General features: G+C 64.6%; 41 protein-coding genes and 1 tRNA gene (2 of these 42 only partly in view). 29 read left to right on the plus strand and 13 right to left on the minus strand.

Features of this window, described 5'->3' with window-relative positions; translation table 11 throughout:
• From rpoC to PMI04_RS18635, 8 genes are all read left to right on the plus strand, one after another.
• On the plus strand, positions 1–3253 hold the 3' portion of the coding sequence (gene rpoC, locus PMI04_RS18600) for a DNA-directed RNA polymerase subunit beta' (RefSeq protein ID WP_007710703.1). 1004 nt of this gene lie to the left of the window's left edge; only the last 3253 of its 4257 coding nucleotides appear in the window; its start codon lies off the left edge, out of view; its stop codon occupies positions 3251–3253.
• 251 nt (positions 3254–3504) lie between these two features.
• Positions 3505–3578, plus strand: a tRNA-Gln gene (locus PMI04_RS18605).
• Positions 3579–3709: 131 nt separating this feature from the next.
• The gene (locus PMI04_RS18610; protein WP_037486569.1) at positions 3710–5119 is read left to right on the plus strand and encodes an alpha-amylase family glycosyl hydrolase; all 1410 of its coding nucleotides are present in this window, start codon (positions 3710–3712) and stop codon (positions 5117–5119) included.
• Between the two features lie 18 nt (positions 5120–5137).
• On the plus strand, positions 5138–5788 hold the full coding sequence (locus PMI04_RS18615; RefSeq protein ID WP_007710698.1) for a TetR/AcrR family transcriptional regulator: 651 nt from the start codon (positions 5138–5140) through the stop codon (positions 5786–5788).
• 388 nt (positions 5789–6176) lie between these two features.
• Complete coding sequence (locus PMI04_RS18620) at positions 6177–6584, plus strand: hypothetical protein (RefSeq protein WP_007710696.1); 408 nt, start codon at positions 6177–6179, stop codon at positions 6582–6584.
• A 3-nt stretch (positions 6585–6587) separates the two neighbouring features.
• Entirely contained in the window at positions 6588–7850 is a 1263-nt protein-coding gene (locus PMI04_RS18625) for an efflux RND transporter periplasmic adaptor subunit (protein ID WP_007710694.1), read from the plus strand.
• 113 nt (positions 7851–7963) lie between these two features.
• A complete protein-coding gene (locus PMI04_RS18630; RefSeq protein WP_007710692.1) occupies positions 7964–11152 on the plus strand; it encodes a multidrug efflux RND transporter permease subunit in 3189 nt (1062 codons plus the stop codon).
• An 11-nt stretch (positions 11153–11163) separates the two neighbouring features.
• Positions 11164–12570, plus strand: coding sequence for a TolC family protein (locus tag PMI04_RS18635; protein ID WP_007710682.1), 1407 nt, complete (start codon positions 11164–11166; stop codon positions 12568–12570).
• Positions 12571–12611: 41 nt separating this feature from the next.
• Here PMI04_RS18635 and PMI04_RS18640 read toward each other — a convergent pair whose 3' ends face one another.
• Both PMI04_RS18640 and PMI04_RS18645 read right to left on the minus strand, forming a co-directional pair.
• Positions 12612–13205 (minus strand): nitroreductase family protein, encoded by a 594-nt coding sequence (locus tag PMI04_RS18640; protein WP_007710679.1) that lies wholly within the window; start codon positions 13203–13205, stop codon positions 12612–12614.
• Between the two features lie 133 nt (positions 13206–13338).
• On the minus strand, positions 13339–13506 hold the full coding sequence (locus tag PMI04_RS18645) for a hypothetical protein (RefSeq protein ID WP_007710677.1): 168 nt from the start codon (positions 13504–13506) through the stop codon (positions 13339–13341).
• 341 nt (positions 13507–13847) lie between these two features.
• Between PMI04_RS18645 and kdpF the strand changes: the two genes are divergently transcribed.
• From kdpF to PMI04_RS18675, 6 genes are read left to right on the plus strand one after another with little or no spacing between them, the layout of a single operon-like run.
• Positions 13848–13937 carry a K(+)-transporting ATPase subunit F gene (gene kdpF, locus PMI04_RS18650; RefSeq protein WP_007710670.1) on the plus strand — a complete coding sequence of 30 codons (90 nt, stop codon included), beginning with the start codon at positions 13848–13850 and terminating at the stop codon, positions 13935–13937.
• Between the two features lie 12 nt (positions 13938–13949).
• Positions 13950–15653, plus strand: a complete 1704-nt coding sequence (gene kdpA, locus PMI04_RS18655; RefSeq protein ID WP_007710665.1) for a potassium-transporting ATPase subunit KdpA — start codon at positions 13950–13952, stop codon at positions 15651–15653.
• Positions 15654–15665: 12 nt separating this feature from the next.
• Positions 15666–17702, plus strand: a complete 2037-nt coding sequence (gene kdpB, locus PMI04_RS18660; RefSeq protein ID WP_007710663.1) for a potassium-transporting ATPase subunit KdpB — start codon at positions 15666–15668, stop codon at positions 17700–17702.
• Positions 17703–17716: 14 nt separating this feature from the next.
• Positions 17717–18334, plus strand: coding sequence for a potassium-transporting ATPase subunit KdpC (gene kdpC, locus PMI04_RS18665; protein ID WP_007710660.1), 618 nt, complete (start codon positions 17717–17719; stop codon positions 18332–18334).
• Entirely contained in the window at positions 18331–20991 is a 2661-nt protein-coding gene (locus PMI04_RS18670) for a sensor histidine kinase KdpD (protein ID WP_007710655.1), read from the plus strand. The genes kdpC and PMI04_RS18670 overlap by 4 nt, the downstream gene beginning before the upstream one ends.
• Positions 20988–21683 carry a response regulator gene (locus PMI04_RS18675; RefSeq protein ID WP_007710645.1) on the plus strand — a complete coding sequence of 232 codons (696 nt, stop codon included), beginning with the start codon at positions 20988–20990 and terminating at the stop codon, positions 21681–21683. Before PMI04_RS18670 ends, PMI04_RS18675 begins: the two co-directional genes overlap by 4 nt.
• Here PMI04_RS18675 and PMI04_RS18680 read toward each other — a convergent pair.
• Positions 21680–23578 (minus strand): potassium transporter Kup, encoded by a 1899-nt coding sequence (locus PMI04_RS18680; protein ID WP_007710643.1) that lies wholly within the window; start codon positions 23576–23578, stop codon positions 21680–21682. The two genes, PMI04_RS18675 and PMI04_RS18680, sit on opposite strands and share 4 nt — an antisense overlap.
• 227 nt (positions 23579–23805) lie before the next feature.
• Between PMI04_RS18680 and PMI04_RS18685 the strand changes: the two genes are divergently transcribed.
• The 5 genes from PMI04_RS18685 to PMI04_RS18705 all read left to right on the plus strand — a co-directional run bounded on the left by PMI04_RS18685 (position 23806) and on the right by PMI04_RS18705 (position 30030).
• Positions 23806–24066 (plus strand): hypothetical protein, encoded by a 261-nt coding sequence (locus tag PMI04_RS18685; protein WP_007710641.1) that lies wholly within the window; start codon positions 23806–23808, stop codon positions 24064–24066.
• Between the two features lie 95 nt (positions 24067–24161).
• Positions 24162–27476 (plus strand): glycosyltransferase, encoded by a 3315-nt coding sequence (locus PMI04_RS18690; protein WP_007710639.1) that lies wholly within the window; start codon positions 24162–24164, stop codon positions 27474–27476.
• A 12-nt stretch (positions 27477–27488) separates the two neighbouring features.
• Positions 27489–27956 (plus strand): PDZ domain-containing protein, encoded by a 468-nt coding sequence (locus PMI04_RS18695; protein WP_007710636.1) that lies wholly within the window; start codon positions 27489–27491, stop codon positions 27954–27956.
• A 12-nt stretch (positions 27957–27968) separates the two neighbouring features.
• Positions 27969–28655, plus strand: a complete 687-nt coding sequence (locus tag PMI04_RS18700; RefSeq protein ID WP_007710633.1) for a response regulator transcription factor — start codon at positions 27969–27971, stop codon at positions 28653–28655.
• Positions 28648–30030, plus strand: a complete 1383-nt coding sequence (locus PMI04_RS18705) for a HAMP domain-containing sensor histidine kinase (RefSeq protein ID WP_007710630.1) — start codon at positions 28648–28650, stop codon at positions 30028–30030. The genes PMI04_RS18700 and PMI04_RS18705 overlap by 8 nt, the downstream gene beginning before the upstream one ends.
• Before the next feature lie 251 nt (positions 30031–30281).
• Here the strand turns inward: PMI04_RS18705 and PMI04_RS18710 are convergent, their stop codons facing one another.
• A complete protein-coding gene (locus PMI04_RS18710; protein WP_007710629.1) occupies positions 30282–31142 on the minus strand; it encodes an SMP-30/gluconolactonase/LRE family protein in 861 nt (286 codons plus the stop codon).
• A gap of 2 nt (positions 31143–31144) precedes the next feature.
• Entirely contained in the window at positions 31145–32293 is a 1149-nt protein-coding gene (locus tag PMI04_RS18715; protein ID WP_007710627.1) for an aldose epimerase family protein, read from the minus strand.
• A 125-nt stretch (positions 32294–32418) separates the two neighbouring features.
• Between PMI04_RS18715 and PMI04_RS18720 the strand changes: the two genes are divergently transcribed.
• Positions 32419–33723: a sugar MFS transporter gene (locus PMI04_RS18720; protein WP_007710624.1), complete on the plus strand. Its 1305-nt coding sequence runs from the start codon at positions 32419–32421 to the stop codon at positions 33721–33723.
• 100 nt (positions 33724–33823) lie between these two features.
• Here the strand turns inward: PMI04_RS18720 and PMI04_RS18725 are convergent, their stop codons facing one another.
• Positions 33824–34591, minus strand: a complete 768-nt coding sequence (locus PMI04_RS18725; protein ID WP_007710623.1) for a FadR/GntR family transcriptional regulator — start codon at positions 34589–34591, stop codon at positions 33824–33826.
• 230 nt (positions 34592–34821) lie between these two features.
• Between PMI04_RS18725 and araD1 the strand changes: the two genes are divergently transcribed.
• The 8 genes from araD1 (at position 34822) to PMI04_RS18765 (ending at position 48322) form a co-directional block, all read left to right on the plus strand.
• Positions 34822–35814, plus strand: a complete 993-nt coding sequence (gene araD1 / locus PMI04_RS18730) for an AraD1 family protein (protein WP_007710621.1) — start codon at positions 34822–34824, stop codon at positions 35812–35814.
• A gap of 4 nt (positions 35815–35818) precedes the next feature.
• Positions 35819–36745 (plus strand): Gfo/Idh/MocA family oxidoreductase, encoded by a 927-nt coding sequence (locus PMI04_RS18735; RefSeq protein WP_007710619.1) that lies wholly within the window; start codon positions 35819–35821, stop codon positions 36743–36745.
• A 19-nt stretch (positions 36746–36764) separates the two neighbouring features.
• Positions 36765–38330: an alpha-L-arabinofuranosidase C-terminal domain-containing protein gene (locus tag PMI04_RS18740; protein ID WP_007710617.1), complete on the plus strand. Its 1566-nt coding sequence runs from the start codon at positions 36765–36767 to the stop codon at positions 38328–38330.
• A gap of 82 nt (positions 38331–38412) precedes the next feature.
• The gene (locus PMI04_RS18745; RefSeq protein ID WP_007710615.1) at positions 38413–39441 is read left to right on the plus strand and encodes an arabinan endo-1,5-alpha-L-arabinosidase; all 1029 of its coding nucleotides are present in this window, start codon (positions 38413–38415) and stop codon (positions 39439–39441) included.
• 52 nt (positions 39442–39493) lie between these two features.
• Positions 39494–40924, plus strand: a complete 1431-nt coding sequence (locus PMI04_RS18750; protein WP_007710613.1) for a glycoside hydrolase family 43 protein — start codon at positions 39494–39496, stop codon at positions 40922–40924.
• Positions 40925–41182: 258 nt separating this feature from the next.
• Entirely contained in the window at positions 41183–44026 is a 2844-nt protein-coding gene (locus tag PMI04_RS18755) for a TonB-dependent receptor (RefSeq protein ID WP_007710611.1), read from the plus strand.
• A 121-nt stretch (positions 44027–44147) separates the two neighbouring features.
• A complete protein-coding gene (locus PMI04_RS18760; RefSeq protein ID WP_007710609.1) occupies positions 44148–46175 on the plus strand; it encodes a discoidin domain-containing protein in 2028 nt (675 codons plus the stop codon).
• Between the two features lie 131 nt (positions 46176–46306).
• Complete coding sequence (locus PMI04_RS18765) at positions 46307–48322, plus strand: hypothetical protein (protein ID WP_007710606.1); 2016 nt, start codon at positions 46307–46309, stop codon at positions 48320–48322.
• On the opposite strand, the gene PMI04_RS18770 is transcribed toward PMI04_RS18765, so the two are convergent.
• From PMI04_RS18770 to PMI04_RS18800, 7 genes are all read right to left on the minus strand, one after another.
• Positions 48309–49001, minus strand: a complete 693-nt coding sequence (locus PMI04_RS18770) for a TfuA-like protein (RefSeq protein WP_007710603.1) — start codon at positions 48999–49001, stop codon at positions 48309–48311. The two genes, PMI04_RS18765 and PMI04_RS18770, sit on opposite strands and share 14 nt — an antisense overlap.
• Entirely contained in the window at positions 48998–50176 is a 1179-nt protein-coding gene (locus PMI04_RS18775; RefSeq protein ID WP_007710602.1) for a YcaO-like family protein, read from the minus strand. The genes PMI04_RS18770 and PMI04_RS18775 overlap by 4 nt, the downstream gene beginning before the upstream one ends.
• A complete protein-coding gene (locus PMI04_RS18780) occupies positions 50173–50445 on the minus strand; it encodes a hypothetical protein (RefSeq protein WP_007710600.1) in 273 nt (90 codons plus the stop codon). The genes PMI04_RS18775 and PMI04_RS18780 overlap by 4 nt, the downstream gene beginning before the upstream one ends.
• A 100-nt stretch (positions 50446–50545) precedes the next feature.
• A complete protein-coding gene (locus PMI04_RS18785) occupies positions 50546–50860 on the minus strand; it encodes a hypothetical protein (RefSeq protein WP_007710598.1) in 315 nt (104 codons plus the stop codon).
• A gap of 72 nt (positions 50861–50932) precedes the next feature.
• Positions 50933–53164: a hypothetical protein gene (locus PMI04_RS18790; RefSeq protein ID WP_157178125.1), complete on the minus strand. Its 2232-nt coding sequence runs from the start codon at positions 53162–53164 to the stop codon at positions 50933–50935.
• 95 nt (positions 53165–53259) lie between these two features.
• Positions 53260–54582 carry a peptide MFS transporter gene (locus tag PMI04_RS18795; RefSeq protein ID WP_007710594.1) on the minus strand — a complete coding sequence of 441 codons (1323 nt, stop codon included), beginning with the start codon at positions 54580–54582 and terminating at the stop codon, positions 53260–53262.
• Positions 54579–55856 (minus strand): amidohydrolase family protein, encoded by a 1278-nt coding sequence (locus tag PMI04_RS18800; protein ID WP_007710587.1) that lies wholly within the window; start codon positions 55854–55856, stop codon positions 54579–54581. The genes PMI04_RS18795 and PMI04_RS18800 overlap by 4 nt, the downstream gene beginning before the upstream one ends.
• Positions 55857–55920: 64 nt before the next feature.
• On the opposite strand from PMI04_RS18800, the gene PMI04_RS18805 reads away from it, so the two are divergent.
• Positions 55921–57671 carry the 5' portion of a penicillin acylase family protein gene (locus PMI04_RS18805; RefSeq protein WP_037486526.1) on the plus strand. The gene runs 424 nt beyond the window's last position, so only the first 1751 of its 2175 coding nucleotides appear in the window; it begins with the start codon at positions 55921–55923; its stop codon lies off the right edge, out of view.

Below are 57671 nucleotides of genomic sequence, written 5' to 3' on the forward strand. Positions count from 1 at the left end.
GCAGGGCCGCTTCCGTCAGAACCTGCTCGGCAAGCGCGTCGACTATTCGGGTCGTTCGGTCATCGTGACCGGTCCGGAGCTGAAGCTGCACCAGTGCGGCCTGCCCAAGAAGATGGCGCTCGAACTGTTCAAGCCGTTCATCTACGCCCGCCTCGACGCCAAGGGTCTGTCCATGACCCTGAAGCAGGCCAAGAAGTGGGTCGAAAAGGAGCGCAAGGAAGTCTGGGACATCCTGGACGAGGTGATCCGCGAGCATCCGGTGATGCTGAACCGCGCGCCGACGCTGCACCGTTTGGGCATCCAGGCGTTCGAGCCGGTGCTGATCGAAGGCAAGGCCATCCAGCTCCACCCGCTCGTCTGCTCGGCCTTCAATGCCGACTTCGATGGTGATCAGATGGCCGTCCACGTGCCGCTCTCGCTGGAAGCCCAGCTGGAAGCGCGCGTGCTGATGATGTCGACCAACAACATCCTGTCGCCCGCCAACGGCAAGCCGATCATCGTGCCCTCGCAGGACATGGTGCTGGGCATCTATTATCTGTCGATGGAGCGTGAAGGCGAACAGGGCGAAGGCATGTTGCTGGCCGACATGCAGGAGGTCCACCAGGCCCTCTTTGCCAAGGCAGTCACCCTGCACTCGAAGATCATCAGCCGCGTGCCGCAGACCGACGAAAATGGTCAGCAATATATGAAGCGGTTCGAGACCACGCCGGGTCGCATGCTGCTGGGCGAATGCCTGCCCAAGTCGCACAAGGTGCCCTTCGACGTCGTCAACCGCCTTCTCACCAAGAAGGAAATCGGTGACGTGATCGATCAGGTCTATCGTCACACCGGCCAGAAGGACACGGTGCTGTTCGCTGACGCCATCATGTCGCTGGGCTTCCGTCACGCGTTCCAGGCCGGTATCTCGTTCGGCAAGGACGACATGGTGATCCCCGACAGCAAGGTGACGTTCGTTGACGAAACCAAGGCGCTGGTGGCCGACTATGAGCAGCAGTATCAGGACGGTCTGATCACGCAGCAGGAAAAGTACAACAAGGTGATCGACGCCTGGAGCCGTTGCGGCGATCAGGTCGCGAACGCCATGATGGACGAAATCCGTGCCCAGCCCAAGGACCCCAAGACCGGCCGTCTGGCGCCGATCAACTCGATCTACATGATGGCGCATTCCGGTGCGCGTGGTTCGCAGGCGCAGATGAAGCAGCTGGCCGGCATGCGCGGCCTGATGGCCAAGCCGTCGGGCGAGATCATCGAAACGCCGATCATCTCGAACTTCAAGGAAGGTCTGACCGTTCTTGAGTACTTCAACTCGACCCACGGCGCCCGTAAGGGCCTGGCCGACACCGCGCTCAAGACGGCGAACTCGGGTTACCTGACCCGCCGTCTGGTCGACGTGTCGCAGGACTGCACCGTCGTCGAGGAGGATTGCGGTACCGAGAAGGCACTGGAGATGAAGGCCATCGTCCAGGGCGGTTCGACCATCGCATCGCTCGGTGAGCGCATCCTGGGTCGTACCACGGCGCAGGACATCGTCGACAGCAAGGACGGCACGGTCGTCATCCCGATCGGCACTCTGCTGGACGAAGCGATGATCGCGCAGATCGAAGCCATCGGCACCCAGGCGGTCAAGATCCGCAGCCCGCTGATCTGCGAAAGCAAGATGGGCGTGTGCGGCAAGTGCTATGGCCGTGACCTGGCCCGCGGTACGCCGGTGAACATCGGCGAAGCCGTCGGTGTCATCGCGGCCCAGTCGATCGGTGAACCGGGCACGCAGCTGACCATGCGTACCTTCCACATCGGTGGTGCAGCGCAGCTCAACGAAACGTCGAACCTGGAATCGGTGTCCGACGGCACGATCGAACTGCGCGACATGCCGACCATCACCGACAAGAATGGTCGTCGCCTGAGCCTTGCCCGCAACGGCGAGATCGCGATCATCGACAATGAGGGCCGCGAACGCGCGACCCATCGCCTGCCTTATGGCGCGACCATCCTGTTCGCCGACGGCGACAAGGTGGCCCAGGGCGATCGCATTGCCGAATGGGATCCGTTCACCATGCCGGTGATCACGGAAAAGCCGGGTATCGTGAAGTATCAGGACCTGATCGACAGCAAGACGCTGACCGAGCAGACCGACGAAGCGACCGGCATTGCCCAGCGCGTCGTGACCGAACATCGCGGCGCTGCCCGCACCAAGGAGGATCTGCGTCCGCGCCTGACCCTGCTGGACGATGAATCGGGTGAAGCCGCACGCTACATGCTCGCGGTCGGCGCGATGCTGTCGGTCGATGATGGCCAGACGGTGCAGGCTGGTGACGTGCTGGCGCGTGTCAGCCGCGAAGCGGCCAAGACCCGCGACATCACCGGTGGTCTGCCGCGCGTCGCCGAACTGTTTGAAGCCCGTAAGCCCAAGGACAATGCGATCATTGCCAAGGTCTCGGGCCGCGTACAGTTCCTGAAGGATTACAAGGCGAAGCGTAAGATCGCCATCAATCCGGAAGATGGCGGCGAGCCGGTCGAATATCTGATCCCCAAGAGCAAGGTGATCGACGTTCAGGAAGGCGACTTCGTGAAGCGCGGCGACAACCTGATCGGCGGTTCGCCCGATCCGCACGACATTCTGGAAGTGCTCGGCATCGAGCCGCTGGCCGAATATCTGGTCGCCGAAATCCAGGAAGTCTATCGCTTGCAGGGCGTGAAGATCAACGACAAGCACATCGAAACGATCGTTCGTCAGATGCTGCAGAAGGTCGAGATCATCGAATCCGGCGACACCACTCTGTTGGTGGGCGAACAGGTCGATCGCGAGGAAATGGACGAGATCAACAGCAAGCTGGCACCGGGCTTCGCGCCGGCCGCCGGCAAGCCCGTGCTGCTCGGCATCACCAAGGCGTCGCTGCAGACCCGTTCGTTCATCTCGGCGGCGTCGTTCCAGGAGACCACCCGCGTCCTCACCGAGGCAGCGGTCCAGGGCAAGAAGGACACGCTGATCGGCCTCAAGGAAAATGTCATCGTCGGCCGCCTGATCCCGGCGGGTACCGGCGCGGGCATGAACCGTCTGCGCGTCGCAGCCTCCAGCCGCGATGCGGCGATGCGTGCAGCACTGCGCGCGTCGAGCCAGGTCGACCTGATCGCACCGAAGACCGCCGCCCAGGAACATGCCGCCGAACTGGCGCAGGGTCCCGAAGCGGCAATCGGCGACGATCCGCTGGGTGCCGTGCAGGGTGATGATTTCACCACGCAGGACATGGACTGATCTTTGCAATGAAGGGCGCCGCTTCCTACATGGGAAGCGGCTCCCAGCCCGTCGGTTTCGACAGGAACCGATAGATTGCCCGTCGGATCAGCAAGGATCCGGCGGGCTTTTCTTTTTCCGGCAGGATGTGAGGCCGGTCATGGCGGCAATGCGCCCGTCAAAAAGTCTGTCGACAAGTCTCATAAAGCGCTTGACCGACTCGAAAACCCCGCCTATCTGCGGCGTCCCAAGCGCGACGCGCTCAGGATTGATGCCCGATCCTCTAATGGTAAGAGAGCGGACTCTGACTCCGTCAATCAAGGTTCGAATCCTTGTCGGGCATCCAAATTCCCATATATCGGTCGACAAATAGGCCCATTGGGTTGACGATGACGCACGCCATTTCCCCGGCCTGAAACCGTCCCCGCATCCCGCGCGTATCAGGTGGTGAATGATCCCATCAGTGCGAGGCCGGCCTTGAAGCGATATTTCCACGCAGCGTCCATTGCGCTTCTGCTCTTGAGTTCAAGCTCGCAGGCCGTTTCGCAACCCCGGCTCGATCTGACAGAGCATGCCGTCGACCAGCCCCAACCTTACGCCATGGTCCAGCATCCGCGATGGTCTCGCGATGCCGTTTTATATGAAATCAATTTGCGACAATTTACGCACGAAGGCAGCCTTCGTGCTGCGCAGGCCGAATTACCGCGCCTTCAGAAAATGGGCGTGGGCATTATTTGGCTGATGCCAATTCATCCCATCGGCGAGAAGAACAGGCTGGGCGCACTGGGCAGCCCCTATTCGGTTCGAGACTATCTGGCGGTCAATCCGGAATTTGGCTCGCTCGCGGATCTGAAAGCCTTCGTTACGACCGCCCACAGGCTCGGCATGTATGTTATCCTCGACTGGGTGGCCAATCACTCATCCTGGGACAACACGCTAACCCTGACGCACCCCGATTGGTATGAACATGACGAGCAAGGCGAATTTAGGCCGCCTGCCTGGACCAGTTGGACCGATGTCATCGCGTTTGACTATGCCAGACCCGGCCTGCGTCGCTACATGACCGAGGCCCTCAAATATTGGGTGCGAGAAGCCGATGTCGACGGATTTCGGGCCGACTATGCCGGCGGCGTGCCACTGCAATTCTGGGAAAATGCCCGGACAGAACTGGAACAGATCAAACCGGTTTTCATGCTGGCCGAATGGGATTATCCCGAACTGCATCGGCGTGCATTTGATGCCTCTTATGCCTGGAAGCTGGTTCAGGCGATGCGCGATGTCGCTCAGGGCCGCGCCAATACCGCAGCACTGGCCGGCTATTGGAACGTTGAAGCGGATGCGTGGCCGCATGAAGCCTATCGCCTGGCCTATACCAGCAATCATGACAGCAGCGCGTGGGAAGGCTCCGACCGAGACATATATGGCCCGGCACTGACCGCCATGACCGCCCTCACCTTTGCAGCGGACACGATGCCGCTGATCTACAACGGCCAGGAGGCCGAATATCCCAAACGTCTAAACTTCCTCACGCGCGACGCTATCGCCTGGCGCGATGCGCCCGCCGCAAAGCTCTACAGCCGCCTGATTGCCTGGAAGAAAGCAAACCCTGCGACCTTTAATGGTCAATATGGCGGCGCCATGGTCGAGGTTAAAACCAGCGCACCGGGCAAAATCTTCGCATTTGTCCGCCAGCGGGAAAAGAACAAGATTCTCGCCCTGTTCAATTTTACCGCCCAACCACAGCGGGTCACACTCCAAAGCCCCATTGCCCATGGCCGCTATGACAATTTTGACGGCGGGCAACCGATCGAAGTCAATGACGGCACGCAGTTGGAATTTCCGCCCTGGTCTTTCAAGCTGTTCGCGACCGGTACATCGACGCCATAATCCATATGGATCGCGCCTATGGACGTACGGCCATGTCCGCACTATATACCGGTCGGTATGGAAATGACGGCAACACAGAGTGGCAGGGGCCGCCCGCGGGAGTTCGATCCCGAGGAAGCCCTGGCGGCTGCGCTACAGGTCTTCTGGCGGCGCGGCTATGAAGGCGCATCGCTGGCGGAACTGACCGAGGCCATGGGCATCACCAAGCCCAGCCTTTACGCCTGTTTCGGCAACAAGGAGGCGCTGTTCCGCAAGGCGCTCGACCTCTATGAGCGCGACAAGCTCTGCTATGTGAAGGCATCGCTGGAGGAACCCACGGCCAAGGCCGTGGCCGAGCGCATGCTGCGCGGATCGCTGGCGATCCAGACCGGCAACACTGACCCCCAAGGGTGCATGGGCGTCATCAGTTCGGTTGGCGGCACCGCCCATTCCGAATGTATTCGCGACGAGGTCTTGGCCCGTCGTGCCTCGTCCGACCGCGCCCTGCTCGACCGGTTCGAGCGTGCCAAGGCCGAAGGCGACCTGCCCGCAGGGGTCGAGCCGCAGGCGCTCGCCTGTTATCTGTCGACCGTAATCCAGGGCATGGCCGTGCAGGCCGGCGCCGGCGTACCGCGCGACCGGCTGGAGCAGCTTATCGATACCACCCTCACCATGTGGCCGAGTAAATAGCGGAATTTATTTCGCTTTTGCAGCAAGGCGCCCCTTGAAATTGCCGCACTGCAAATAAAATACCTTCCGGTACAAAAAGACGGTTGACGGGACAGTCCCCGTTAATATATACCATGCGGTACACAATGATGCTGGGTGCATAGCCCAGGGAGGTCATCATGCAGCAATTCAATCTTCGGCGCTGTCGACGATAGCGTCACCCAAAGGGGCGGTTTCCCGGTAACGGGTGCCTCCTGTCTCATCATCTTTGCGCCCTCTTCGCGGCGGCTTGTGCCGCTCGCGCCGCAAGGACGCATGCCCGCATCTTCGGGCGATCATATCGGGACGCATGAGGCGTTTTACCGCGCGATGGCGCGTGCCCGATCCAGGTTACAGGAAGGAACAGGCCATGGCTTTCCTCGATTTCGCCCAGGCACTTGCCGGTCCGCAGATGGCGGTCGGCGCCACCCGCCAACCCGCTGTTGCGCCGATCATCGACGCGCCAGCCACCGAATTTTCCGCCCAGGAATGGCAGATCGTCGATTTTGCCCGCACCGACGGCCTGCGCTCGCTGCGCGGCCCCGGCTCCTTTGCTCGTCTACGCAAATGGATCTGGGGCGAGGAACATAGCCCCACCCTCGCCAGCGAACGCCTCGAAGCGCTACGTCGGCTGGCCGTCGAGGCCTGGCACAAGGGCTATGCCGTTTCGCTTTCCGCCCTCGCCGCCTTCCGCGCGGCCGGCTTTTCCACTGCGCAGCTCGAACTGCTGCTCGCCACCATCAGCGCGGGCCGCGCCGCCCGCTCGCTCCGGAGTTAATCCATGAACCAGTTCACCAAGATCACCGCCGACGGGACCGCGTCGGACATTCACGCCTCCCCCGGTGTCCGATGGTCGCGCAAGCATGGCGGTATCGCCGCCGTCGCGCTCATCGCCCTGTTCGGCATCGGCTGGAAGCTGGTCGACCGCCCGTCGGCCCAGGCTGCGGCCGTCCCGCTGGCGGCTGTCGGCGTTTCCGCGCCGCTCGCCCGCAGCGTGACGCAGTGGGATGATTATGTCGGCCGCTTCGCCCCCAGCCAGACGGTCGAGATTCGCCCGCGCGTGTCGGGCGCCGTGACCGCCATCCATTTCCGCGATGGCGACTTCGTGCGCCAGGGGCAATTGCTCTTCACCATCGACCAGCGCCCGTTCCAGGCGGCCCTGGCCGAGGCGCGGGCCAGCGTCGCCTCAGCCCGCAGCGCATTGCTGCTGGCGCAGAATGACTATGGTCGCGTCCAGCGGCTAACCGGCGACGAAGCCGTGTCGGCCAGTGAAGTGGACTCGCTCCGCTCGCGGCTGCAGGCAGCGCAGGCCGCCCTGGCCGGCGCGCAGGCGCGCGAACGCAGCCGGGCGCTGGACGTCGAGTTCACTCAGGTCCGTGCGCCGATTTCCGGCCGCGTGTCGGATCGCCGGGTCGACATCGGCAATCTGGTATCGGGCGGTGAAGGCAGCACAGCCTCGCTGCTGACCACGGTCAACAAGCTCGACCCCATCTACTTCAATTTCGATGCGTCCGAAGCGCTCTACCTCAAGTCGCAGCGCGACAAGGAGAATGGCGGCGCGGTCGAAGTGCGGTTGCAGGATGAGGCGGACTATAACCACAAGGGCCGGCTCGACTTCACCGACAATGGCCTTGATCCCCGGTCGGGCACGATCCGCATCCGCGCCGTGTTCGACAATCCGGGCAATTTCCTGACCCCCGGCCTGTTCGGCAATATGCGCCTGGCCAATGGCGGCAAGGCCAATGCCCTGCTAGTTCCCGACGAGGCGATCCAGTCCGACCAGGCGCGCAAGACCGTGCTGGTGGTCGACAAGGACGACAGTGTCGCGGTGAAGCCGGTCGAGCTTGGCCCGATCGTCGACGGGTTGCGCATCGTCCGCAGCGGGCTCGATCCCAAGGACCGGGTGATCGTCAGCAACCTGCAGGCGGCAATGCCGGGTGCCAAGGTCGCGGTGAAGCCGGCACGCATCACCCCGACCCCCGCGCCGGTCACCCCGGTCGACAGCGCCGCTCCGGTTGCTGCCCAGGCCACCTTCGCCCGGTAAGAACTGACCCCACCCTTCACACGGGTGGGGCCAATCAAACGAAATCCCAAGCCCGTGATCCGGCCCAGCCGGATCGCGCGGTATCCCTTTCGCCTTTCGCAAAGGACGATCCGATGCGTTTCTCCCGTTTCTTCATCGACCGGCCGATCTTCGCCGCCGTCATCGCGGTGGTCATCACCGTGGTCGGTGCGCTTGCCTTCGTCGGCCTGCCGGTGTCCCAATATCCCGACATCGTGCCCCCCACGGTCACGGTTTCCGCCCAATATCCCGGCGCATCCGCCGAAACAGTCGCGTCGACCGTGGCCGCGCCGATCGAACAGGAAATCAACGGCGTCGACGACATGCTCTATCAGAGCAGCCAGTCGACCGGCGACGGCAAGGTCGTCATCACCGTCACCTTCAAGATCGGCACCGACCTGGATGCCGCGCAGGTGCTGGTGCAGAACCGCGTCGCGGTTGCCATCCCCCGCTTGCCCGAGGAAGTGCAGCGCCTAGGCGTCGTCACCCGCAAGACCACGCCCGAATTCCTGATGGTCGTGAACCTGCAATCGCCCGACGGCACCTATGACCGCGACTATATTTCCAACTATGCCCTGACCCAGGTGCGCGACCGGCTGGCCCGGCTCGACGGCGTGGGCGACGTGCAGCTGTTCGGTTCGCGCGACTATGCGATGCGGATCTGGATCGATCCGGATCGTGCCGCCGCGCTGGATCTGACGGCTGGCGAAATCGTCTCCGCCCTGCGCGCGCAGAATGTCCAGGTGTCGGCCGGCTCGATCGGCCAGCCGCCCTATGACCGGGGCGAGGCTTTCCAGCTTGGCGTCGAGATGCAGGGCCGTCTGACGACGCCGGAACAGTTTTCCGACATCGTTATCCGGTCGGACACCGATGGCCGACAGGTGCGCGTGCGCGATGTCGCCCGCGTCGAACTGGGCGCCCAGGATTATGGTACCAACACCTATCTCAGCAACAAGCCGACGGTCGTGATCGCGACGATGCAGCGCCCCGGCTCCAATGCGCTCGACGCGGCGGAGAAGGTCAAGGCGGAGATGGAGCAACTGTCCAAGCGCTTCCCCAAGGGCCTGGAATATAGCATCATCTACAACCCCACCGAATTCATCAGCCAGTCGATCGACGCCGTCTATCACACGCTGTTCGAAGCAGTGATCCTGGTCGTCATCGTCATCCTGATCTTCCTGCAGAACTGGCGCGCGGCGGTCATCCCGATCATCGCGATTCCCGTCTCGCTGATCGGCACGGCAACGATGCTGGCGGCGGTCGGATACTCGCTCAACAACCTGTCGCTCTTCGGCCTGGTGCTAGCGATCGGTATCGTCGTCGACGACGCGATCGTCGTGGTCGAGAATGTCGAACGCAATATCGAAAATGGCATGAGCCCGCTGCAGGCGGCCCGCGTGTCGATGGACGAAGTGTCGACCGCGCTGGTGGCGATCGTGCTGGTGCTGTGCGCCGTGTTTGTGCCGACGCTGTTCATCACCGGCATTTCCGGTGCCTTCTACCAGCAGTTCGCGGTCACCATCTCGACCGCAACGGTAATCTCGCTGATCCTCTCGCTCACCCTGTCGCCGGCTGCAGCCGCCCTGCTGCTGAAGCCCAAGCATGGTGCCCATGACCTCGACAACGCGCCGCGCTGGCGCCAGGTCGCGGCCAAGGCAGCGGATCGCTTCAACCGGGGCTTTGATCGGATGAGCACGGGCTATGCGCGCCTCACCCGCTTCCTCGTCGCGCGGCCCAAGAAGATGCTGCTGACCTATGCCGGCCTGATCGCCGCCACCATCGCCCTGTTCTGGGTGACGCCTGGCGGCTTCATCCCGGCGCAGGACCAGGGCTATTTCCTGGCCGTCGTCCAGCTGCCCTCGGGCGCATCGCTGGAACGCACCGACAAGGTGACGCGCGAGGTCGCGGCGAAGATCCTGCCGATCAAGGGCCTGCGCGGCGCGGTGATGTTCGCCGGCTTCCACGGCCCGTCGCAGACGCAGGCGCCCAACAGCGCGGCGATCTACTTCCCGTTCAAGAGCTTTGCCGAGCGCAAGGCCGAAGGCGCCACCTATGCCGGGATCATGGATCAGGCGAACAAGGCGGTCGCGGGCTATGACAAGGCGCGCATCCTGCTGGTGCCGCCGCCGCTGATCCAGGGCATCGGCTCAGCCGGTGGCTATCGCTTGATGCTGGAGGACCGGGAGGATCGCGGCTATGCGGAACTCAACAAGGTTGCCGGCGAACTGATCGGCAAGGCCAATCAGAGCCCCAGCCTGGCACAGGTCTATACATTGTTCGACGTCGGCACCCCGCGCATCTTCGCGGACGTCGATCGCCGCAAGGCCGACCTGCTGGGCGTACCGCCTGAGCGCGTGTTCGAGGCGATGCAGGTCTATCTCGGCTCCGCCTTCGTCAACGACTTCAACCTGCTGGGTCGCACCTATCGCGTGACCGCCCAGGCCGATGCCGAACATCGCGGCACCGTGGCCGACATCGCCAACTTGAAGACCCGGTCGAACAGCGGCCAGATGGTGCCGATCGGTTCGGTCTCCACCTTCCGCGACAAGACCGGTCCCTATCGCGTGGTTCGCTATAACCTGCTGCCCGCGGTGGAAATCGATGGCGACACGGCACCGGGCTATTCGTCGGGCCAGTCGCTGGCCACGATGGAGAAGCTCGCCGACGCCGCCCCTGCCGGCTATGCCAGCGAATGGACCGGCGTTGCCTATCAGCAGATCAGTGCCGGCAACACCGCAGGCATCGTGTTCGGCATGGCGGTCTTCTTCGTCTTCCTGGTGCTGGCGGCGCAATATGAGAGCCTGACCTTGCCGCTGTCGATCATCCTGATCGTGCCGATGTGCCTGTTCGCGGCCATGCTGGGCGTGAACCTGCGGGGGATGGACAATAATATCCTCACGCAAATCGGTCTGGTCGTCCTGATCGCGCTCGCGGCGAAGAACGCCATTCTGGTGGTCGAATTCGCCAAGCAGGCGGAAGAGGAACAGGGGCTTAGCCCGGTCGAAGCCGCCGTTCAGGCTGCCCAGACCCGTCTGCGCCCGATCCTGATGACCAGCTTCGCCTTCATCCTGGGGGCGGTGCCGCTGGTGATCGCCAGCGGGGCCGGTGCGGAACTGCGCCAGGCGCTGGGCACGGCGGTCTTCTTCGGCATGACCGGCGTGACGGCCTTCGGCCTGCTCTTCACCCCCACCTTCTATGTCGTGTGCCGCGCGCTGGGCGATCGCTTCGCCCGTCGCCGGCGCCCGGAGGCTGACGATGCTGCCGCATTGCAGCCGGCCGAATGAGGACAAAAGCCATGACAAGGAACCTGATTGCCCTGTTGCTCGGCGCCAGTGCGCTGACCGCCTGCGCCGCCGGGCCGGACTACAAGGCCCCCGCCACCCCGACCACGGCCGCCGCCCCCTTTATCGGGGCGGCGAACCCCGCGGTCGCCCAGCGCGCCACCGACGATCATTGGTGGCGGCTCTATAATGACCCGCTGCTCGACGGCTTGGTCGGCGATGCGCTGAAGGCCAATACCGACATCCGCGTCGCCGTCGCCCGGCTGGAACGCGCCCGCGCCCAGTTGCGCGGTGCCCGGTCCGACCGGCTGCCCAGCACCAACATCAGCGGCTCCCCGACCTATGGCCGGGTGTCGCAGGCCCAGACCCTGCCGGGCATGGACCGGGAAAACTGGACCGTCGATATGGGGCTGGACGTCGCCTATGAGGTCGACCTGTTCGGCCGGGTGAAGCGCAGCATAGAGGCAGCGCGCGGCGATGTCGGCGCGGCCCAGGCCGATGCCGATGCAGTCCGCGTCGCGGTGGTTGCCGATACGGTACGCGCCTATGTCGACGCAACCGCCTCGGCCCAGCGCCTTGCGGTCGCAAAGGAAACGGTCGACCTGCTCGACAAGTCGATCCGCATCACCAGCGCCCGCTTCGACGCCGGCCGCTCCGACCGGCTGGACGTAATCCGCGTGACCACACTGCGCGAACAGCAGCAGGCGCTGATTCCCAATTTGGTCGCGGATCGCAATGCCGCCCTGTTCCGGCTGGCGACGCTGACCGGGCGCACGCCGCAGGAGCTGCCCGCGTCCGTCCAGAACGCGACCGTGACACCGAATGTGACACAGCCGATCCCGGTCGGCGACGGCCAGGCGCTGCTGGCGCGGCGGCCGGACGTGCGCGCGGCCGAACGGCGGCTGGCGGCCGACACGGCGCGGGTCGGTGTCGCGACGGCCGATCTCTATCCGCGCATCACGCTGGGCGGATCGATCGGCACGACGGCGGTCGGCGGCGGCAACCTGTTCGGTGCCGGGCCGCTCAACTTCCTGCTCGGGCCGCTGATCAGCTGGGCCTTCCCCAATCAGGAAGCCAATCGGGCGAAGATCGCGGCGGCCAAGGCGGATGGCGACGCATCGCTCGCCGCCTTTGACGGCACGGTGCTGCAGGCGCTGGAGGAGACCGAGACGGCGCTGTCCACTTACGCCAATGCGCTGGAGCGGCGAGCGACGCTGCAATCGGCACGGGACGAGGCGGCTCGGGCTGCGCGGATCAGCCTGGCGCGCCAGCGCGAGGGGCAGATCGACTTCCTGACCGTGCTGGACGCGTTGCGCACCCAGGCATCGGCCGACGCGGACCTGGCAACCGCCAATCGCGCCGTTGCCTTTGCCCAAGTGGACCTGTTCCGCGCTTTGGGCGGCGGCTGGACCACGACCTGATGCAAAAAAGGGCGGCGTTTTCCCAAACGCCGCCCTTTCTGTCAGACGATGAAATTGCCCTGATGGGCGAAACTCTCGATCTCATGCCGGCCGCTCGGCGCCTCGCGTGCCTGCAGCGCTTCGGGCAGGCTGGCCTTGTCGCCCTGCCGCCCGATCGCGATCGCCGCCTCGATCCGGAAACGCTCCGGCACGGCCAGTTCGGCGCGGGCCTTGTCGAAATCGACGCCGGTCATCGCATGGGTATGATAGCCCAGCCGCGTCGCCTGAAGCGCCAACGTCGCCCAGGCAGCGCCCGCATCGAAGCTGTGACTGTGCGAGGGCTTATAGTCTTCCGATCCCGGCGCCGCCATCAGCGTGTCGGACAGGACGAAAGCGAGCACGCCGGCATGCTGCACCCAGCCCTGGTTGAACGGGAAGAGCAAATCGAGAAAGCGCGCCCAGTCGGCACTGTCACGATGGGCATAGAGGAAGCGCCAGGGCTGGTAGTTGAAGGCCGAAGGTGCCCAGCGGGCGGCATCGAACAGCGTGTCGATATCGGCCTGCGGAATGGCCGAGCCATCGAAGGCACGGGGCGACCAGCGCTCCAGGATCAGCGGATCGACGGGACGGGTAACTTCGCGCGGGCTGGTGGCCATCTGGATCTCCTTCAAGGCAGGGACGCGAGCGGCGCGCCATGCTGTTGGAAATCTATCTAGCGGATGTTCCGCCGCTGCGAAGAGGCGTTGGACTTTCGCCCTGGAAACACAGGGTTTCTCCTGAGATCACCGGTCAGGCGCAGGCATCCTGCGGCTGGCGTTCGCGATCGGCACGCGACACCGGTGCATTACGGTCATCGGCATCGCGCTCGAACAGCACCACGGCAGGCTCCTTGAAAAGGGCCTGCGCCAGCCGATCGCGCAGGCGCGTCAACGGTCCGTCCTGATCCTGATAGGCCATATATGCGTCCTCTCTGCCGACTCGGGCGGCTTATCTACCGATGGTATAGAGAATCGTCCCCCAAGCAATGCTGGCCGTCGCGGTAGAAAAGCTATCCGTCTTGGGCCTGCCGAAAAATCATACGCAAATACTATGCGCCCTGCCCAACCCGCGTCTCGCATTCAAACGGAAGAAGGGCCTAATCGGGCGCTCGCTAACGACCCTGTCCGCCTCCCGCGGCGGGCGTGATGCGGGAGTTACCCCCAATGCAGGATCTCTTGTGGATCGGCATCATCCTGGCGCTCACCGCGGCTAGCCTTGGCTATGTCCGGCTGTGCGGCGACGCCTGAAGGAGGGATGCCATGACCATCGACCTCTGGCTCGCGGCGATCACCGCCGCCGGGCTTCTCATCTATCTCGTCGCCGTGCTCGCACGGCCCGAACGCTTTTAAGGGGGGCCGCCCATGACCTTCCAGGGATGGCTGCTGATCGCAGCCTTTGTCGGCATCTTGCTGGCGCTGACCAAGCCGATGGGGCTGTGGCTGTTCGCTCTTTATGAGGGCCGCCGCACCCCGCTCCATGCCGTGATCGGTCCGATCGAACGCGGCTTCTACAAATTGTCGGGGATCGATCCCGACGCCGAACAGAGCTGGCGCCGCTATGCGGTCCATATGCTGATCTTCAACGTCGCACTGCTGCTCTTCACCTATGCGGTGCTGCGCCTGCAGGGGCTGCTGCCGCTCAATCCGCAGGGCTTTGCCGGCACCAGCAGCGACCTCGCCTTCAATACGGCGATCAGCTTCACCACCAACACCAACTGGCAAAGCTATTCGGGCGAGTCGACCCTGTCGAACCTCAGCCAGATGCTGGGCCTCACCATCCACAATTTCCTGTCGGCCGCCACCGGCATTGCGCTCGCCTTCGCCCTGTTCCGCGGCTTTGCCCGGCGCAGCGCGGCGACGATCGGCAATTTCTGGGCCGACGTCACCCGCGTGACCCTCTATCTGCTGCTGCCGATCTGCATCGTCTATGCCCTGTTCCTGATCGCGAGCGGCGTGCCGCAGACGCTGGCCGGCTCGGTCGACGTGACCACGCTGGAAGGCGTGAAGCAGACCCTGGCGCTTGGCCCCGTCGCCAGCCAGGAAGCGATCAAGATGCTGGGCACCAATGGTGGCGGCTTCTTCAACGCCAACAGCGCCCATCCCTTCGAGAACCCGACCGCGCTCACCAACCTGGTGCAGATGCTGTCGATCTTCATGATCGGCTTCGGCCTCACCTGGACCTTCGGCAAGGCGGTCGGCAACCCGCGCCAGGGCTGGGCCATCCTCGCCGCCATGCTGCTGATCTTCCTCGCCGGTGTCACCGTCACCTATTGGCAGGAAGCGGCCGGCAACCCGATACTCCACAATCTGGGCATCGCCGGTGGCAATATGGAGGGCAAGGAAGTCCGCTTCGGCATCGCGGCCTCCGCCCTGTTCTCGGTCGTCACCACGGCGGCAAGCTGCGGCGCGGTCAACGCCATGCATGACAGTTTCACCGCACTGGGCGGCATGATCCCGCTGTTCAACATCCAGCTGGGCGAAGTCGTGGTCGGCGGCGTCGGTGCGGGCATCTATGGCTTCCTGCTGTTCGCCATCCTGGCCGTGTTCGTCGCGGGCCTGATGGTCGGTCGCACACCGGAATATGTCGGCAAGAAGATCGAGAGCCGCGAAGTGAAACTGGCCGTGCTCGCCATTGCCGTGCTGCCTTTGATCATTCTGGGCTTCACCGCCATCGCCAGCGTCACCGACGCGGGCCTGGCCGGTCCGCTCAACAAGGGACCGCATGGCTTCAGCGAGATCCTCTACGCCTTCACCAGCGCCGTCGGCAACAATGGCTCGGCCTTTGCCGGCCTGACCGCCAACACCCCTTTCTATAACGGGATGCTGGGTGTCGCGATGTGGATCGGCCGCTTCTTCATCATCATTCCCATGCTGGCCATCGCGGGCAGCCTGGCCGCGAAGAAATATACGCCCGAAACCGCCGGCAGCTTCCCCACCACCGGGGCACTGTGGACCGGTCTGCTGGTCGGCATCGTGGCTGTAGTGGGCGGCCTGACCTTCCTGCCCAGCCTCGCCCTTGGCCCCATCGCCGATCATCTCGCGATGATCCGTGGCCAGCTTTTCTAAGGATCCATCCACATGGCCCGATCCGAACAAAAATCGCTCTTCACCGCGGACCTGATCGTTCCAGCGATCGGCGACGCCTTCCGCAAACTCAATCCCAAGGAACTGATCCGCAACCCGGTGATGTTCACCACCGCGATCGTCGCGGTCCTGCTGACCGTCCTGCTCCTTGTCGGGCAGGACAGCCTGGCCGTCGGCTTCAAGCTACAGCTGGTGATCTGGCTCTGGCTCACGGTCCTCTTCGGCACCTTTGCCGAGGCCTTGGCCGAAGGGCGCGGCAAGGCGCAGGCCGCCTCACTGCGCGCGACCAAGGCGGACCTCACCGCCAAGCGGCTGAAGGGCCATGGCGAAAGCTATGAGACCGTCGCCGCCAGCGCGCTGAAGCTGGGGGACGTGGTGCTGGTCCAGACCGGCGACCTGATCCCGTCCGATGGCGAGGTCGTGTCCGGCGTCGCCTCCGTCAACGAAGCGGCCATCACCGGCGAATCCGCGCCGGTGATCCGCGAGGCGGGCGGCGACCGGTCGGCCGTGACGGCGGGCACCCGCGTCATTTCCGACGAGATCCGCGTCCGCGTCACCGTCAATCCCGGCCAGGGTTTCCTCGATCGCATGATCGCGCTGGTCGAGGGTGCCGAGCGGCAGAAGACGCCGAACGAGATCGCCCTCACCCTGTTGCTGGTGGGTCTGACCATCATCTTCCTGATCGCGGTCGGCACCATCCCCAGCTTCGCCAGCTATGCCGGCGGCGCCATTCCCGTGGCGATCCTGGCGGCGCTGCTGATCACCCTGATCCCGACCACCATCGCTGCCCTGCTGTCGGCGATCGGCATTGCCGGCATGGACCGGCTGGTGCGCTTCAACGTGCTCGCCAAGTCGGGCCGCGCGGTGGAGGCGGCGGGCGACGTCGACGTGCTGCTGCTGGACAAGACCGGCACCATCACCGTGGGGGATCGTCAGGCGACCGAATTCCGTCCCGTGGGTGGCACCACACCCACCCAACTCGCCGAAGCCGCCCTGCTCGCCAGCCTGGCGGACGAGACGCCCGAGGGTCGCTCGATCGTGCTGCTGGCTCGCGAAGGCTTCAACCAGTCGGTAGAAGCCCTCCCCGCCAATGCGGAGGTCATTCCCTTCACCGCACAAACCCGGATTTCCGGCGTCACCATCGATGGATCGACGATCCAGAAGGGGGCGGTGGATTCGGTGCTGAAGGCCAATCCGGGCCTGGGCTCCACCCCGGTCGCGGGCGAACTGCGCCGCATCACCGACGAGATCGCCCGTGCGGGCGGCACCCCGCTGGCGGTGGCCAAGGACGGCAAGCTGCTGGGCGCGATCTTCCTAAAGGACATCGTCAAGGCGGGCATTCGGGAACGGTTCGGCGAACTGCGCCAGATGGGTATCCGCACGGTGATGATCACCGGCGACAACCCGCTGACCGCCGCCAGCATCGCGGCCGAGGCCGGGGTCGACGACTTCCTGGCGCAGGCGACGCCGGAGGACAAGCTGGCCCTGATCCGCAAGGAACAGCAGGGCGGCCGCCTGGTCGCGATGTGCGGCGACGGCACCAACGACGCCCCTGCCCTGGCGCAGGCCGATGTCGGCGTCGCCATGAACACCGGTACCCAGGCTGCCCGCGACGCCGGCAACATGGTCGACCTGGACAGCGATCCGACCAAGCTGATCGAGGTGGTGGGTCTGGGCAAGCAGTTGCTGATGACGCGCGGCGCGCTCACGACCTTCTCGGTCGCCAATGACGTGGCCAAATATTTCGCGATCATCCCCGCCATGTTCGTCGCGCTCTATCCGGGCCTGGGCATCCTCAACGTCATGGGGCTGGCCACGCCCGAAAGCGCGATCCTGTCGGCGATCATCTTCAACGCGCTGATCATTCCCTGTCTGGTGCCGCTGGCGCTCAAGGGCGTGACCTATCGCCCGATCGGCGCCGGTCCACTGCTGGCCCGCAACCTCGCCATCTATGGCCTGGGTGGCCTGATCGCGCCGTTCGTGGGCATCAAGCTGATCGACCTTGCCGTCAACGGCCTTGGCCTCGCCTGAGGAAGGACAAATCCATGTTTACCGATTTCAAATCCGCTTTGCGTCCGGCCCTGACCATGATGCTGCTTTTCGCCCTGCTGCTCGGGCTTGCCTATCCGCTGGCGCTGACCGGCATCGGCCAGGCGCTGTTCCCGTCCCAGGCCAATGGCAGCCTGGTCGAGGATCAGGGCAAGGTCGTCGGCTCGACCATCATCGGCCAGGCCTTCACCTCGGACATCTATTTCCACAGCCGTCCGTCGGCGGCGGGCAAGGGCTATGACGGCCTTGCCTCCTCCGGCTCCAATCTTGGTCCGACCAGCCAGGCGCTGGCCGACCGCGTCAGGACCGACGTCGAGACCCTTCAAGCTGCTACACCTGGTCGTTTTGTTCCGTCCGATCTGGTGACCGCCTCTGCCTCGGGGCTCGACCCCCATATCAGCCCCGAGGCAGCTTTTTATCAGGTCGATCGCGTCGCCGCTGCGCACGGGATCGATGCGGCGCGCGTCCGCAGCCTGGTGGAAAAGAGCGTCGAGCAGCCGCTGCTGGGTTTCATCGGCGAACCCCGCGTCAATCTGTTCGAGTTGAACCGTCAGCTCGATCACGAAGTGATCAATCGACGGCTGGATGCGATTGGCGCTAAACGAACCCAGTGAACGAACCGCATCGCCCTGATCCCGAAGCCTTCCTGCGCGCCGCCGCGCAGGAAGGCCGTGGCCGCCTGAAGGTCTTTCTCGGCGCTGCGCCGGGGGTCGGCAAGACCTGGGAGATGCTGACCGAAGGACGACAGCGACGCGAGGCCGGCGTCGATGTCGTCGTCGGTGTGGTGGAAACCCATGGCCGGCGCGAGACCGAGGCGCTGGTCCATGGCCATGAGATCATCCCCCGCCGCACCGTCGACCATCAGGGTCACAGCCTGGGCGAGATGGATATCGACGCGATCCTGGCGCGCCACCCCCAGCTCGTGCTGGTCGACGAACTGGCGCACAGCAATGCGCCGGGCAGCCGCCATCCCAAGCGCTATCAGGATGTCGAGGAATTGCTGGCCACCGGCATCGACGTCTATTCGACGATCAACATCCAGCATGTCGAAAGCCTCAACGACGTCGTCGCCTCCTTCACCCACGTCCGCGTGCGGGAAACGGTGCCCGATTCGATCCTAGAGCATGCCGAGATCGAAGTGGTGGACATCCCGCCCGACGAGCTGATCGAGCGGCTGAAGGACGGCAAGGTCTATATCCCGCAGGAAGCCAGCCGCGCCCTCAACCATTTCTTTTCCAAGTCGAATCTGACCGCGCTGCGCGAACTGGCGCTGCGCCGCGCCGCCCAGGCGGTCGATGCGCAGATGCTCGACTATGTCCGCGCCCATGCGCTGGCGGGCAGCTTCGCGGCGGGTGAACGGGTGATCGTGGCGGTGAGCGAGCAGCCGAGCGCCACCGGCCTGGTCCGTTCCGCTAAGCGGCTTGCCGATGCGCTGCGCGCGCCCTGGACCGCCGTGCATATCGAAACCCCGCGCGGGCCGCAGCTGTCGGACGAGGACCGGCAGCGTCTGGCCGATACGCTCGCCCTCGCCTCACGCCTCGGCGCCGAAACCGCCTCCATCCCCGCCCCCAGCGTCGCCGACGGGCTGTGCAGTTTCGCTGCCGACGCTCGCGCCACCCAGATCGTGATCGGCAAGTCGGCGCGCAGCTGGTGGTTCGAACTGCGCCATGGGTCGGTGGTCGACCGGCTGGTGCGCGACATCGGCCCGGTCGCCGTCCATGTCATGCCCGGCGAGGAAAGCGTGCCGCGCCCGCGCGCCGCCAACAGCGGTCATTGGGGCGACCCGATCGGCTATGTCTGGTCGATGCTGGCCGTGATCGGCATGACCGTGCTCGGCCGGCTGATGCTGGAGGTGATCGACCTTGGCAATATCGCCCTTCTCTATCTGGTGCCGGTGATGTTCGCGGCGGCCAGTCATGGCCTGCGCACCGGCCTCGCCACCGGCCTTGCCTCCAGCCTCGCCTATAATTTCTTCTTCCTGCCACCGACGGGCACGCTGACCGTCAGCAATCCGGAAAATGTCATCTCCATCCTCGTCTTCCTGGGCGTGGCGGTGGTCACCAGCCAGTTTGCCGCGCGGATGCACGCCCAGTCGGTGCTGGCGCAATCGAGCGCGCGGCAGAATGCCACGCTGGCCGGCTTCTCGCGCCAGCTCACCGCCTCCCCCAGCCTGGAGGAAATCCGCCACGCCATCTGTGCCGAGATCGCCAGGCTGTTCGACGTGCGCACCGTGCTGATGACCCCGTCCGATGAAGGGCCGCAATTGCGCGCCGCCTATCCGCCCGAGGACCGGCTGGACGAGATTGAGCGCGCCGCCGCCCGCTGGGCGATGGAGCATGGCGAGCCGGCCGGGCGCGGCTCCTCCACCCTGACCGCGTCGGACTGGCTGTTCCTGCCGGTGCCGACCAAGGACGCGGTGCTGGCGGTGATCGGCCTCGCCCGCGAGGATGCCGGCGAGCCGGTCCGCTCCGACCAGATGCCGCTGCTCCGCAGCCTGATCGACCAGGCCGCGATCGCGCTCGACCGTATGGCGCTGGAGGAGGCGATGCTCGAAGCCGGCCAGATTCGCGAGCGCGACCGGCTGCGCTCCGCCCTGCTCTCCTCGGTCAGCCATGACCTGCGCACGCCGCTCACCACCATCATCTCGGCCACGCGCGAGATGCGCACCCACCCCTCGCCGGAACTGATCGATACGCTGGATGGCGAGGCCCAGCGCCTGTCCCGCTTCGTCGCCAATCTGCTCGACATGGCGCGGGTGGAGGCCGGCGCATTGCCGATGCGGGCGGAGGCAACCGACCTATTCGATGCGGTCGCCAGCGCCGCCCATGACAGCCGTAGCGCTCTCATGGAGCGGCCGCTCGACGTGCAGATTCCGCCGGACATCCCACTGGTCCGGGTCGATCCCGTGTTGTTGCACCACATCCTCATCAACCTGCTGGACAATGCCGGCCGCTATGGCGATCCCGGCACGCCGGTGACGGTTCGGGGCCTGCGCGAGCCGGACGCCATCACCTTATCGGTGATCGACCAGGGGCCGGGCATCCCGGCCGGCATGGAAGCGCGGGTGTTCGACACCTTCACCCGGCTGGAAGGCTCCGACCGGTCAAAGACCGGCACCGGCCTTGGCCTGGCCATCGTCAAAGCCTTTGCCGAAGCAATGGGGCTTACCGTATCGGCCAGAACGGTATCGGAACCCGCGGGCGCCTGTTTCACCCTGCACATTCCCCAATCCCTCATCCTCACCGACATCATGGAAAAGGACATCGCATGAAGCCGCGCCACAGCCTGCTGATCGTCGACGACGAACCGCAGATCCGCCGGCTGATCCAGGCCGCCCTCGCCCGCGCCGACTATGCCACGATCGAAGCGCAGACCGCGCGCGAGGCACTGGACAAGCTGCGCAGCGAACGGCCCGACATCACCCTGCTGGACCTGGGCCTGCCCGATCGCGACGGGCTGGAACTGGTGCCGATCATCAAGAAGGAAAGCGACACGACGCTGATCATCGTGTCGGCGCGCGACGCCACCGATGAGAAGGTCGCCGCGCTGGACCTGGGCGCCGACGATTATCTGACCAAGCCGTTCGATACCGACGAACTGCTCGCCCGAGTCCGCGTGGCGCTGCGCAACCGGATGACACGCGACGGCGGCGCGATGAAGGTGACGGCCGGCGATCTGACGATCGATCTGGTCGCCCATATCGTCACGAAGGGCGGGGTCGAGGTACATCTGACGCCCAAGGAATATGGCGTGCTGGAGCAGCTGGCGCGCTTCCCCGGCCGGGTCATCACCCACAAGCAGATCATGGACCATGTCTGGCCCAACGAACATGCCCATCATGTCGAATATCTGCGCGTGCTGGTGCGCGGCCTGCGCCAGAAGCTGGAGGCCGACCCACAGCGCCCCCAGATTATCAGCAACGAACTGGGGATCGGCTATCGCCTGAAACAGTCCGCAGATTAAATCTCGATCTGCGACCCCAGCTCGACCACGCGGTTGGTCGGCAGGTTGAAGAAGGCCATCGGGCTTTCCGCGTTGCGGATCATCCAGGCGAACAGCTTTTCGCGCCACATCGCCATGCCGGGCCGCTCCGACGGGATCAGCGTCTGGCGGCTGAGGAAATAGCTGGTGTCCTTCACCCCGATCGGCCCGCCACAGTCATGGACTGATTTCATCGCGGCCGGAATATCCACCTCTTCCATGAAGCCATGGCGCAGGATCAGCCGATAGAAGCCCGATCCATGATCCTCCACCGTCGTGCGTCCCTGCAACGGCAGATGCGGCACGCCCTGCGTGCGCACGGTCAGGATGATGACCCGTTCATGCAGCACCTTGTTATGCTTCACATTGTGCAGCAGTGCCGGCGGTACGCCGTCGGTGGTGGAGGAGAGGAAGATCGCCGTCCCCGGCACGCGCTTGAGCGAGCTCAGCGTCGATCGCACGAACAGGTCCAGCTCCATCGCCCCTTCACGCAGATAATGGCGCATGATCCGGCGCCCGGTCGCCCAGGTGGTGAGGACCGTGAAGACCACCGCCGCGACCAGCAGCGGGAACCAGCCGCCATCGGGGATCTTGGTCACGTTCGACGCGAAATAGGCGCCGTCGATGATCAGGAACAGGCCGGTGACTCCAGCGGCGACCGGGAGCGGCCAGCGCCACACGCTGAAGGTCAGCACGCCCAGCATGCAGGCGGTGATGACCATCGTGCCGGTTACCGCGATGCCATAAGCGGCGGCGAGACTGCTGCTATTGCCGAAGCCCAGCACCAGCAGGATGACGAAGATCAGCAGCAGCCAGTTGATCAGCGGCACATAGATTTGCCCTGCCGCCGAGGCACTGGTGTGCAGGATGCGCAGGCGCGGCAGGAAACCCAGTTGCACCGCCTGCTGCGTGACCGAGAAGGCGCCGGAGATCACCGCCTGGCTGGCGATGATCGTCGCCATGGTCGCCAGAATGACCAGTGGCAGCCGCGCCCAGTCCGGCGCCATCAGGAAGAAGGGATTTTGTGCCGCCGCCGGATGGTCGAGCAGCAGCGCACCCTGGCCCAGATAGTTGAGCATCAGGCAGGGGAAGGCGGCATAGAGCCAGGCGATGCTGATCGCCTTGCGCCCGAAATGCCCCATGTCTGCATAGAGCGCCTCAGCCCCCGTCACCGCCAGCACGACCGAGCCGAGCGCCAGGAAGGCGAGCTTGGGATCGATCGCGAAGAAGCGGATGGCCCAGAGCGGATTGACGATGCCGATGATTTCGGGGTGCTGGACGATATTGGCGATGCCGAGCGCTGCAAGGGTGACGAAATAGATCGCCATGATCGGGCCGAAGGCCATGCCGACCATCGCCGTGCCGAAGCGCTGGATCAGGAACAGGCCGATCAGGATGACGATCGCGATCGGCAGCACCAGATGCGCCAGGCTCGCTTCCACGATGGTCAAGCCCTCGACCGCCGACAACACTGAAATGGCAGGCGTGATGATCGCGTCGCCATAGAAGAGCGCAGTCGCAAGCACCCCCAGCATCGCGATCGCCGGGGTCCAGCGCGTCTCGCCCAGCCGCCTGCCGATCAACGCCAGCAACGCCATGCTGCCACCTTCGCCGTCATTGTCGGCACGCATGACGATGAACACATATTTGGCGGTAACGATCAGCGTCATCGTCCAGAAGATCAGCGACAGCACGCCATAGATATGCAGCGGATCGACCGCCAGCGGATGATGGCCGACGAAGCTTTCCTTGAGCGCATAGAGCGGCGAGGTGCCGATGTCGCCGAACACCACGCCCAATGCACCAAGTGCAAGCGTGGCCGGTCGGCCATGCGGCGTGCGATCCTGGCCCGCGGCCGGATCCCCCTGTTCAGTCATCTACGCGTGCCCTTCGTCTTTCTATCGGGCCGCCATGCCATGAAAGGCCATTTGAAAACCATAGGGGTCTGCCCTCCCCGGCATAGGTTTCGCATATGATTCTGGCATGACCGGGGTTCATCGGCCGCAAATCCTATGAAATCCCAATGCAATCGACCGGTTCCCTGTCTCGCATCCCTATGCCGCTCCGCTTAAATGCGATGCCGCCGCAACGGAGGCGGCACCCGATGAACGACTGGCATCCTGGATGGACCACACAGATCGGCCTGCGCCTGCTCGGCCTGGCCCTGATCGCCATGCTCTGGCCCGAAGGCCGGGCGCTCACCACACTGGTCCATATCCATCCTTCGGTCACTGGCGGCCAGTTGCTGCTCGCCGCCCTCGCCTTTCTCTGCGCCAGCGGCGGGACGGCATTGCTGCTGATGGGGCCGGACCTGTGGAAGCCTGTGCGCCTGTCCGCACGCTGGACCGCGCAGGACCGATCATGACCAAGATTTCATGATCGGATCATCCGGCGGGAAGCCGGAAGCGCCTATTGGCGTCGCATCGTCGCGGAGGAGTAGCGACGCGCGGACCACAGGCCATGACCAGACCCATTTTCTTCGATCCCACCGGCCGGCGCGGCATCTGGGCGCGGCGCGCCCTCGCCGCCCTGCTGTGCGCCATCATTGCCGCCACCATCGCCTTTGCGACGACGCTGATCGCCGTCCCGTCGGAAGGCGACCTGGCATTGCCCCTGCCCCAGCCACGCGCCGCGCATCTGACCGGCATGTCGCGGCTGCGCCATGACCTGTCCAAATGGCTGCCCCATTGGCCCGACCACAAGCCGCAGGCGCGCCCGCTCAATGTCGGCTTCTATGTTCCCGATGACGAGACCAGCATCGCCTCGCTGCGGCGCCATGTCGGCCAGCTCGACTGGGTCGTGCCCGCATTGGTGACGGTGCCGGGCCGCGATCCCCATCCGCACTTCCTGGACGATCCGCGCCTGGATCAGATGATCGCCAGCATGGGCCGCCCGCCCAAGCTGATGCCGATGGTCCAGAATATCGGCAAGCAGGGCTGGAACGGCATCGATGCCGCCCGCCTGCTGGGCAATCCGGTCGCCAGCCGCCAGCTCGCCCAGCAGCTCGCCGCTTCGGTCGCGGCCCATCATGATGCCGGGCTGGTGATGGACTTTGAATCCCTGCCCAGTGGCGCATTGCCGGCCTATCTCCATTTCCTGCGCCAGCTGCGCACCGACCTGCCCGCCCGCGCAAAGCTGGCGGTGACGGCTCCAGCCGGCGAGGACTGGCCGCTTGCGCGCCTCAGCCAGATCGCCGACCATGTCATCTTCATGGCCTATGACCAGCATTGGCAAGGCGGCACGCCCGGCCCGATCGCCGCGCAGGACTGGTTTGCCCGCTCGGTCGAGGATGCCAGCCGCCGCATCGGCCGCGACCGCATCATCGTCGCGCTCGGCAGCTATGGCTATGACTGGCACGATGGCGGCGCCGACGCCCTGTCCCTCGACGAAGCCTGGCTCGCCGCACATGACAGCGATGCGCCAGTGACATTCGACCCCGCCAGCGGCAATGCCGGTTTCGCCTATGACGAGGACGGCCATCGCCATCAGGTCTGGATGCTGGATGCCGCCGCCACCTGGAATGAGCTGCAGGCGCTCCGCCGCCTCGGCATTCAGGGTGTGGCGCTGTGGCGGCTTGGCAGCGAAGACCCGGGCGTCTGGCCCGGCCTCACCGCCTTCCGCAACGGCGGCCGGCCGGACCTGCGTCAGGTCGCGAGCAGGCTGAATACCGATGTCGAGGGTTCGGGCGAGATATTGCGCATCACCGCGACGCCCACCGATGGCAGCCGCTCGATCGCCTTCGGGCCGCAGGGCACGATCCTGCGCGAGACCTATCATGTCCTGCCCACCCCCTATCAGGTACAGCGGACCGGCGGCGCCCAACCCAAAATGCTGGCGTTGACGTTCGATGATGGCCCGGACGCGACCTGGACACCGAAGATCCTGGCCGTGCTGGAACATTTCCATGTCCCCGGCACCTTCTTCGTCATCGGCGAAAATGCGCTGGAACATCCCGGCCTGCTGCAGCGGATCGTCGCCGACGGCGACGAGATCGGCAACCACAGCTACAGCCATCCCAACCTCGCCACCTGGTCGGACGAGAGCACGCGCCTCGAACTCAACGCCACCCAACGGCTGGTCCAGGCCTATACCGGCCGCAGCATGAGGCTGTTCCGCGCGCCCTATTTCGGGGACGCCGAACCGACCACGGCAGACGAGCTTGGGCCGGCACTGGCGGCGCAGAAGGCGGGCTATACCGTCGTCGGCCTGCACGTCGATCCCAATGACTGGCAACGGCCGGGCACCGACGCGATCGTCCGCCAGGTGATCGATCAGGTTCATGCTGCCGATGCCGACCGGTCGGGCAACATCATCCTGCTGCACGACGGCGGTGGCGAACGGTCGCAGACGGTCGCCGCCCTGCCGCAGATCATCACGACCCTGCAAAAGGAAGGCTATCGCTTCGTGCCGGTGTCGCAGCTAGCCGGCCTGTCGCCGCGGGCCGCAATGCCGCCGGTGCGCGCTGGCGACCTGACCGCCGTACGGGTCGACGTCGCCATGTTCATCACCCTGGCGGCAATCTCCGCCCTGCTCGGCTGGATCTTCTATGTCGCCATCTCGCTCGGCATTGCCCGCGCACTGCTGATGACCTTCCTCGCCTGGTTCCAGACCCGGCGCGACCGTCCGGCGCCGCCCGTCTATCAGCCGACCGTCTCGGTCATCATCCCCGCCTATAATGAGGCGCGGGTGATCGAGGCATCGGTGCGCCGCGTGCTGGCCAGCGACTATCCCGCATTGCAGCTGATCGTCGCCGACGACGGGTCGAAGGACGAGACCAGCGCGATCGTCGCCCGCGCCTTTGCCGACGATCCGCGCGTCACCCTGCTCACGCTACAGAATGGCGGCAAGGCGGCAGCGCTCAACCGCGCGCTCAAGGATGCCACTGGCGAGATATTGATCGCGCTCGATGCCGACACCCAGTTCGAGCCGCTGACGATCGCCCGGCTGGCACGCTGGTTCGCCGATCCCGCCATCGGCGCGGTGGCCGGTGACGCCCGCGTCGGCAACCGGGTCAATCTGGTCACCCGCTGGCAGGCGCTGGAATATATCACCGCGCAGAATCTGGAACGGCGCGCGCTGGCCGGTTTCGATGCCATGACGGTCGTGCCCGGCGCGGTCGGCGCCTGGCGCCGGGCCGCGCTCGACGCGGTCGGTGGCTATCCCGAAGACACGCTGGCCGAGGATCAGGATCTGACCATCGCGATCCAGCGCGCCGGCTGGCGCGTCACCTTCGATCCCGAAGCGGTTGCCTGGACCGAGGCGCCCGAAAGCTTTAAGGCGCTGTCGAAGCAGCGCTATCGCTGGGCCTTCGGCACGCTGCAATGTCTGTGGAAGCACGCCGCCATCCTGCGCAGCCGCAAGCCGACCGGCCTGGCGCTGGTAGGCATGCCACAGGCCTGGCTGTTCCAGATCGTCTTCGCCGCCATCTCGCCGTTGATCGACCTGGCCCTGATCCTGTCGATCGCCGGCACGATCCTGCGCGTGCAGCAGCATGGCTGGGCACAGACCAATGGCGACGTCGCGACCATGGCGCTCTACTGGCTGGTCTTTACCGGCATCGACATCGCCTGTGGCTGGATGGCCTACCGGCTGGACGGCAACAAGGCCCGCTACCCCGCGCATCTGCTGGTCGGCCAGCGCTTCGTCTACCGCCAGATCATGTATTGGGTGGTGGTGCGCGCGATCGCCTCGGCCATTGGCGGCTGGGTCGTGGGCTGGGGCAAGCTGGAACGATCGGGCCGCGTCTCGGTCGCCCCCCGCACCCATCAGGCATGAACAAAGTGTAACATGACTCGCGACCCCGCCTCGATCATTCTGCCCGCAACGAAAGCCGAGGATATGGCCAGGCACATGGAGGCCCCGCGCATAGACAAGACCGCAACCAGCCGCCTGCTGATCGGCCTGGCGCTGTGCGCAGCGCTGATGAGCGGGGCCTTCTTCCTGCATGTCCGCCGCGATGCGGAGGATCATGGCAGCGTGTCCGGCGCCAGCGCGCAGCTGTTGCCCGGCCTGACGTTGGAAAATGCCGAGCCGGCGGGCTCCGGCCTGATTGTCACCAGCATGGAATCCAGCGGCCCGGCCGCGCGCGCGGGCATTGCCGTGGGGGACGATCTGGTGAAGATCGATGGCACGCCGATCGCCTCGCTGGACCAGGCCAGCGCTTTCCTGACCGATCATCGCAGCGCGCGCATCACATTGGACTTGCGGCGCCGGGATGCCATCCGCATGGTAACGCTCGATCGTTCGCAGGATTAGGGGGCCGGGCGCATGAGCCACAAGATATTGGTGGTGGAGGATGACGCCGCCACTGCCGCCTATATTGCCAAGGGCATGACCGAAGCGGGCTTTACCGTCGACCTCGCCGACAATGGCCGGGATGGCCTGTTCCTCGCCAGCGACGGCAGCTATGGCGCGATCATTCTCGACCGCATGATGCCCGCGATGGACGGCATGGCCGTACTGAAGGCGTTGCGCGCGGCCAGCATAGAAACGCCGGTCATCTTTCTTTCGGCACTCGGCACGTCGGAAGACCGGGTCGAGGGACTGACCAGCGGATCGGATGATTATCTGACCAAGCCCTTCGCCTTCGCCGAACTGCTCGCCCGGGTCCAGCTGCTGCTGCGCAAGGCGGGCGGCAACGCGGCTATCGTCACCAGCCTGCGCTATGACGATCTGGACATGGACCTGCTCGCCCGCCGGGTGAAGCGCGCCGGCAAGGCGATTGACCTGCAACCGCGCGAGTTCCGCCTGCTCGAATTTTTCCTGCGCCATCCCGATCAGGTCGTTACCCGCACCATGTTGCTGGAAGGCGTGTGGGATTATCATTTCGATCCCGGCACCAATGTGATCGACGTCCATATCAGCCGCCTGCGCCGCAAGCTGGACGATGGTTCCGATCGCCCGCTCCTCCATACCGTGCGCGGCATGGGCTATCGCCTGGGCATCGATGGCTAGCACGGCTGGCGGCTGGCGCGGCTTTGCCCGGTCGACCATCGGCCGCTTCGTCGGCCTCGCCTTTCTCTGCCAGTTCCTGGTGACCGGCGGCGTGCTGCTGTTCGTGCAACAGGCGAGCCAGCGCACGATCGTAGCCGCCGATCGAGATTCCGTTACCGATCTGCGTGACGAATTGCTGGCCATATTGCGGGATCGTGGTGCTGCGGCACTCAGGCAGGATATCGAGCGACGCCTGCCGACGGTACGCAGCGAACGGATCGTGCTGCTACTGACCGACGCGCAAGGCCATATCGTCGCCGGCAATCTGGGCGCCTGGCCTGCCACCATACCGGACAACACCTCCTGGCGCATGATCGAACTCTATCGCATCGGCGGCGAGCAACCCGAACCGATCGGTGTCACGACCACCCGTCTGACCGGTGGCGGACGCCTGCTGACCGGCATCGTCACGTCGCACAGCCTGCAACTGACCCGCATCTATGAAGAGGCGCTGACCATTGCCTTCCTGATGAGCCTGCTGCTGACGCTGATCATCGCGATTCTCCTCGGTCGGGTCCTGACGCGACAGATTTCCGCCATTGCCGACACGGCGAATGCGGTGGCGATCGGCGCCTTCCATCGCCGGGTTGCCACCGACGGCAGCGGCGATGCCTTCGATCGGCTGGGCCATTCGATCAACGCCATGCTGGAACGGATCGATGCACTGGTCAGCCAGTTGCGGATGATGACGGACGGCCTGGCCCATGACCTCAAATCCCCGGTCACCCGCCTCCTTTCGGTGGTCGAGCAGGCCAGCACCCAGACGCGCGACGACCAGGCGCTCGACGCGCTGGAAAAGGTGCATCGCGAAGCGCAAACCCTGCAAGCAATGCTGTCCACGGCGCTGCTCATCAGCCGCACCGAGGCGGGCTTCGGCGGCGACCGGATGCGCGACACGGTGATCGCCGAGCTGCTGGAGGATCTGGCCGAGGTTTATGGCCCGCTGATCGAGGATAGCGGCTTCACCCTCCATGTCTCGGCACCGCCCGGGCTGGCCTTCCCGCTGCACCGCGAACTGGTGAGCCAGGCGATCGCAAACCTGATCGAAAATGCGCTGAAATATGCCGAAGGCGGCGACCGCATTGCACTGGACGCGGCGATGGATGGCGACGCGCTGACCATCGGCGTCCGCGACAATGGTCCGGGCATTGCCGCCGACCAGCACGAAGCGGCGATGAAGCGGTTCGGCCGGCTCGACCCGTCACGCAGCAAGCCCGGATCGGGCCTGGGCCTGTCGCTGGTCGAAGCGGTGGCGCGGCTGCACCATGGCGCGCTGCTACTGGGTGATGCCGCGCCTGGCCTTAGCGCCACGCTGCGCCTGCGCCGCACCGCCTGAACGGGGCCATCTTTCTCATGATGTCTGGAAAAGGCACATCCCGGCCGACGGCATAGCGCGTGCAGTCGCCGGCCATCGACCGGGATGAAGCATTGCCACCCTTTTTGGAGAGGGGGATGACAACGTTGTCCCGCCCATTAGCGTGAAGCTTCGGGGCTTGCAACAGCAATTTGGAACGGCACAGCGCAGGACATGAAAAAAGCCGCCGGCCCAACGGGGCCAGCGGCTTTTCTAATCGGGCCGGGGTCGAATTAACCGGCGTAGAGATTGGTCGGCAGGCCCTTCACGCCGCATTCCACCTCGAAAACCGCACCGTCATAGTCGGATTCGGGTAGGCCAATCGCAGCCGAGCTGACGAACATGCGGTCGAGGTCGGGACCGGCGAAGGTGATGTTGGTCACCTGCTTGGCGGGCAGTTCGATCGCACGGTCCAGCGTGCCTTCGGGCGAGAAGCGGCTGATCCGCGAACCGCCCCAATGGGCCACCCACAAATAACCTTCGACGTCCACCGTCATGCCATCGGGATGGCCGTCCGCCTCGGTGAAGGTGATGAAGGGCTGGCGATCGTGAATCGCACCGTCCGCGCCGCGGCGGAAGCGATACATGATCCGGCGGCCGGTATCGCTGTGATAGAGATAGTCGCCACAGGCCGAGAAGGCCGGGCCGTTGGGCACGCGATAGCCATCGTCCATCACCGTGACGCTGCCATCGGGATCGAGGCGATAGAGCGCGCCGACATCCTGCTCCTCGGCCATATCCATCGTGCCGCACCAGATGCGCCCGTCCTTGTCCGCCTTGCCGTCATTCATGCGATTGCCAGGCAGATGCAGTTCGGGATCATGGATCGGGGTGATCGCCAGCGGGTCCAGCGTGAAGCTGGCAAAGCCGCTCTGGAAACCGCCGATGAAGCCGCCCTGCGCCCGCTCGGCCACCCAGCCAAGCGGTTCAGGCATGGCCCAGCGCGAAACCTGGCCGTCGTCCAGCGACAGCCGGTTGAGCGCAGGCGCCAGGATATCGACCCAATAGACCGCATTGTCGCGGGCGGACCAGAGCGTCCCTTCCCCCAGCGTGTCGCGGATGTCGCCGCGCTCGATCTTGCGCCAGGCGGTCATGCTCAGCGCTTGACCGACAGGCGGTAGATCATCTGGTGATGATAGGGCTTGCCCGGATCGACGCGGGCCGAAACGAAGCTCGGCTGGTTGGGCGAGTCGGGGAATTTCTGTGGCTCCAGCGCGATGCCGTCGCCCATGCGATACACATGCTGATTCTTGCCGATGAAGGTGCCGTCCAGGAAATTGCCGGTATAGAATTGCACGCCCGGCTCCGTGGTCAGCACTTCGAGCACACGGCCCGAGGCCGGATCTTCCAGACGTGCGGCCAGGCCCGGCTCCTTGGTCAGTCCCTTGTCGAGCGCGAAATTATGGTCGTAGCCGCGGCCCGCGATGATCTGCGGATCATGGCCGTCGCGAATGCCGTCGGCGACGCGGCGGCCATTGCGGAAGTCGAACACACTGCCTTCGACCGGCTGCAGCTTGCCAGTCGGGATCAGGTTGGCATCGACCGGGGTATAGGCCTTGGCCGGGATCGTCAGCACATGGCCGAGCGCACCGTCGGCCGAACCTTCGCCGCCCAGGTCGAAGATCGCATGGTTGGTCATGTTGACGATGGTCGGCTTGTCGGTCTTCGCGTCGAACGCGATGCCGAGGTTGCCGCTTTCGTCCAGCGTATAGGTGACGGTGACATCCAGCTTGCCGGGGTAGCCCGAATCGCCATCGGGGCTGACCAGCGCCAGCACCAGCGTCGCGACCGGGCCGCTCTTGACCGACACGACCTTCCAGGGCTGCTTGTCGAAGCCCTTGCCGCCGCCATGCAGCGAATTGACCTTGTCGTTGAGCGGCAGCTGATAGGATTTGCCGTCGAGGCTGAACTTGCCGCCGGCGATACGGTTGGCATAGCGGCCCACGGTCACGCCGAAGAAGTTGGGATGGTCGACATAGCCGGCCAGATCGTCATAGCCCAGCATCACGTCGGCTTGCCTGCCGTCCTTGTCCGGGCCGGACAGCGACTGGAGCGTCGCGCCATAGCTCAGGATCCTGGCCGACACGCCATGGCTGTTGCTCAGCGTGATCGTCTCGATCGCGGTGCTGTCGGCCAGCTTGCCGGCCGGCGCGCGGCTGGCATCGGCCGCCATCGCCGTGCCGCTTGCGAGCGAGACAGCCAGTGCGTATGACAGCGCTGTTTTCAAATCGACGACCTTTCGCATGGACTTCCTCTCGTGAAACGCACGCCCATTGACGGGCGGTTACGGGGGATATACTCCGACAAAATAAGCGGGCGCAACCCTAGATCGGTCTCGTCAGCTCGTGGAACTGCACTGGAGAAGGATGAATGGCAGGACCGATTTCCTCAGGCGCTGCGCCGGTCGCAACGCATAACCCCGGCACGCGTTATGGCCCTGCGCTCGCGCTGTTGGCCAGCCTCTTCTTCATGTGGGGCTTCATCACCGTCATCAACAATACGCTGCTGCCGCATCTGCGCAGCGTGTTCGACCTCAGCTACACCCAGACGACCCTGATCGAATCGGTCTGGTTCATCGCCTATTTCGTCGCCTCGATTCCCTCGGCCAAGCTGATCGAACGGGTCGGCTACCAGAAGTCACTGGTGATCGGCCTGCTGATCATGGCCGCGGGTGCGCTGGGCATGACGGTCGCCGCCTCCATCCCCTCCTATGGCGTGACCCTGGTCATGCTGTTCGTGATCGCCAGCGGCATCACCCTGCTGCAGGTCGCTGCCAACCCCTATGTCGCGGTCGTCGGCAAGCCGGAAACCGCCTCGTCGCGCCTCAACCTGGTGCAGGCGATGAACTCGGCCGGCACGATGCTGGCCCCAATGTTCGGCGCCTATCTGATCCTGGGCCGATCCAAGGGCGGCACGGCGCAGGGCGATGTCGTCCTGACCCAGGCCGAACGCCTGGCCGACGCTCAGTCGGTGGTACTGCCCTATGTGCTGGTGACCATCGTGCTGGTGGTGCTGGCGATCGTCATTGCCCGCTTCCCCCTGCCCGCCATGGGCGGCGCCACCTCGCGCCTGGCCAAGGAAGAACGCAAGAAACATTCGCTGTGGAAGCATCGCAACCTGGTATTCGGCATCCCCGCGATCTTCATCTATCTGATCGCGGAAATCGGCGTCGCCAATCTGTTCGTCAATTTCGTCAGCCAGCCCACCATCGCCAACCTGACCCATGAACAGGCCGGCAATTATCTGTCGCTGCTGTGGGGCGGCATGATGGTCGGCCGCTTCGCCGGCTCGGCGATCATGCAGAAGTTCGACGCGGGCCATGTCCTCGCCGCCTTCTCGATCGGCGCGTTCATTGTGATGATGGTCACCGTCTTCACCACCGGCCCGGTCGCCATGTGGTCGCTGATCCTGGTCGGCCTGTTCCACTCGATCATGTTCCCGACCATCTTCACCCTGGGCATCAAGGGCCTTGGCCCGCTGACCGAGGAAGGTTCAGGCCTGCTGGTGATGGCGATCGCCGGTGGCGCACTGGTGATCGTGCAGGGCTGGCTGGCCGACAATTACGGCCTGCAGACCAGCTTCCTGCTGACTGCCGCCTGCGAACTCTATGTCCTCTTCTATGCCCTCTGGGGATCGAAGACGACGCAGGCGCTGCCGGATCCGGAACTGCACTAAGCATTCGGGGCATCCGCCCAACAGAAAAGGCCGGGGTGGCGATCCACCCCGGCCTTTTTCTTTGGGTTGTTTTGTTAGGCCGCCTACGGAGCCCCCCCCCTCAGCGCCCCATCGTGCTCGCCGTGTCCTCCAGCGCGAGGTCGACGAGCACACCCATCGCCTCGGCCGCCGCGACCGGATCGCCCGCCGCGATCGCATCATAGACACGGACATGGTCGGGGATCGGATTGCGCGGCAGCGCGCGGGCGCGCTGCTTGAATTGGGTGGTCCAGTTGACCGCCGCGCCGATGCTGGCGGTCAGCGTCAGCAAGGCATCATTGCGCGTGGCGTTCAGGATCGCATTGTGGAAATCGCGGTCGGCCGCACGGCCCGCCTCGGTCGCCAGCGTATGGCGGCGCATCGCGGCAAGTGCTTCCTTCATGATGCGCAGATCCTCCTTGTCGCGCCGCGTCGCCGCCAGTCGAGCCGCCGCCGGCTCGACGATGGCACGCAGTTCGAACAGGTCGCGCACGAACTGGATGTCGGGTTCGCCGGCAAAGGCCCAGGCGAGCACTTCGGGGTCCAGCAGGTTCCAGCGATTGCGCGGCAGCACGCGGGTGCCTGCCTTGGGCCGGCTTTCGACCAGCCCCTTGGCAGTCAGCACCTGGATCGCCTCACGATAGGCGCTGCGCGATACCTCCAGTTCCTCGGCAAAGGCGACCTCGCCCGACAGCGTGTCGCCGGGCTGATATTGGCCGGACAAGATCGCCATGCCCAGCTTGTGCGCGATCGCGCCGTGCAACCGGCGGCCGGGGCCGCGCGTCGCCTTGACGCCAGCACCTCCATTGTCCGCCCCTGCCCCATTTTCAGGCGGCTTGCCCTGTCCCATTCATGCTCCTCTCGGCCCGCCCCTTGCCAGGCATGGCTCTTCTTAAAAGACAATCATTGCCATTACCATCTTCCTGTAATATGTCGGAGTAATTAAGGGATGGAAAGGGAATAAGGCGGCCCGGCACAGCCGACCGCTCGCCCTTCCAGGCAGCGCGCCGCCATGGCGCAAAGCGGGATTGTCTAGCCAATACCAGCGCCGCGGATCGGCGCGCGGGAGGAGAGTTTTTCATGACATTGCGTCTGTTGCAGCACCGCGCCGAAAACGGCGTCCGGTCCGTGATCGCGGCCGAAGGTGACACCGCCCATTTCGTCCCCGGCTTCGACAGCATCCGCGCGCTCGCGCTGCATGCCATCGACCGCAAGATCAGCCTGGCCGAAGCGGTCGCCGCCGCGGGCAAGGGTGATGCTGTCAACATCGCTGTCGCTTTCGAGGCTGGTGAACTGCTCGCCCCGATCGACCATGAGGATGGCGCCCATGTCCAGCTGACCGGCACCGGCCTCACCCATCTCGGCTCGGCCGAGGGTCGCGACAAGATGCACCGCGAGGCGGCCGCTGCCGAAAAGCAGACCGATTCGATGCGCATGTTCCTGGAAGGGCTGGAAGGCGGCAAGCCTGCCGCCGGCCAGGCCGGTCAGCAGCCCGAATGGTTCTACAAGGGCGACGGCTCGCAGCTGGTCGGGCCGACCGATCCGCTGACCATGCCCGCCTTTGCCAAGGATGGCGGCGAGGAACCGGAAATCGCCGGCATCTACATCATCGGTCCCGACGGCATGCCCTATCGCCTCGGCCTCGCGCTCGCCAACGAGTTCAGCGACCATGTGACCGAGCGGCACAATTATCTGTGGCTCGCCCACTCCAAGTTGCGCCAGGCCTCGCTTGGCCCGGAACTGCTGGTCGGCACGCCGCCTGAACATATCGAAGGCACCAGCCGCATCCTGCGCGACGGCCAGACCATCTGGGAAAAGCCGTTCCTGTCGGGCGAAGGCAATATGTCGCACAGCTTCGCCAATCTGGAACATCATCATTTCAAATATGACCTGTTCCGCCGCCCCGGCGACGTCCATGTCCATTTCTTCGGCACCGCCACCCTGTCCTTCAGCGACGGCGTGCAGACGCAGGAAGGCGATGTGTTTGAAATCATCGCCGCGCCCTTCACCCTGCCGGTGCGCAATGCGCTGCAGCGCGCCGAACCTGTCGAAGTGACCGTGCAGGCGCTCTGAAGCGATGGACCCGATCCGCATCGCGATCATCGGCATCGGCAAGATTGCCCGCGACCAGCATGTCCCCGCCATAAACGGGAACAGCGCGTTCAGTCTTGCCGCGACGGTCAGCCCGCATGACGCCGGGCTGGACGGCGTGCCGCACCATAGCAGCCTGGACGATCTGTTGGAGCAGGGGCCGGCGGTCGATGCGGTCGCGCTCTGCACCCCGCCCCAGGTCCGTTATGATCTGGCGGCACAGGCTTTGGCCAAGGGCGTCCATGTCTTCCTGGAAAAGCCGCCCGGCGCGACCCTGGCTGAAGTGGCCGCGCTCAGCGCCCGTGCCGACAAGGTCGGGGCCAGCCTGTTCGCGGCCTGGCATTCGCGCTTTGCCGCCGGCGTCGCGCCGGCCCGCGCCTGGCTGGCCGAACGGCGGATCGACAAGGTATCGATCATCTGGCGCGAGGATGTGCGCGTCTGGCATCCCGGCCAGGCCTGGATCTGGCAGCCCGGCGGCCTGGGCGTATTCGACCCCGGCATCAACGCCCTGTCGATCGCGACCCATATCCTGCCCCGCCCCTTCTTCCTGAAGGACGCGACCCTGGTGCTGCCGGAAAACCGCGCGGCACCGATCGCCGCCGATATCCTGTTCCGCGACACCGCCGGCGCTGAAATCCACATGGATCTCGACTGGCGCCAGACCGGCCCGCAAAGCTGGGACATCATCGTCGAGACCGACGCCGGCCCATTGAAGCTCAGCCATGGCGGCGCCGTGCTGTCGCTGCCCAGCGGCACCGAACATGGCGAGGATATCGAATATGCCGGCCTCTACAGCCGCTTTGCCACGCTGATCCGCGGCGGCCGCAGCGATGTCGACACCGATCCGCTGCGCCTGGTCGCCGACGCCTTCCTGCGCGGCAAGCGCGAGACCACCGACGCATTTCACGACTGAGTTTCGAGAGGAGAGAGGAATGTTGAAAGCCCTGCGCCGTACCACGGCTGCGCTGCTGCTGTGCGCTACCGCGCTCGCCCCAGCCGCGCACGCCCAGACCGGCGGCAAGCCGACCACGGCGACGATCCACGCCGACCAGCCCGGCGCCGTCTATGACAAGCGCGTCTTCACCCAGTTTGCCGAGCATCTGGGCAATGGCATCTATGGCGGCCTGTGGGTCGGCAACGACAAGTCCATTCCCAACACCAACGGCTTCCGCAACGACGTCGTCGCCGCGCTGCGCAACCTCTCTGTGCCGGTCATCCGTTGGCCCGGCGGCTGTTTCGCCGACGAATATCATTGGCGTGAAGGCATCGGTCCGAAGAAGGATCGCCCGGTCAAGATCAACACCCATTGGGGTGGCGTGACCGAACCCAACACCGTCGGTACCCACGAATTTTTCGAGCTGCTGCGTCAGGTCGGCGCCGAAGCCTATATCGCCGGCAATGTCGGCAATGGCACGCCGCAGGAAATGGCCGAGTGGGTCGAATATATGACATCGCCCGCCGGCACCCTGGCCGATCTGCGTGCCAAGAACGGCCATAAGGAACCCTGGGCCGTTCCCTATTTCGGCATCGGTAACGAGCTGTGGGGCTGCGGCGGCAATATGCGTCCCGAATTCGCTGCTGACGAGACCCGTCGCTATGCCACCTTCGTCAAGGCGCCTGCCGGCACCAAGATCATGAAGGTCGCCGCCGGCGCCAATGTCGACGACTATAACTGGACCGAAACCATGATGCGGGTCGCGGGCGACAAGCTCGATGGCGTCTCGCTCCATTATTATGTCCACCCCGCCGGCGGCTGGCCGCCGCGCGCACCCGCCGTCGACTTCGACGAAAATGGCTGGGCCGACGCGCTTAACGGCGCGATGCACATGGACGAGTTGATCACCAAGCACAGCGCGATCATGGACAAATATGATCCCAAGAAGCGCGTCTTCCTGGCGGTCGACGAATGGGGCGCCTGGTATGCCCAGGATCCGGGCACGCATCCCGGCTTCCTGCGCCAGCAGAACACGCTGCGCGACGCGCTGATCGCCTCGATCCATCTCGACATCTTCGCCAAGCATGCCGACCGCGTCCGCATGACTGCGATCGCGCAGATGGTGAACGTGCTGCAGGCGATGATCCTGACCGACGGCAAGAAGATGGTGCTGACGCCCACCTATCATGTCTTCGAGATGTACAAGCCCTGGCAGGACGCCACCGTGTTGCCGATCGACATCCAGACGCCCTGGTATGCGAAGGATCAGTACACGATGCCGGCGGTCAGCGGCTCGGCGGTCAAGGGCAAGGACGGCAAGGTCCATGTCGGCCTGTCGAACCTCGATCCGAACCAGACCAACACCGTCACCGTGAAGCTGGATGGCCTGAGCGCCAGCGGCGTCACCGGCCGCATCCTGACGGCGTCGGCGATCAATGCGCATAATACGTTCGACGCGCCCGAAACCGTCAAGCCCGTCGCCTTCACCGGCGCACAGGTCAGCGGCGGCACGCTGACCGTCGCGCTGCCGCCCAAGTCGGTGGTCGTGCTCGAACTGCAATAAGGCTTTTCGCCAACTGGGTGGGCGGCTCCTCGGGGCTGCCCACCCATTTTTCGTTTTCGATAATTTGGGGAGAGGCCGGCAGATGCGGCAGACCATCATCACCTTGGCAAGCCTTGCCCTGCTGGCCGGCAGCGCAATCGCGCAGGCACCCACCGAGCCGCCCGCGACCACGCTCAACGATCGCCTGACCGGCGACCTCGTCCCCACCCATGATCCGGTCATCATCCGCGAGGGCGGCACCTATCATGTCTTCAGCACCGGCCATGGCGACCGTCTGATCGAGACGCGGACCTCGCCCGACCTCATCCACTGGACCGCCGGCAAGCCGGTCTTCACCGCCCTGCCCGACTGGGCCAAGCAGGCGATACCCGGCAGCAACGGCATGTGGGCGCCCGACATTTCCTATGTGAACGGCCGTTACCGCCTCTATTATTCGGTCTCGACCTTCGGATCGAACCGCTCGGCGATCGGCCTCGCCACCAGCCCGACACTCGACCCCAAGGCGAAAAATTTCGGCTGGCGCGACGAGGGGCTGGTCGTCATGTCGACCAAGGAAGATGATTATAACGCGATCGATCCCAATTTCATCATCGACCGCGACGGCCGCCACTGGCTGAGCCTCGGCAGCTTCTGGACCGGGATCAAGCTGTTCGAGCTGGACCCGAAAACCGGCAAGCCCCGGGGCGCCAATGCCAAGCCCTATTCGATCGCCCGCCGTCCGGCCCCGACCGGTGGCCCGGCCCCGGTCGAGGCCCCCTTCATCGTCGATCATGGCGGCTATTATTGGCTGATGGTCAGCTATGACTATTGCTGCAAGGGCGTGAACAGCACCTATTACACCGTGATGGGCCGCTCCAAGGCCATCACCGGCCCCTATCTGGGCAAGGATGGCAGCCCGCTGATGGAAGGGGGCGGCACCATCTTCCTGCGCGCCGACCTGCAGGAACAGCAGCGCTTCCGTGGCCCCGGCCATGCCGGCTGGCTGCACGATCGCGATGGCAAGGACTATGTCGTCTACCATGCCTATGACAAACAGGCGAACGGCGCCCCCACCCTGCGTATCGCGCCGGTGCGCTGGGGGGCTGACGGCTGGCCCGTTGCCGATTATTGATCCAATTGTCCGACTATCGCCGCGTCCCGCCGCGGCTTCAGGAGAGAAAAGCATGAATTTCGCCCTGTCCCGCCGTGGCTTCATCGCCAGCACCGCCATCCTGTCGGCCGCGCCGATCGCCGCGCGCGCCGGTGCCGCCACGCCGACCGCCGCCGCAGTACCGGTCAATCCGCTGGTCAAGCAGCGCGCCGACGCGCAGGTCTTCCTGCACGACGACGGCTATTATTACATGACCGGATCGGTGCCCGAATATGACCGTCTGGTGCTGCGCCGGTCCAAGACGCTGGCCGGCCTTGCAACCGCGCAGGAAGCGGTGCTGTGGCGCCATGAGGCAAGCGGCCCGCGCTCCGGCTTCATCTGGGCGCCCGAACTCCACCAGATCGACGGCACATGGTATATGTATTTCGCCGCCGGCCCGAGCGGCGGTGGCGACGACGTCTTCCGCATCCGCACCTATGCCGTGGTGTGCGACGGCGCCGATCCGATGACCGGCAAGTGGCGCGTGCTGGGCGAGTTCCAGGCACCCTGGGACAGCTTCAACCTCGATTCGACCAGCTTCGTCCATAAGGGCGTGCGCTATTTCGCCTGGGCACAGAAGGAACCGGGCATCGAAACCAATTCCAACCTCTATATCGCGAAACTGGAATCGCCGCTGAAGCTGGCGAGCAAGGCGACCCGCCTGACCGTGCCGACGCTCGACTGGGAAGTGCGCGGCTACAAGGTGGCCGAAGCCCCCGCCGTCCTGCATCGCAACGGCCGCCTGTTCTTGACCTATTCGGCCAGCGCCACCGACGCGCGCTATTGCCTGGGCATGTTGACCGCAGACGAGAATGCCGACCTGCTCGACGCCAAGAGCTGGACCAAGTCGCCCCAGCCGGTGTTCAAGACCTGCACCGAAACCAGCGTCTATGGCCCCGGCCACAACAGCTTCACCGTGGACGAGAAGGGCCGCGACATCCTGGTCTATCATGGCCGCGACTATGCGGCGATCCAGGGCGACCCGCTGTTCAACCCGGACCGTCACACCCGCGTCCAGCGCCTCTATTTCCAGGCTGACGGCACCCCGGACTTCGGCGTGCCCGTGGGCAATGGCGCCATGCCGGAACGGTTCGTCTCAGCCGCTGATCCCAAGACGCTGCTGGCGCATCAGGGCAGTGACCTGATCGCGGGCAACCCCGCACTCGCCCAGACCCAGTTCCGCCAGTCGCCCGGCCGCGCCGGGGCCAAGAGCGTCATGCTCTCGCCGATCCTGCTGCCCGACCATTATCTGATCGCGGCCAAGGACGGCACGGTCAGCCTGATGAAGGACGATCGCAGCGCCGATTTCGCGCTGCGCAGCCAGTTCGTCCGGTTCGAGGATGCAGCCCAGGGCACGGTGCGCTTCGCCACCATCGCGGCCGCCGGCAAGCATCTCGCTGCGATCGACGGCCGCATCGGCCTTGCGCGTGCCAAGGATCCGCGCGCGCAGTGGTACGCCGACTGATTGCGACTCACCGAGTCTGACAAATAGGGCCATGGGCCTGTGCCGTGAAATTCGGTGCAAGCCCATGGCCTTTCGGCTTTTTATGGCCCGAAACCCGCAGAAAACCGGGCCTGTCACGATGCGGCAAAATTGCCACAGATGCGCCATGTAGCGCAGTTCCGACCCAATATTTCACTTGCGCTTCTCAGCATGTGGAAATAATTAGTCCGAGTAATTCGTGGGTATGGCAATGGGCCAGCCCTTTGGGGAGGACTTGAAATGGCTATTAGGCCGATCGCACTCTGTTCCGCTTCCATCGTCGCCCTGACGCTGTCGAGCGCCGCCTTCGCACAGGCCGACGCCGCGCCGCAGTCGGTCGCACAGGACGCCCCTGCCGATGATAATGCCGACATTGTCGTTACCGGCGTGCGCGCCTCGATCGTCGGCGCGCTCAACGTCCGCAAGCAGTCGACCCAGATCGTTGATTCGATCGTGGCCGAGGATGTCGGCAAATTGCCCGACAATAACGTCATCGAAGCGCTGCAGCGCGTGACCGGCGTGCAGGTGACCAACCGTACCGGCGGCGAAGCATCAGGCATCTCGATCCGTGGCCTGCCCGACGCGCTGACCACCCTCAACGGCCGCAACATCTTCACCGCCGCCGGCCAGTCCTTCGCACTGCAGGATATTTCGGCGAACCTGGTCAAGCAGGTCGACGTCTACAAGACCCGGTCGTCCGACCAGATCGAAACCGGCCTGGCCGGCCAGGTCGACGTCCAGACCCGGCGTCCGTTCGATTTCGACGGCTTCGCCATTTCGGGCCTGGCCCGTGGCATCTACAATGAACAGGCCGACACCTATAACCCCAACGTCGCGCTGCTGGTCAGCGACCGCTGGGAAACCGGCATCGGCGACATCGGCATCCTGGTGAACGGCAGCTACAGCCGCACCAAGTTCCGCGACCAGACCGTCACCGCCGGCGCCTTCGTGCCGTTCGCGGACATGAATCCGGCAGATGGCACTGGCCTGACGCCCTTCCAGCGCATCTTCCCCGCCGCACGCGACAATGACGGCAATTTCATCGTCGCGCCGACGCTGGGCGAATGGACCCCCGGCCTGGATTACGGTCTGCCCACCGCCGCCGGTTCGACCATGAAGGTCAACGGCGTCGACACCCCTTATTATCTGTCGCGCGACGCCGCCTTCAGCTCCGACCTCTATGGCAAGCGCGAGCGTCCGTCCTTCAACGTCGCCCTGCAGTGGGCGCCCAACAGCAGTTCGGTCTACACCGCCGAAGTCTTCTATTCGGGCTATCGCGGCAACACCTTCAACAGCCTGCAGTTCAGCTTCGTCGACTATTGGGCCAATCCGCAGGCGCCGACCCTGTATGACGGCACCAACATCGTGAAGTCGCGCGTCGCCAACGACGTCTATGGCTTCAACAGCGGCGACTATAACCAGAGCAAGACCGACAGCTTCGTCTATGCCTTGAACGGCAAGTGGGATCTGGGCGATCGCGGCAAGATCATCGGCGACATCGCCTACCAGACCAGCAAGGTCAAATCCTCGTTCATCGCCATGCGGACCGATCGCGTCGCGGATTCGATCAATGTCGACTTCAACGCCGGCGGCGGCATCCCCTCCTATCATTTCAGCGATGATTCGCTGTTGACCGATCCCAGCGTCTGGAACGTCGCCCAGCTCTATGACAATGCCAATCGCGATGAAGGCAGCGCCATCACCGGCACGCTCGATGGCTATTACACCTGGGACGAAGGCTTCCTGCGCCGCGTCAAGGCGGGCCTGCGCATCGATCAGCGCAAGGCATCCAACTATGTCCGCACGCAGGATCGGGGCGCTCCGCTGGTCGGCACCAATCTGGCCGGCCTGGGCGAAGACGCACAGTTCACCAACAGCGACTTCTATCAGGGGCGCGCCGATGTGCCGTCGAGCTGGACGCTGGCCAATGGCTATTGGCTGCACGACAATGCCGATCTGGTCCGTGGCCTCTATGGCCTGACGACGTCAGATCAGCTGTCGCTCGAAAAGACCTTCAACATCGATGAAAGCACCATCGCCTTCTATGTTCAGGCCGATGGCGAAGTGTCGATCTTCGGTCGTCCGCTGAAGGTTGAAGCGGGCGTGCGCTATGTCACCGTCGATACCGACTATGACTTCTTCGACCGTTACAATAATGGCGCCCACACCGGCGTGTCCTCCTATTCGGACAAGTGGCTACCCAGCTTCACTGCCAGCTACGAAATGACTGACAAGCTGCGCCTGCGCTTCAACTATGGCGAAACTCTGCGTCGCCCTGATTTCGGTTCGATCAACCCCAACTACAGCCTGACGGGCGATCTTACCAATGTCGGCTATGGCAGTGGCAGCGCGGGCACGGCGAACCTCAAGCCGACCCAGTCGAAGAATTACGACCTGGCGCTGGAATGGTATTTCGACCGCAACAGCGCGATCACCCTCACCGGCTTCCGCCGTGAGATCAAGGGTCTGGTCGTGCCGTTGACGGTGATGGAATATATCCCGAACAACGGCATCGAAGCCGGCGCGACGGACTATTTCGCGATCACCCGTCCGGTCAACGCATCGAACGGCGTGCTCAAGGGCGCGGAACTGGGCATCACCTACTTCCCCAACTATCTGCCCAGCTTCCTCAACGGCCTGGGCTTCGTGGGCAGCGTGACCTGGCTCGACTCCAAGCAGAATATCCCGACGGCAGACGATGCCGGCAACATCACCGGCCAGGCAACGTCGTCCTTCTTCGGCGTGTCGGACTGGTCGTACAACGCGACGCTCGCTTATGATAATGGCCCGATCGGTGCGCGCCTGTCCTATATCTGGCGCAAGGAGTTCCTGGCGAACAACGAAGCTCGTCTGTTCGCCAACCCGATCGGCGTGTGGCGCAATCCGGAAAAGAGCCTGGATCTCCAGCTCACCTGGAACGTCAACGATCGCCTTGGCCTGACCTTCGACGCGGTAAACCTCACCAAGTCGAAGCAGCAGACCTATTACAAGTTCGACGATGTCGGCGGTCCGGACGAGTTCAACCTCGGCACCACCCTGATTGCGCGCACCTTTGCGCTGGGCGCCCGCTACACGTTCAAATAAGTGCCCGATGGGGCGCGGCGTCTCCTCGCCGTGCCCCATTTTCATGGCGGCCGTCCCGGGAACCTCTCCAATATCCCGGGACGGCCGCCATATTTGTTTCAAAGATACAGGGAGACGGACGATGCGCGTGACGAGGATGCTTCTGCTGGCAGGGGCTGCCATGATCGGCGTCGGTGCTGCCTCTCCGCCGCCCTCGGCTTCGCTCGATACCCGCGCGATCGCGCTGCAGCGTTTCGGCAATGACGCCCCCTGGTATCAGGATCGCATCCCCTTCTTCGAATCCGCTGACCCGCAGATCGACGCCGTCTATTATTATCGCTGGTCGCTCTATCGCGCGCATCAGCGCGACCTGGGCGAAGAAGGCTATATCTCGACCGAATTTCTCGACGATGTCGACTGGCAGCGCCATCCCTATGCCAGCCTCAACGATGCGACCGGATTTCACCTGGCCGAAGGGCGCTGGCTGAACGACCGGCGCTTTGCCGACGACTATATCCGCTTCATGTATCGCGGCGGCAATGACCGCCACTTCACCGACTATATGGCGGACTCGGTCTGGGGCCGTTACCTCGTCGATGGCGACAAGGCGGGCGTGCTCGAACATCTGCCGGTGATGCGTCACATCTACCGCCTGTGGGACGAGAAGCTCGACTTCGACAAGGGGCTCTATTTCGTCGAGCCACTGCTCGACGCGACCGAATATACCGTCTCCTCGATCGACGCATCGGGCGGCAAGGACGGCTTCCGCGGCGGCGACGCCTTCCGCCCCTCGGTCAACAGCTATATGTATGCCAATGCCCGCGCGCTGGCGAAGATGGCGACCATGGCCGGCGACACCGCCATGGCGCAGGAATATGAGGCCCGCGCGCTGGCGCTGAAGGACCATGTCCTCGCCGACTTGTGGAGCGAGACGCTCGGCCACTTCATCGACCGGCATCAAAGCCGCAAGAACCCGCACGTCAACTATTGGGATCCGATCCGCAATCGCGAACTGGTGGGCTATCTCCCCTGGATGTTCGACCTGGTCCCGGACGAGGCGAAATATGCGGGCGCCTGGGCACATCTGCTCGACCCCGCCTCGCTCGCCGGCAAGGCGGGCATGCGCACGGTCGAGGCCAATTACGAATATTATATGCGGCAATATCGCTATCTGGGCGATGCGCGCGAATGCCAGTGGAACGGCCCGATCTGGCCCTATCAGACGACCCAGGTGCTGATCGCCATGGCCAACCTGCTCGACCATCACCGCGAGCAGGGGCCGGTCAGCCGCAGCGATTATATGCGCCTGCTGCGCCAATATACCGCGCTCCATTATCAGGGGAACCGGCTGGACCTGGAGGAGGATTATGATCCCGAGACCGGCAAGCCGATCGTCGGTCTGGACCGCAGCCATCATTATTTCCATTCGGGCTATAATGACCTGATCCTGGGCGGGCTGGTCGGCATCCGCCCGCGCGCCGACGATATGCTGGAGGTGAACCCGCTGCTCCCCGATGCTGGCGATCCGCAGGCGCTGGCCTGGTTCCGGGCGCAGGACGTGCCCTATCATGGCCATCGCATCGCCGTGACCTGGGACGCCGACGGCAGCCATTATGGCCGGGGCAAGGGGCTGTCGGTCGAGGTCGACGGCAAGGAAGTCGCCCGGCGCGAGACGCTAGGCCGGATCGAGCTGCCGATAGCGCGCGTCGCCAATGCGCCCGTGGCCCGGCCGATCAACCGTGCGGTGCAACTGGTACGCAGCCAGTTCCCAATGGGCAGCGCATCGAGCAACAGCGACCCCGAAAATGTCCATGACGCGATCGACGGGCGCACCTGGTTCTTCCCCGAACTGCCCAATGGCTGGTCCTCGGCGCCGGGCAAGGCGGAACAATGGTACGCCATCGACCTGGGCAGGCCCACCGCCCTGTCCCGCACTGAACTGGCCTTCTTCGCCGACGGCCGGCAATTCGCGACGCCTGCCAGCTATCGCCTGCAGGCGATGGTCGATGGCCGCTGGCAGGACATCGCCACGCCAAAGGGCGCGCCGCTTGCCAACGGCATCAGCACCTTGCGCTTCCCCATGCTGCAGGTCAGCAAGGTGCGAGTCCTGATGCGCCCCTCCGGCGCCCGGGCCGTGCGGCTGGTGGAGTTCAAGCTCTTCGAGACCTGAGCACTGCTCTCCTCCAGGCATATCGTAACGCCTCCCAAACGGATCGTCGCGCCTGCGACAAAGCTGTGTTAGGGCTCGCCGGCGAGGCGGGCCTGCATGGGCCGTCAAATTAGAACAAAGGGCGTGCTTTTGTGACGGCTGGCGAGCCTCCGTTCCGGTTCCGATTACTCGGCGATTTTCGGCTGATCGACGATATGGACGGCATCGACTGTACGCCGCGAAGCCGCAAAAGCTGTGCAATACTGGCATATCTCGCCCTGGAACCCGACCGCCGTGCCAGCCGCGAGCGACTGGTCGGCCTGCTCTGGAGCGATCGCGGCGAGGAACAGGCGCGGGCGAGCCTACGCCAGGCCCTGACCGAATTGCGCAACCATCCCAGCGCGCCGGCGATCCGGATCGAGCGACGTGATCTCCATTTGATCGAAGAGCGCTTTTCCAGCGACATCGGCCGGTTGTTGCACTGCGCCGCTGCGTCAGACCTCACCGCCCTTGCCCAGGCGCTTGATGGCGCAGGCGGCCCGATCCTCGATGGTCTGGAAGGACTGGATCGCAGCTTTGACGACTGGTTGTTCGTCGAACGGCAGCGGTGGCGCGAACGGATCGTCCAGGATGTATTGAATGCGGTCGAATATGCCGGCAAACCCGCCGATCTCGATGTATGCCGCAACATATTGACCGCATTGCAACGACTGGACACAGGCGATGAACGGATCGCCCGGCTGGGTATGGCGCTGGACCAGCGCGCGGGCGACCATGCCGCGCTTCACCGCCGCTATCGCCAGTTGGAGGCCGGACTGCGGCGCGATCTGGACGCCCCGATTTCGTCCGACACGGAAAGGCTGTTCCGCGAGCTGACGACCGTCGGACCAGTCGCCGTCCGCACGGCAAACACACCCGCACAGCCCAGCAGCGCTCCGTTCACAAGACCAGGCGTCGAACCACCTATCCTTGTCATTTCCCCCTTCACCCTGATCGGGGATGGCGGTGCGGACGGCGCACTGCTGACCGGTATCTGCCATGACGATCTGCAGACCGCATTGGGCTGCATGCGCGACCTGCGTGTCCTGTCGGTCGAGGCGCCGTCCGCCGAACGGATGAAGGCCGCCACCTCCGCATCAATCGCCAGCTATGCGCTGGACGGGTCGGTGCGCGCCGACGGCGATGGCTGGCGTATCAATCTGCGCATGACGCGCATCGACAGCGGCTTCCTGGTCTGGACGCGCCAGTTGACCGTGCGTCAGGCCGAACTGATGCCCGCCATCGACGATCTGGTCGCGCGCATTGCCGGTGCCATTCTGCCAGTGGTGGAACGCGACGTTGGCCGATTGATGGAAGGCAGCACGCCCTGCGAATCATCCGCCTATCCGCTTTATTTCGCGGCCCGCACGACATTATTAGGCGCGACGAGCCTGGCCGACGTCCGCGCCGGGGCCGACCTGCTGGAACGCGCCATCGTACAGGATTCGCGGCTCATCAACGCCTATCTGCAGCTGGCCCGTCTCTACAATACCGACTTCATGCAGCTGATGGCCGGGCATGATCCGGCGCCGCTGCGTGCCCGCGCCTTCGACCTGTGCACGCATGCGGTGGCGCTTGAACCGACCCATGGCGGGGTCCAGTCACGGCTCGCCTGGTGCTATCTGCGGCGGGGCGATGTGCGCCAGGCCATGCAGGGCTTCATGGCCGCACTGGACATGACGCCATTCCATGCCGACGGCCTTAACGAAATAGGCTTCGGCCTTATCCATCTGGGCGCGATGGATGATGCGCACCGGCTGATCGCGCGCGCCTTTGAACTCAATCCCTTTCCGTCCGACGAATATTTTTCCGACCTCGCCGTCTTCTTTGCTCTGGCAGGTGATCATGATGCGGCAGAAGGACAGTTCGAGATCGGTCGAAACCCCTCCATCCATTATCTGGCGGTGCGTGCCGCCAATCTGGCCATGCTGGGCCGCAAGGCCGAGGCGCAGGCCCTGGTCGAGCAATTGCGCACCCGCTTCCACGCTATCTGGCAAGGAACACAGCCGCCGCGCGACGGCGATCTGGTTACGACCATCCTGCAGTTCCTGCCACTGCAGGGCGCACGGGAACGAAGCCTGCTTCTCGATGGCCTCGAACGGGCCGGGCTGCATGTTAGTCCGGATTAACCTCCGCCCGCAGGCTGCGCAGAAAGAAAGTCTGCGGCGGCGGCGCCACCTGCGGTGGTGTGACCGGACGGGCGATCGCGTCCACCAATGCCTCGGCATCGTCGCGCTTGAGGCTCAACCTCTGGTCGATCATGGCCGGCACCCGTCCCGTCTCCTGCCTGAAGGCATTGAACAATGTCGCCCAGGTCCGATCGCGAAAATTGGCCCGCCGCGCCAACCGTAACAGCAGCACTCGGTCCGCATCGGCGACCGACGCCTGCCCGATCGCATGTTCGGCATCGACCAAAGCCAAAGTCAGGGCGCGATGGCCCAGCGCCGCGGGCGCGTGGCTCACCATCACGGCATCGTCCCGCTCGATCCGCCCGGCCAGATACTCCTGCGCGATCTTCCCGATTGGAATCATGCCCAGCGGCGCCAGTTCGGCGGCACGCAAGGCACCCAGGCTGGCTGCGCCAAAGACCGCCACACCCAATGCCATCGCCTGGATAATTTCCTTGTGCCAAACGGAAGGCGCTGTTTCAAACAGCCCGTCAATCAGGCCGATCACGACATAGCCGTCATGCGCGGCGCGCAGGATATCCCCCCGCCGCGCCGGTCCGCGCACGACCACATGCTCAGGCACCGGTCGGACAGAGCCGGCCAGGCTGGGTCCGGCAAAGACGATCGTCCGAACATTCATGCCGCGCCCCCCGGTTGCGCCCCGGCCCCCGCTGATGTGGGACGGTCATGATCGCCAAAACCGGGCACCAGCAGCTTGACCACGTCGATGCCGATGTCCGCACGGGTCAGATCGACGCAAGCCACCGCCGGCAGGCTCTGTTCCGCGCACCGCTCCAGCATCCAGGCCAGATCCGCCTCGCTATCCCGGTGGCTGTGGGACGGCACGCTCGACCAGGGGCGCCGGGCCGGGGCGAAGTCCAGCATCGACAGCATGAAGCCCGTCCGCTGTTCCCCTGCCTCGATATAGCGGGTCGGATCAATATCGTCGCGCGCGCCGGCAATCAGCGCCGCACGGGTCTGGGCCGCCTCGCAAATCGCGCGGGCCAGGGCGACGCCCGCATCGGGATGGCAGCCCGCGCCCATCGCCGGCGGCAGCACAACCGTCCGGGCGGCGCCCAGTTCGATGATCGAACAGCCGATCACCGCAACGCCGGTGGGGCCGGTCATATCCCATAGCGAAAGCGAAAATCCCGCCCGTCGCACGCGCGCGATCAGCCATCGCCCCAATCGATCCGTGATGCTATCCACATCCAGCGCACTCGCACGCCGGGCGCGTGGCCCCCGTTCCAGCCAACGCGCATGGCCATCGCGCTCGATCGCCTCGCACAGGGCGGATACGCGGGCCTCGGCAAGGCTATTGCCCGATGCCAGGCCATTGCTGTTGGGCCAAAGGTCGGACTCCGGCACGATCGTGAAATCCATCGATACCAGCCCGTGCGGAACACGCAGCGGCCGGCCCGACAACAGGTCTACCCCGTCTACCCAGCCACGCGCGCGCGCCGGATCGAAGCGCGATGCCTGTTGGTCGGCTTGCGTCATGCCCGACCAAAGTCGGGCTTCGCCATCGTTGGGAACCGCATGGCTCGTCGGCCGACAGGTTTCGGCATGATGGAGTTCGATCGCCTCCATCAACGCCGAGACGCGCGCAGCGTCTGGCGTGGCCCCCTTTCCCTGCGAAACGGACAGCGAAAGTGACAGAGGGCGCACCGCCTGGAAAACCGGAATGCCGATCCGGTCGAGGCCCGTAATGTCCGCAAGCCGGGTTACACCTAACGCGCGGGCCACAGGAGCGACCCGCGCGAGGGTATCTGCCGGTCGGCGCGAGCGATGCGCGCCGCGCCGAAACGGCTTCATGCGAAATCGGGGCGGCCGGATCCGATATCAGCGAAATAGGCGCGGGTCGCACGCTGCTGATCCGGCATGGCAACCGCTTCGAGCTTGGGCTGCCCCTCAGCAAATAACGGTTCAATACCGGCGAGCGCGGCCTGCGCTTCAGCACTATCGTCCGTGGCATCCAGATAATGGATCTGATCGACGAAGGCATAGCCGATCAGCTTGGTCGGATCAGCCGGGTCCGTCAGCTTGATGACATAATTGGCTTCGGATTCGTAGGATTCAGCCATAAAATACCCCCTATGGTCAGCATGGAACAATCAATTACGGGATCGAAATAACCGAGTTTGCAAGGACCATAAAGAAAGGCCCGTGCCAACGGTCAAATATTCACGCATAGCCAAAAGGTTCGGCCGATCGCTTCACATACATCGCCTTGCCGTTCGGGCTGACCGATACACCCCAATATAGTGCATCCGTTCGGCCCGGATCGATCGAAATGCGTACATCCTTTCCGGGCAGTTCGACCTGCACCGGATCATTTCCTGCAGGCAGGTTGAGTTCCAGCGTGTGGGCGAGGCCAAGCTGCGTGCGGGTCTTCACATGATCCAGCCAGTGAACCAGACGATCGCCCACGGAAATGCGGACGCTATCGTCCTTGAATCCTTCCTGCAGGGCCAGCATGATCTTGCGGTCGTCGGACATTGCGTAATCCTTCTGCTTGAATTGGAATCTCCCACCCAGCAGCGCTCAGGCCGCATGGGCGTCGCTGGCTATTCAGATGCTCATGCCATTGGCCTTGTCGGCCAGGATGCGCCTCATATCCTGGCTAAGCGCGAACCCTCTCAGCGCCTCGGTCGATCGGCTCGTGTCCAATGCCAGCGCACCGTCCTGCACGGCAGGCACAGGCCCGCCGTCGGTCGCCCGGGCGAGCTTGGGCGCCTCGCGCAGGAAGCGCGTATGGCCGACCGCGTTGACGAGTGCATCGGCACCGCCCTCCGTCGCGATCGCCAGCAAGTGGCGCGCTTCCTTGAGATCGGCCTGATATACATCGACCCTGCGCGCCCCGGCCGCAGGCGTTTGCCCAGGCTTGGCCGCGTCATCGACCTGCAACAGCTTATATTCGTCAGCCAGTGGTCCCGCGAGCGCCATGGCGGCCTGCCGGGCTGCGGGATGATGACGCATGCGGGCCGCCGCCTGCAGCACATCCACCACGGCCCCAACGCCGCGTGTCCCGCTGACGGCCAATACCTGGCCGACCTGGGCGGTGAACATATCCTGGGCCAGCTTCTCCTCGTCCCGATGGAGAGGCGGCTCGACCTTGATCTCCAGAGCATTGGACAAGACCGACCGGCCGTCGATCACGAGCATGGCCTGCACCAGGTAACGCCCAGGCTCGGCCATGTCCCATCCGTTGCGGCCGGCGCCGATCAACAGGCTATCATACAGCGCTTCACCTGGACCCAGGATGATTTCAAGGCTTTCCCCGCAATGGCGGGAATAAGGCGACCACTGACGGGCCGGCCGGCCATCCTTTTTGATGATGAGGGTCAGCCCATCCCGTTCAGACAGGCGTGCCGCCGACGCCAGCCTGGGCCGGCCGGCGCGATTGACGAGCGCCATCTCCACGACGGGCGGCAGAAGGAAGGGCAGTCGATTGTCCCGGAAATTGGTCGAGAGAGTCAGCGCAAATTCTTCATTCCGATCCATCTCGATCCGTTCAAATCCGTGACCATCGAACCAGTCGGCATTCCCCATCTGCACGAACCGATCCGGCGCGTGCCGCATGAACAGCAATTCCGGATCGGAAAAGCGGAACGCGAAATCCGCGAAAAATGCCGCCTGGCCGCCCGCGACCGCATAGGGATAGTTCATGAAGCTGCGCGCTTCAGGATCGTTGGGGAGCGGAATCCAGGGGGTGCCCAGCGCCGCCTGCCAGCCATGGGCCAGACTGAAAGCGTGTCCCACCTCATGCGCGGCGGTCCAGAACCGCATACGCTCGATCCAAGCGGCCGCGCCGGGATCTCCCGCCGGTGGGTTCGCAATGAAAGCATCGGTAAAGATCGCCGTGCCCCGCCGATGATCCGCCCCGATATCATCGAACATGATACCGCCAAGGCTATCGCCCTGAACATGGAGCGAGGCGAACAGCACCCACAGCGACCATTGCGGCTTGTCGGCGAAGCGCGACCAATAGATTTGCATCGCATCATGCAATTCCTGATCGGTCCAGCGCTGATCGGCTCCGCCCGCCCCCAGCGGGATCGTCCCGCCCTGGGGCGATGCACTGATATTGAAGCCGGCACGCCGATAGACGGTCTCCAGACTCAGCGTCTCCTGCTCCAATGTCGCGGGACGATTGGGATGCCCATGCGTGTCGATTTCCGTCACCCTGGTCGCCCCGGCCACGGTGTCATATTCAAATTCACCAGGGTGAAAATAGCTGGATGCAAAGTCATAGTGGCGCATGAAGCTGGCGGCACCACCGCCCGAAAAGATCGCTTCGACCTTGCGCTGGACGCTCAGGAGGCTCTTCGTCACCTTGATCGTGACATGCGTGTGCGGAATGGCATTGCTGTTGCCAGCCTTGAACCAGATTGGCCCGGCATAGCTGTCAGGCCCTGTTTTAGTCAGCGTGGCTACCCAGTTTGCGACAGGGCCAAACGCCCCGGCACGCGCGCCACTGACGGCCATTTGCGGATAGCGGCCATCAACATCCAGCCGTAACTCCTCACGCGTGTATAACGTCAACGCATTGATATCGTCATCGAAGATGTCGTCGAGCGGCCAGCGCTGGTCGGCCTCTGCCCAAGGCCTGGAAAGCGGCTGCGGGATCGGACGCATCGGCGCCCGCATCGACCGGGAGAAGCTGTACAGGCCGCTGGCATGCACCAAAAGCGGAGGAAGGGATGCCGTCTGCAATGACAGGCCGAGCTCAAAGGGGACGAAATCTGCGGCAGGCAAATCGTCACCGTCAAGATCGGCGGAATCGAAATCGGCTGTCATCATTCCCTCCTTACGGCGTGCGCCGCACTCGCAGGACGGGAATGGCATGGTCAGTGTGAGGACAACCGCGAACGCAGCGTGAAAAAAACGTCAATCCGTCAGGTCGGGCTGTCCCGGAATATGGAGCGGCACAGAAAGATCGCCCCGGTCCCGGCCGCCATCGCCGCATGGAGCAGCCAGAATTGCGGTCCCGTCAGTACGGCATAGAAGCCCCCTACCCATCCCGCGATGATATTGCCGAAGAAGAAAATCAGATAATATAGGCCCATGCCCCGCCCAGCGAGCGACGCCGGCGCAAGCCGCGTGAACATGGCCAGGCTGACCGGCAGGATGTGAGCGAAGCCGATGCCGTTGAGCAAATGGAAGGATAGCGCCCACAACAGCGAAACCCGTCCATCTGGTCCGGCCAGCGACGCCGCCAATGCCAGACAGAGCATCCCACCGGTGGAGAAAATCGATCCAATCGCAATCTTGGCCACCTCATCAGGTTCATGGCGGTAACGGCCGTACCAACGATAGAAAAAAGGCAAACCAGCGAGAAGTGCGAGCCCCAGCCCCGCATCCAGCGCGACCAGCCAACTGGTCGGCATGCGCATGCCGGCAATGCCGAAGGCGAAATGCTGATCGCCCCATAACAGATAAGCGTTGAATATCTGATTGTTCGGGACGATTGCCACGGCAAATACCGGAACCAGCAGGATCAGCAGGATCAACCGCCGGCGATCCTGCCGCATTGGTGCGCCCCTATCTGCCCTTCCCCGCTGATCTCTGCTATCGGCGGGCAGGTAGGTGCGACCGGCCCAATAGATGAGAGTGGCCACCAGCATGCCGATCCCCGCGGCGGCGAAGCCATAATGCCAGCCCCAGCGTTCGGCGAGTGTGCCGATCACCAGCGGCGCCGCGATCAGCCCGAGATTGATGCCGAGATAGTAAAGCTGGAAGGCCCCGGCGCGGCGCTGGTCATGCGGCGCATAGAGCGCGCCCACCTGACTGGCGAGATTGCCCTTGAACATGCCGCTGCCCAGCACCAGCAACAGCAGGGCGAACAGGAAGGTGGCCTGGATCGCCATCAGGAAATGACCGGCCATCATCGTCAATGCGCCCAGTAGTACCGTACGATGCCGCCCGAGCAGCCGATCGGCCAGCAGCCCACCCAGGATCGGCGTCACATAAACGCTGGCGAAATAGGTGCCGACGATCGCGGACGCCAGCGGCTGGCCATCCAGCCCACCATAAAGGCGACGGAAAGCGGCAAAGAAAAGCACGCCATCGCTCTGTCCCGGCTGCAGAAGATGCTTGACCAGATAGAGGGCCAGCAGCGACTGCATGCCATAATAGGAAAAACGCTCCCATGCCTCGGTAAAGAGCAGATAGGCCAGGCCGCGCGGATGGCCCAGGAAGGCGCGATCGCTCTCGATCACGGCTGCGCGCCCGGCCCCTTGTAGATGACGCCGTCCTTCATCACGAAGCCGACCTGGCGCAGCACGCCGATGCTGCGGGTCGGATCGCCCTCGACCGCGACGAGATCGGCCAGCAGACCCGGCTTCACCGCGCCCAGCCGGTCGGCAATCCCGATCAGGACCGCATTACCGCTGGTTGCCGCGACCAGCACATCCAGCGGCGCCATGCCGGCGGCGGCCATCAATTCCGCCTCGCGCGCATTGTCGCCATGGGCAAAGACGCCGACATCGCCGCCTACGCACATCGCCACGCCTGCCGCCCGCGCGCGCGCAAAGGCCTGGCGCGATTCCGTCACTGCGGCGGGCGCGGGTTCACTGCCGTCCCAGCCGCGATAGCGCGCGATGGCATCGGACGCCGCCAAGGTCGGGCAATAGCCGACAGCATGCGCCTTCATCAGCGCAAAGGTCGCGGCGCTGCCCTCATAGCCATGCTCGATCGTGTCGACCCCGGCCAGGATCGCCCGGCGCATCCCCTCATCGGTGGCGGCATGGGCCGCGACCTTGCGGCCGGCGCTGTGCGCAGCCTCGATCGCCGTCGCCATTTCCGCCTGGGTGAAGGTCGGCCGGCTCGGCTCGCCCTTGCCCCAACGATAATCGGCATAGAGTTTCACGACGTCGGCGCCTGCCGCGATCTGCCGCCGCGCCGCCGTCACCAGATCGGGACCGCCGGCCTCCTCCGCGCCCAGCGGCACGACGACGCCCGGCTCGAAACCGCGCGGGCCATAGGCGCCCGGCGCCACCAGCGCCCGCGTCGCGACCAGCATGCGCGGCCCCGCTATGATCCCTTGTTCGATCGCCTGCTTGAGGCCGACATCGGCATAGCCCGCCCCTTCGGTGCCCAGGTCGCGCACGGTGGTGAAGCCCGCCATCAGCGTCGCCCGTGCCGACACCGTAGCCCGTGCGGTGCGCAGCGCCAGCGGCTCGTGCAGCACCTGATCGTCCCAGCTTGTCTCGTTATAGGGGTGCAGGAAGAGGTGAGAATGCCCCTCGATCAGGCCCGGGAGCAGGGTCTTGCCGGACAGGTCGATGACGGTCGTACCGGAAGGGGCATCGATCCCCGGTCCGGCGGCCTCGATCCGGTTGCCGCGCACCAGCACCGCCCATCCGCGATGCGACGTCGCGCCATCGAACACGGCATCGGGGCGCAGCAGATAGAGCGCCGGCGCGGCCTCCTCCGCCCCGGCCGGCATCGGCGCGACGAACAGAAAGGCCAGCAGGATCAAAAGCCTGTGCATCGATATCATTCCCCTTGGCGGAGGCTGCTTGCGCCGCCCCGCCCCCTTCACTACTCCCCTCTCTATGACGAAATTCCTGCCGTGCGCCACCTCCCTTGCGGGGGTCCTGGTCGCTCTTGCCGCCTGCCCCGTTCTTGCCCAATCCCCGTCGGCGCTCTCGCCGGCCAAGGTCACCATCACCCGCGACCAGTGGGGCATCGCCCATGTCCATGGCGCGACCGATGCCGACGCGGTGTTCGGCATGGTCTATGCCCAGGCCGAAGACGACTTCAACCGCATCGAGACCAATTATCTGGTCAATCTTGGCCGCCTTGCCGAAGCCGAGGGCGAGAAGGCGATCTGGCAGGATCTGCGCCAGCGCCTGTTCATCGATCCCGCCCGGCTGCAGGCCGATTATGCCCGCAGCCCGGCCTGGCTCAAGAAGCTGATGCAGGCCTGGGCCGACGGCCTCAATTATTATCTGTCGACCCATCCGATGGTGAAGCCGCGCGTCATCACCCGGTTCGAGCCGTGGATGGCGCTGAGCTTTACCGAAGGCAGCATCGGCGGCGATATCGAACGGGTGCCGCTGACCCAGCTACAGGCCTTTTACGAGAAGAAGCCGGTCGCGCTCTCCATGCTGGAACAGGGCCTGGCCTATCGCGAGCCGCAGGGATCGAACGGCTTTGCCATCGCGCCGTCACGAACGGAAGGCGGCCATGCGCTGCTGATGATCAACCCGCACACCAGCTTCTTCTTCCGATCCGAACTGCAGATGAGCAGCGACGAGGGGCTGGACGCCTATGGCGCCGTCACATGGGGTCAGTTCTTCATCTATCAGGGCTTCAACCGTCATATCGGCTGGATGCACACGTCGAGCGGCATCGACAATGTCGACGAATTTGCCGAAACGATCGTGCCGCAGGGCGATCGTCTCTTTTACCGCTATGGTAAGGAATTGCGCCCGGTCATCGAAAAGACCATCGCCATTTCCTATCGTACCGAAGACGGCAAGCTCACCCAGCGCGCCTTTACCGGCTACTCCACCCATCATGGCCCGATCGTCCGGACCGAGGGCGACAAGTGGATTGCCTTCGCGCTGATGAACAAGCCGGTGCCGGCGCTGGAGCAGAGCTATCTGCGCACCAAGACCAGCGATTATGCCAGCTTCCTGAAGGTCGCGGAGAATAAGGCGAACAGCAGCAACAACACGCTGCTGGCCGACGACAAGGGCGAGATCGCCTATCTCCACCCGCAATTCGTGCCGATCCGCGACGATCGTTTCGATTATACCAAGCCGGTCGACGGCAGCGATCCGGCGACCGACTGGCGCGGGCTGCACGACCTGTCGAGCCTGCCACAGGCAGTGAACCCCAAGGGCGGCTGGGCGATGAACACCAATAACTGGCCCTGGACCGCGGCCGGTGCGGACAGCCCCAAGCGCGAGGCCTTTCCCCGCTACATGGACCAGGCCGGCGAAAATCCGCGCGGCCCCCATGCGCAGATCGTCCTGTCGGCCAATGACCGCTTCACCCTCGATAGCCTGATCGGTGCGGCCTATGATCCCTATCTGACCGGCTTTGCCCGGCTGGTGCCCGGCCTGATCGCCGCGCAGGACAGAGCGCAGGACGGGGCGCCCGATCCCGCGCTGGCCGACGCGGTGCAGAGCCTGCGCGGTTGGGACTATAAATGGAGCCTGACCTCGACCCAGACCTCGCTCGCGGTGTTCTGGGGCGAGGCGCTGTGGAAGGCGGTAGCGCCGGCCGCCAAGGAAGCGGGCCTGTCGACCATCGACTATATGGCGACCCGCGCGACCGATGCGCAGAAGCTGGCGGC

The sequence above is a fragment of the Sphingobium sp. AP49 genome (assembly GCF_000281715.2).
GTDB lineage: Bacteria > Pseudomonadota > Alphaproteobacteria > Sphingomonadales > Sphingomonadaceae > Sphingobium.

What these genes read in the sequence shown, in the direction of transcription:
- PMI04_RS18615 (WP_007710698.1), top strand. Translation starts at nt 5,138, where the DNA reads ATGGACGTACGGCCATGTCCGCACTATATACCGGTCGGTATGGAAATG.
- PMI04_RS18620 (WP_007710696.1), top strand. Translation starts at nt 6,177, where the DNA reads ATGGCTTTCCTCGATTTCGCCCAGGCACTTGCCGGTCCGCAGATGGCG.
- PMI04_RS18625 (WP_007710694.1), top strand. Translation starts at nt 6,588, where the DNA reads ATGAACCAGTTCACCAAGATCACCGCCGACGGGACCGCGTCGGACATT.
- PMI04_RS18630 (WP_007710692.1), top strand. Translation starts at nt 7,964, where the DNA reads ATGCGTTTCTCCCGTTTCTTCATCGACCGGCCGATCTTCGCCGCCGTC.
- PMI04_RS18635 (WP_007710682.1), top strand. Translation starts at nt 11,164, where the DNA reads ATGACAAGGAACCTGATTGCCCTGTTGCTCGGCGCCAGTGCGCTGACC.
- PMI04_RS18640 (WP_007710679.1), bottom strand. Translation starts at nt 13,205, where the DNA reads ATGGCCACCAGCCCGCGCGAAGTTACCCGTCCCGTCGATCCGCTGATC.
- PMI04_RS18645 (WP_007710677.1), bottom strand. Translation starts at nt 13,506, where the DNA reads ATGGCCTATCAGGATCAGGACGGACCGTTGACGCGCCTGCGCGATCGG.
- kdpF (WP_007710670.1), top strand. Translation starts at nt 13,848, where the DNA reads ATGACCATCGACCTCTGGCTCGCGGCGATCACCGCCGCCGGGCTTCTC.
- kdpA (WP_007710665.1), top strand. Translation starts at nt 13,950, where the DNA reads ATGACCTTCCAGGGATGGCTGCTGATCGCAGCCTTTGTCGGCATCTTG.
- kdpB (WP_007710663.1), top strand. Translation starts at nt 15,666, where the DNA reads ATGGCCCGATCCGAACAAAAATCGCTCTTCACCGCGGACCTGATCGTT.
- kdpC (WP_007710660.1), top strand. Translation starts at nt 17,717, where the DNA reads ATGTTTACCGATTTCAAATCCGCTTTGCGTCCGGCCCTGACCATGATG.
- PMI04_RS18675 (WP_007710645.1), top strand. Translation starts at nt 20,988, where the DNA reads ATGAAGCCGCGCCACAGCCTGCTGATCGTCGACGACGAACCGCAGATC.
- PMI04_RS18680 (WP_007710643.1), bottom strand. Translation starts at nt 23,578, where the DNA reads ATGACTGAACAGGGGGATCCGGCCGCGGGCCAGGATCGCACGCCGCAT.
- PMI04_RS18685 (WP_007710641.1), top strand. Translation starts at nt 23,806, where the DNA reads ATGAACGACTGGCATCCTGGATGGACCACACAGATCGGCCTGCGCCTG.
- PMI04_RS18690 (WP_007710639.1), top strand. Translation starts at nt 24,162, where the DNA reads ATGACCAGACCCATTTTCTTCGATCCCACCGGCCGGCGCGGCATCTGG.
- PMI04_RS18695 (WP_007710636.1), top strand. Translation starts at nt 27,489, where the DNA reads ATGACTCGCGACCCCGCCTCGATCATTCTGCCCGCAACGAAAGCCGAG.
- PMI04_RS18700 (WP_007710633.1), top strand. Translation starts at nt 27,969, where the DNA reads ATGAGCCACAAGATATTGGTGGTGGAGGATGACGCCGCCACTGCCGCC.
- PMI04_RS18705 (WP_007710630.1), top strand. Translation starts at nt 28,648, where the DNA reads ATGGCTAGCACGGCTGGCGGCTGGCGCGGCTTTGCCCGGTCGACCATC.
- PMI04_RS18710 (WP_007710629.1), bottom strand. Translation starts at nt 31,142, where the DNA reads ATGACCGCCTGGCGCAAGATCGAGCGCGGCGACATCCGCGACACGCTG.
- PMI04_RS18715 (WP_007710627.1), bottom strand. Translation starts at nt 32,293, where the DNA reads ATGCGAAAGGTCGTCGATTTGAAAACAGCGCTGTCATACGCACTGGCT.
- PMI04_RS18720 (WP_007710624.1), top strand. Translation starts at nt 32,419, where the DNA reads ATGGCAGGACCGATTTCCTCAGGCGCTGCGCCGGTCGCAACGCATAAC.
- PMI04_RS18725 (WP_007710623.1), bottom strand. Translation starts at nt 34,591, where the DNA reads ATGGGACAGGGCAAGCCGCCTGAAAATGGGGCAGGGGCGGACAATGGA.
- araD1 (WP_007710621.1), top strand. Translation starts at nt 34,822, where the DNA reads ATGACATTGCGTCTGTTGCAGCACCGCGCCGAAAACGGCGTCCGGTCC.
- PMI04_RS18735 (WP_007710619.1), top strand. Translation starts at nt 35,819, where the DNA reads ATGGACCCGATCCGCATCGCGATCATCGGCATCGGCAAGATTGCCCGC.
- PMI04_RS18740 (WP_007710617.1), top strand. Translation starts at nt 36,765, where the DNA reads ATGTTGAAAGCCCTGCGCCGTACCACGGCTGCGCTGCTGCTGTGCGCT.
- PMI04_RS18745 (WP_007710615.1), top strand. Translation starts at nt 38,413, where the DNA reads ATGCGGCAGACCATCATCACCTTGGCAAGCCTTGCCCTGCTGGCCGGC.
- PMI04_RS18750 (WP_007710613.1), top strand. Translation starts at nt 39,494, where the DNA reads ATGAATTTCGCCCTGTCCCGCCGTGGCTTCATCGCCAGCACCGCCATC.
- PMI04_RS18755 (WP_007710611.1), top strand. Translation starts at nt 41,183, where the DNA reads ATGGCTATTAGGCCGATCGCACTCTGTTCCGCTTCCATCGTCGCCCTG.
- PMI04_RS18760 (WP_007710609.1), top strand. Translation starts at nt 44,148, where the DNA reads ATGCGCGTGACGAGGATGCTTCTGCTGGCAGGGGCTGCCATGATCGGC.
- PMI04_RS18770 (WP_007710603.1), bottom strand. Translation starts at nt 49,001, where the DNA reads ATGAATGTTCGGACGATCGTCTTTGCCGGACCCAGCCTGGCCGGCTCT.
- PMI04_RS18775 (WP_007710602.1), bottom strand. Translation starts at nt 50,176, where the DNA reads ATGAAGCCGTTTCGGCGCGGCGCGCATCGCTCGCGCCGACCGGCAGAT.
- PMI04_RS18780 (WP_007710600.1), bottom strand. Translation starts at nt 50,445, where the DNA reads ATGGCTGAATCCTACGAATCCGAAGCCAATTATGTCATCAAGCTGACG.
- PMI04_RS18785 (WP_007710598.1), bottom strand. Translation starts at nt 50,860, where the DNA reads ATGTCCGACGACCGCAAGATCATGCTGGCCCTGCAGGAAGGATTCAAG.
- PMI04_RS18790 (WP_157178125.1), bottom strand. Translation starts at nt 53,164, where the DNA reads ATGATGACAGCCGATTTCGATTCCGCCGATCTTGACGGTGACGATTTG.
- PMI04_RS18800 (WP_007710587.1), bottom strand. Translation starts at nt 55,856, where the DNA reads ATGCACAGGCTTTTGATCCTGCTGGCCTTTCTGTTCGTCGCGCCGATG.